Source organism: Pseudomonas sp. Colony2 (genome assembly GCF_019382755.1).
Taxonomy (GTDB): Bacteria; Pseudomonadota; Gammaproteobacteria; order Pseudomonadales; family Pseudomonadaceae; genus Aquipseudomonas.
Genome location: NZ_CP080030.1, coordinates 4272612 through 4328686 on the forward strand (window position 1 = coordinate 4272612; position 56075 = coordinate 4328686).

56 protein-coding genes and 1 riboswitch are annotated in these 56075 nt (G+C 61.5%); of the genes, 23 read left to right on the forward strand and 33 right to left on the reverse strand.

Going from position 1 to position 56075, the window contains the following annotated elements; all coding sequences use genetic code 11:
- Positions 1 to 17: 17 nt before the first annotated feature.
- From JV201_RS16815 to JV201_RS16825, 3 genes are all read right to left on the reverse strand, one after another.
- Entirely contained in the window at positions 18 to 977 is a 960-nt protein-coding gene (locus JV201_RS16815) for a zinc-binding alcohol dehydrogenase family protein (protein ID WP_219405750.1), read from the reverse strand.
- A gap of 30 nt (positions 978 to 1007) precedes the next feature.
- Positions 1008 to 1181, reverse strand: a complete 174-nt coding sequence (locus JV201_RS16820) for a DUF1427 family protein (protein ID WP_003208108.1) — start codon at positions 1179 to 1181, stop codon at positions 1008 to 1010.
- A gap of 89 nt (positions 1182 to 1270) precedes the next feature.
- Positions 1271 to 2035, reverse strand: coding sequence for a helix-turn-helix domain-containing protein (locus tag JV201_RS16825; protein ID WP_102369315.1), 765 nt, complete (start codon positions 2033 to 2035; stop codon positions 1271 to 1273).
- Positions 2036 to 2151: 116 nt separating this feature from the next.
- Here JV201_RS16825 and JV201_RS16830 point away from each other — a divergent pair, with 116 nt between their 5' ends.
- Positions 2152 to 2394, forward strand: coding sequence for a DUF6555 family protein (locus JV201_RS16830; RefSeq protein WP_003208104.1), 243 nt, complete (start codon positions 2152 to 2154; stop codon positions 2392 to 2394).
- A gap of 117 nt (positions 2395 to 2511) precedes the next feature.
- Here JV201_RS16830 and JV201_RS16835 read toward each other — a convergent pair whose 3' ends face one another.
- The 3 genes from JV201_RS16835 to JV201_RS16845 all read right to left on the reverse strand — a co-directional run bounded on the left by JV201_RS16835 (position 2512) and on the right by JV201_RS16845 (position 3720).
- Positions 2512 to 2682, reverse strand: coding sequence for a metallothionein (locus tag JV201_RS16835; RefSeq protein ID WP_008437063.1), 171 nt, complete (start codon positions 2680 to 2682; stop codon positions 2512 to 2514).
- Positions 2683 to 2774: 92 nt separating this feature from the next.
- Positions 2775 to 3230 (reverse strand): DMT family transporter, encoded by a 456-nt coding sequence (locus JV201_RS16840; RefSeq protein WP_003208100.1) that lies wholly within the window; start codon positions 3228 to 3230, stop codon positions 2775 to 2777.
- A gap of 4 nt (positions 3231 to 3234) precedes the next feature.
- The gene (locus tag JV201_RS16845) at positions 3235 to 3720 is read right to left on the reverse strand and encodes a DMT family transporter (protein WP_008437061.1); all 486 of its coding nucleotides are present in this window, start codon (positions 3718 to 3720) and stop codon (positions 3235 to 3237) included.
- A gap of 118 nt (positions 3721 to 3838) precedes the next feature.
- Between JV201_RS16845 and JV201_RS16850 the strand changes: the two genes are divergently transcribed.
- From JV201_RS16850 to JV201_RS16860, 3 genes are all read left to right on the forward strand, one after another.
- The gene (locus JV201_RS16850; protein ID WP_023658922.1) at positions 3839 to 4771 is read left to right on the forward strand and encodes a LysR family transcriptional regulator; all 933 of its coding nucleotides are present in this window, start codon (positions 3839 to 3841) and stop codon (positions 4769 to 4771) included.
- A 138-nt stretch (positions 4772 to 4909) separates the two neighbouring features.
- The gene (locus JV201_RS29805; RefSeq protein ID WP_008437059.1) at positions 4910 to 5281 is read left to right on the forward strand and encodes a type II toxin-antitoxin system Phd/YefM family antitoxin; all 372 of its coding nucleotides are present in this window, start codon (positions 4910 to 4912) and stop codon (positions 5279 to 5281) included.
- On the forward strand, positions 5278 to 5655 hold the full coding sequence (locus JV201_RS16860) for a type II toxin-antitoxin system VapC family toxin (protein ID WP_219405751.1): 378 nt from the start codon (positions 5278 to 5280) through the stop codon (positions 5653 to 5655). The genes JV201_RS29805 and JV201_RS16860 overlap by 4 nt, the downstream gene beginning before the upstream one ends.
- Positions 5656 to 5665: 10 nt before the next feature.
- Here JV201_RS16860 and JV201_RS16865 read toward each other — a convergent pair whose 3' ends face one another.
- Together JV201_RS16865 and JV201_RS16870 are read right to left on the reverse strand one after the other, a co-directional pair.
- A complete protein-coding gene (locus tag JV201_RS16865; RefSeq protein WP_003208090.1) occupies positions 5666 to 6985 on the reverse strand; it encodes an Nramp family divalent metal transporter in 1320 nt (439 codons plus the stop codon).
- Positions 6986 to 7026: 41 nt separating this feature from the next.
- Complete coding sequence (locus JV201_RS16870; protein ID WP_008437056.1) at positions 7027 to 8580, reverse strand: DUF726 domain-containing protein; 1554 nt, start codon at positions 8578 to 8580, stop codon at positions 7027 to 7029.
- A 181-nt stretch (positions 8581 to 8761) separates the two neighbouring features.
- On the opposite strand from JV201_RS16870, the gene JV201_RS16875 reads away from it, so the two are divergent.
- Positions 8762 to 9163 (forward strand): RidA family protein, encoded by a 402-nt coding sequence (locus JV201_RS16875; RefSeq protein ID WP_003208087.1) that lies wholly within the window; start codon positions 8762 to 8764, stop codon positions 9161 to 9163.
- Here the strand turns inward: JV201_RS16875 and JV201_RS16880 are convergent.
- The 3 genes from JV201_RS16880 to JV201_RS16890 form a co-directional block, all read right to left on the reverse strand.
- On the reverse strand, positions 9153 to 10049 hold the full coding sequence (locus tag JV201_RS16880) for a LysR family transcriptional regulator (RefSeq protein ID WP_257903234.1): 897 nt from the start codon (positions 10047 to 10049) through the stop codon (positions 9153 to 9155). The genes JV201_RS16875 and JV201_RS16880 overlap by 11 nt on opposite strands.
- 116 nt (positions 10050 to 10165) lie before the next feature.
- Positions 10166 to 10471 carry an XRE family transcriptional regulator gene (locus JV201_RS16885; RefSeq protein WP_003208085.1) on the reverse strand — a complete coding sequence of 102 codons (306 nt, stop codon included), beginning with the start codon at positions 10469 to 10471 and terminating at the stop codon, positions 10166 to 10168.
- A complete protein-coding gene (locus JV201_RS16890) occupies positions 10464 to 10829 on the reverse strand; it encodes a type II toxin-antitoxin system RelE/ParE family toxin (RefSeq protein ID WP_219405752.1) in 366 nt (121 codons plus the stop codon). The genes JV201_RS16885 and JV201_RS16890 overlap by 8 nt, the downstream gene beginning before the upstream one ends.
- Before the next feature lie 359 nt (positions 10830 to 11188).
- On the opposite strand from JV201_RS16890, the gene JV201_RS16895 reads away from it, so the two are divergent.
- Both JV201_RS16895 and JV201_RS16900 read left to right on the forward strand, forming a co-directional pair.
- Complete coding sequence (locus JV201_RS16895) at positions 11189 to 12997, forward strand: monovalent cation:proton antiporter-2 (CPA2) family protein (protein ID WP_102604789.1); 1809 nt, start codon at positions 11189 to 11191, stop codon at positions 12995 to 12997.
- A 72-nt stretch (positions 12998 to 13069) separates the two neighbouring features.
- Positions 13070 to 13648: a hypothetical protein gene (locus JV201_RS16900; RefSeq protein WP_219405753.1), complete on the forward strand. Its 579-nt coding sequence runs from the start codon at positions 13070 to 13072 to the stop codon at positions 13646 to 13648.
- Between the two features lie 146 nt (positions 13649 to 13794).
- On the opposite strand, the gene JV201_RS16905 is transcribed toward JV201_RS16900, so the two are convergent.
- Genes JV201_RS16905 through JV201_RS16915 form a run of 3 tightly spaced genes read right to left on the reverse strand, consistent with a single transcriptional unit; the run spans position 13795 to position 15904 of the window.
- Positions 13795 to 14514 (reverse strand): alpha/beta hydrolase, encoded by a 720-nt coding sequence (locus JV201_RS16905; RefSeq protein ID WP_177008244.1) that lies wholly within the window; start codon positions 14512 to 14514, stop codon positions 13795 to 13797.
- A gap of 12 nt (positions 14515 to 14526) precedes the next feature.
- Complete coding sequence (cobF, locus tag JV201_RS16910; RefSeq protein WP_003208076.1) at positions 14527 to 15282, reverse strand: precorrin-6A synthase (deacetylating); 756 nt, start codon at positions 15280 to 15282, stop codon at positions 14527 to 14529.
- Between the two features lie 58 nt (positions 15283 to 15340).
- Positions 15341 to 15904: a histidine phosphatase family protein gene (locus JV201_RS16915; protein WP_219405754.1), complete on the reverse strand. Its 564-nt coding sequence runs from the start codon at positions 15902 to 15904 to the stop codon at positions 15341 to 15343.
- Positions 15905 to 15931: 27 nt separating this feature from the next.
- Positions 15932 to 16071: riboswitch (cobalamin riboswitch) on the forward strand.
- A 31-nt stretch (positions 16072 to 16102) separates the two neighbouring features.
- Here JV201_RS16915 and JV201_RS16920 point away from each other — a divergent pair.
- Positions 16103 to 16315 (forward strand): CbtB domain-containing protein, encoded by a 213-nt coding sequence (locus tag JV201_RS16920; RefSeq protein ID WP_003208073.1) that lies wholly within the window; start codon positions 16103 to 16105, stop codon positions 16313 to 16315.
- Positions 16316 to 16330: 15 nt separating this feature from the next.
- Positions 16331 to 17059 (forward strand): CbtA family protein, encoded by a 729-nt coding sequence (locus tag JV201_RS16925; protein WP_032899583.1) that lies wholly within the window; start codon positions 16331 to 16333, stop codon positions 17057 to 17059.
- A 40-nt stretch (positions 17060 to 17099) separates the two neighbouring features.
- Here JV201_RS16925 and JV201_RS16930 read toward each other — a convergent pair whose 3' ends face one another.
- On the reverse strand, positions 17100 to 17654 hold the full coding sequence (locus JV201_RS16930; RefSeq protein WP_219407196.1) for a DUF4865 family protein: 555 nt from the start codon (positions 17652 to 17654) through the stop codon (positions 17100 to 17102).
- Between the two features lie 92 nt (positions 17655 to 17746).
- Here JV201_RS16930 and JV201_RS16935 point away from each other — a divergent pair, with 92 nt between their 5' ends.
- Positions 17747 to 18613 carry a LysR family transcriptional regulator gene (locus tag JV201_RS16935; RefSeq protein WP_087694167.1) on the forward strand — a complete coding sequence of 289 codons (867 nt, stop codon included), beginning with the start codon at positions 17747 to 17749 and terminating at the stop codon, positions 18611 to 18613.
- Here the strand turns inward: JV201_RS16935 and JV201_RS16940 are convergent.
- Positions 18591 to 20684: an EAL domain-containing protein gene (locus JV201_RS16940; protein ID WP_102604784.1), complete on the reverse strand. Its 2094-nt coding sequence runs from the start codon at positions 20682 to 20684 to the stop codon at positions 18591 to 18593. The genes JV201_RS16935 and JV201_RS16940 overlap by 23 nt on opposite strands.
- 254 nt (positions 20685 to 20938) lie before the next feature.
- Between JV201_RS16940 and JV201_RS16945 the strand changes: the two genes are divergently transcribed.
- Complete coding sequence (locus JV201_RS16945) at positions 20939 to 22234, forward strand: serine hydrolase domain-containing protein (RefSeq protein ID WP_371316162.1); 1296 nt, start codon at positions 20939 to 20941, stop codon at positions 22232 to 22234.
- A 27-nt stretch (positions 22235 to 22261) separates the two neighbouring features.
- Positions 22262 to 22591, forward strand: coding sequence for a DUF6388 family protein (locus JV201_RS16950; RefSeq protein WP_087694170.1), 330 nt, complete (start codon positions 22262 to 22264; stop codon positions 22589 to 22591).
- On the opposite strand, the gene JV201_RS16955 is transcribed toward JV201_RS16950, so the two are convergent.
- The 16 genes from JV201_RS16955 to tssA are packed head-to-tail and all read right to left on the reverse strand — an operon-like array spanning position 22588 to position 42492.
- Positions 22588 to 23466, reverse strand: coding sequence for a serine/threonine-protein kinase (locus JV201_RS16955; protein WP_177008247.1), 879 nt, complete (start codon positions 23464 to 23466; stop codon positions 22588 to 22590). The two genes, JV201_RS16950 and JV201_RS16955, sit on opposite strands and share 4 nt — an antisense overlap.
- On the reverse strand, positions 23454 to 24191 hold the full coding sequence (locus JV201_RS16960) for a PP2C family serine/threonine-protein phosphatase (protein WP_219405755.1): 738 nt from the start codon (positions 24189 to 24191) through the stop codon (positions 23454 to 23456). The genes JV201_RS16955 and JV201_RS16960 overlap by 13 nt, the downstream gene beginning before the upstream one ends.
- On the reverse strand, positions 24188 to 27574 hold the full coding sequence (gene tssM / locus JV201_RS16965; RefSeq protein WP_219405756.1) for a type VI secretion system membrane subunit TssM: 3387 nt from the start codon (positions 27572 to 27574) through the stop codon (positions 24188 to 24190). Before tssM ends, JV201_RS16960 begins: the two co-directional genes overlap by 4 nt.
- Positions 27575 to 27589: 15 nt before the next feature.
- Positions 27590 to 28450: a type IVB secretion system protein IcmH/DotU gene (gene icmH, locus JV201_RS16970; protein WP_219405757.1), complete on the reverse strand. Its 861-nt coding sequence runs from the start codon at positions 28448 to 28450 to the stop codon at positions 27590 to 27592.
- A gap of 4 nt (positions 28451 to 28454) precedes the next feature.
- Complete coding sequence (gene tssK / locus JV201_RS16975) at positions 28455 to 29783, reverse strand: type VI secretion system baseplate subunit TssK (protein WP_219405758.1); 1329 nt, start codon at positions 29781 to 29783, stop codon at positions 28455 to 28457.
- 1 nt (position 29784) lies between these two features.
- Complete coding sequence (gene tssJ / locus JV201_RS16980; RefSeq protein WP_219405759.1) at positions 29785 to 30267, reverse strand: type VI secretion system lipoprotein TssJ; 483 nt, start codon at positions 30265 to 30267, stop codon at positions 29785 to 29787.
- 5 nt (positions 30268 to 30272) lie between these two features.
- A complete protein-coding gene (gene tagH, locus JV201_RS16985; RefSeq protein ID WP_219405760.1) occupies positions 30273 to 31454 on the reverse strand; it encodes a type VI secretion system-associated FHA domain protein TagH in 1182 nt (393 codons plus the stop codon).
- An 18-nt stretch (positions 31455 to 31472) separates the two neighbouring features.
- Positions 31473 to 31604 (reverse strand): hypothetical protein, encoded by a 132-nt coding sequence (locus JV201_RS16990; RefSeq protein WP_003208049.1) that lies wholly within the window; start codon positions 31602 to 31604, stop codon positions 31473 to 31475.
- A 33-nt stretch (positions 31605 to 31637) separates the two neighbouring features.
- The gene (locus JV201_RS16995; protein WP_219405761.1) at positions 31638 to 33170 is read right to left on the reverse strand and encodes a sigma-54-dependent Fis family transcriptional regulator; all 1533 of its coding nucleotides are present in this window, start codon (positions 33168 to 33170) and stop codon (positions 31638 to 31640) included.
- Entirely contained in the window at positions 33170 to 35734 is a 2565-nt protein-coding gene (gene tssH / locus JV201_RS17000; protein ID WP_219405762.1) for a type VI secretion system ATPase TssH, read from the reverse strand. Before tssH ends, JV201_RS16995 begins: the two co-directional genes overlap by 1 nt.
- Before the next feature lie 12 nt (positions 35735 to 35746).
- On the reverse strand, positions 35747 to 36754 hold the full coding sequence (gene tssG / locus JV201_RS17005) for a type VI secretion system baseplate subunit TssG (protein WP_177041646.1): 1008 nt from the start codon (positions 36752 to 36754) through the stop codon (positions 35747 to 35749).
- Positions 36718 to 38493: a type VI secretion system baseplate subunit TssF gene (tssF, locus tag JV201_RS17010; RefSeq protein ID WP_219405763.1), complete on the reverse strand. Its 1776-nt coding sequence runs from the start codon at positions 38491 to 38493 to the stop codon at positions 36718 to 36720. Before tssF ends, tssG begins: the two co-directional genes overlap by 37 nt.
- The gene (tssE, locus tag JV201_RS17015) at positions 38483 to 38908 is read right to left on the reverse strand and encodes a type VI secretion system baseplate subunit TssE (protein ID WP_219405764.1); all 426 of its coding nucleotides are present in this window, start codon (positions 38906 to 38908) and stop codon (positions 38483 to 38485) included. The genes tssF and tssE overlap by 11 nt, the downstream gene beginning before the upstream one ends.
- Complete coding sequence (tssC, locus tag JV201_RS17020) at positions 38905 to 40380, reverse strand: type VI secretion system contractile sheath large subunit (RefSeq protein WP_219405765.1); 1476 nt, start codon at positions 40378 to 40380, stop codon at positions 38905 to 38907. Before tssC ends, tssE begins: the two co-directional genes overlap by 4 nt.
- A gap of 28 nt (positions 40381 to 40408) precedes the next feature.
- On the reverse strand, positions 40409 to 40906 hold the full coding sequence (tssB, locus tag JV201_RS17025) for a type VI secretion system contractile sheath small subunit (protein ID WP_219405766.1): 498 nt from the start codon (positions 40904 to 40906) through the stop codon (positions 40409 to 40411).
- Positions 40907 to 40938: 32 nt separating this feature from the next.
- Positions 40939 to 42492, reverse strand: a complete 1554-nt coding sequence (gene tssA / locus JV201_RS17030) for a type VI secretion system protein TssA (RefSeq protein WP_219405767.1) — start codon at positions 42490 to 42492, stop codon at positions 40939 to 40941.
- Positions 42493 to 42968: 476 nt separating this feature from the next.
- Between tssA and JV201_RS17035 the strand changes: the two genes are divergently transcribed.
- A complete protein-coding gene (locus JV201_RS17035; RefSeq protein ID WP_003208034.1) occupies positions 42969 to 43484 on the forward strand; it encodes an Hcp family type VI secretion system effector in 516 nt (171 codons plus the stop codon).
- A 55-nt stretch (positions 43485 to 43539) separates the two neighbouring features.
- Here the strand turns inward: JV201_RS17035 and JV201_RS17040 are convergent, their stop codons facing one another.
- Entirely contained in the window at positions 43540 to 44361 is an 822-nt protein-coding gene (locus JV201_RS17040; RefSeq protein WP_219405768.1) for an aldo/keto reductase, read from the reverse strand.
- A 108-nt stretch (positions 44362 to 44469) separates the two neighbouring features.
- On the opposite strand from JV201_RS17040, the gene JV201_RS17045 reads away from it, so the two are divergent.
- The 10 genes from JV201_RS17045 (at position 44470) to JV201_RS17090 (ending at position 55956) form a co-directional block, all read left to right on the forward strand.
- Entirely contained in the window at positions 44470 to 44964 is a 495-nt protein-coding gene (locus JV201_RS17045) for a DUF1543 domain-containing protein (protein ID WP_003208031.1), read from the forward strand.
- A 104-nt stretch (positions 44965 to 45068) separates the two neighbouring features.
- Complete coding sequence (locus JV201_RS17050; RefSeq protein ID WP_177008257.1) at positions 45069 to 46169, forward strand: polyamine ABC transporter substrate-binding protein; 1101 nt, start codon at positions 45069 to 45071, stop codon at positions 46167 to 46169.
- A gap of 25 nt (positions 46170 to 46194) precedes the next feature.
- On the forward strand, positions 46195 to 47613 hold the full coding sequence (locus tag JV201_RS17055) for an aminotransferase (RefSeq protein WP_102369334.1): 1419 nt from the start codon (positions 46195 to 46197) through the stop codon (positions 47611 to 47613).
- Positions 47614 to 47669: 56 nt separating this feature from the next.
- Positions 47670 to 48527, forward strand: coding sequence for a response regulator transcription factor (locus JV201_RS17060; RefSeq protein WP_102370284.1), 858 nt, complete (start codon positions 47670 to 47672; stop codon positions 48525 to 48527).
- An 87-nt stretch (positions 48528 to 48614) separates the two neighbouring features.
- Complete coding sequence (locus tag JV201_RS17065; RefSeq protein ID WP_003208024.1) at positions 48615 to 48896, forward strand: peptidylprolyl isomerase; 282 nt, start codon at positions 48615 to 48617, stop codon at positions 48894 to 48896.
- Positions 48897 to 49036: 140 nt separating this feature from the next.
- Positions 49037 to 50896: an extracellular solute-binding protein gene (locus JV201_RS17070; RefSeq protein ID WP_219405769.1), complete on the forward strand. Its 1860-nt coding sequence runs from the start codon at positions 49037 to 49039 to the stop codon at positions 50894 to 50896.
- Positions 50896 to 51957 carry a microcin C ABC transporter permease YejB gene (locus JV201_RS17075; protein ID WP_003208021.1) on the forward strand — a complete coding sequence of 354 codons (1062 nt, stop codon included), beginning with the start codon at positions 50896 to 50898 and terminating at the stop codon, positions 51955 to 51957. Before JV201_RS17070 ends, JV201_RS17075 begins: the two co-directional genes overlap by 1 nt.
- The gene (locus tag JV201_RS17080; RefSeq protein ID WP_003208019.1) at positions 51957 to 52979 is read left to right on the forward strand and encodes an ABC transporter permease; all 1023 of its coding nucleotides are present in this window, start codon (positions 51957 to 51959) and stop codon (positions 52977 to 52979) included. The genes JV201_RS17075 and JV201_RS17080 overlap by 1 nt, the downstream gene beginning before the upstream one ends.
- Positions 52980 to 52990: 11 nt before the next feature.
- Complete coding sequence (locus tag JV201_RS17085) at positions 52991 to 54562, forward strand: ABC transporter ATP-binding protein (protein ID WP_008436992.1); 1572 nt, start codon at positions 52991 to 52993, stop codon at positions 54560 to 54562.
- The gene (locus tag JV201_RS17090) at positions 54559 to 55956 is read left to right on the forward strand and encodes a sigma-54-dependent Fis family transcriptional regulator (protein ID WP_219405770.1); all 1398 of its coding nucleotides are present in this window, start codon (positions 54559 to 54561) and stop codon (positions 55954 to 55956) included. Before JV201_RS17085 ends, JV201_RS17090 begins: the two co-directional genes overlap by 4 nt.
- The last annotated feature ends 119 nt before the right edge of the window (positions 55957 to 56075 follow it).

Below are 56075 nucleotides of genomic sequence, written 5' to 3' on the forward strand. Positions count from 1 at the left end.
CTCCCACAATAAGCGGGTCAGGGCAGGAAGATAATCTTGTCGGCACTGCCCTGGTTCACTTGCTCAAAGCACTTCACACCGTCGGCCAGCGACACTTCTCGCAAACCGGTCGGCAGCGGCAACAAGTCCTCATCGAAGAACCGCCCGAACTGCTCCAGCATCACGGCGCATTGCTCGCAGTTGTAGAGCAGCGAATTGATCCCCACCACCGAACCACCCTTGCGGTACAACGCCAGGGCCGGCAGTTGCACGTGCCCGTCCACCGGCGCGGCGATGATTGCGATACGGCCAAAAGGTGCGAGTGCCGCCACCGCTGCCGGCAACCAGAAGCCGGTGGTGTCAAAGATCACATCGGCGCCCGTACCGAACAGCGCATTAACCTGCCCTCCCAGCGCTTCCGGCTGGCCCAGTAACAAGCCCTCGAAACCCTGCTCGCGCAAGGCCTCGACCTGTTCCGGCCGACGCACGGCCCCGAGCACCTGAGCCCCACGAATCTTCGCCAGGGCCAACGCCGCGCTGCCTACCGCTCCATTGGCACCAATCACCAATAAGCGAGTACCTTTGCCGACACCGCTGCGCTCAATGGCATCCCACGCCGTGGTGTACGGTACGCCGAGACTGGCGGCCTGGGCAAAGCTCAGATGGCTGGGCTTGTGCGCCACGCCCTTGGCCGACACGGTGAGGTACTGGGCGTGGGAACCGTCGGCGAAAAAACCCAGGTCGCGACCGGTGCCCCAGACCTCCTGGCCGACCAGTTCCTGTGGGCCTTCCACCACCACCCCGGCAAAATCACGGCCGGGAATGCGTGGCAACGTGGTGTAGGGGAAACGCCCGAGCACGTTCTTCACGTCGCTGGGGTTCAGCCCGGCAGCCTTGATCTGCACCAGGACTTCACCGGCCGCCGGCACCGGCGTGGCGACATCAACGTAAGCAAGGGCAGCGAGATCGCCGGTGGCGGAAAATTGCAGTGCTTTCATGACCAATATCCATCGAGGTTAAAAAGGGTTTCAGGAGAACCAGGCGCTGACCATTTGCCGGCCCATGGGCCAGAGCTTCTCGCCCATCAGCATGCCCATCAGCCCGATCAGGGCGATGGCAGGAGGCGCAGGCGAGCGAAAGTCCAGGGCACCGTAAATCACGCCGACCAACAGGCCGATGGCCAAGGAAATCAGGTAATTCATGGAACACTCCGCAGCAAGGGTTGATGCGGTCAGTGTAGGGGGGCTGAAACCGAAGCATCGGCCAAGTGCTTCAGGATTTCGGCCAAGCCTCAGACGGGATACTGCGACGGCGCCATCCCCAGTTCACGGCGAAACATGTCGCTGAAACTGCTCGGCGAATAACCCAGGGAACGGGCGATCGCGCTGACCGACTGGCCCTGGATCAACTCGGCCACGGCGGTGGCCAACTGCACCTGGCGGCGCCACTCGGCAAAGCCCATGCCCAGGCTGTTCTGGAACAGCCGGGCCAGGGTGCGTACGCTGGCGCCGGCGGCTTCGGCGTGCTGTTCAAAGGGAATGTCCAGGGACGGTGACGCCATCACCGCCTGGCAGGCGCTGGTCAGGCGTCGGTCGGCGCCCACGGGCAAGGCGATGCGGATCGGCGAGCGCCGGGCCCGTTGCAATTCCAGCAGGGCCAGGCCGACCACGGCCTCGTAGTAGGCCTGGTCCCCCTTGTCGCCCTGCTCCACCAGCGCCACGATCAGTTCGCGCAGCAGCCCGCCGACCTCGATCACTTGCACTTGACTGTCCAGCGTCGCTGCCAGCGCCGGGCGCAGGTAAATGTTGCGCATCTGCAAGTCCGACACCACGCGAATCCCATGCTCGACCCCCGGCGGCAGCCACACCGCGCGCTGGGGCGGCACCACCAGCGCTTCCCGGGGTGTCTCGACCCACATCACGCCGCTCATGGCATACAGCAACTGGCCCCAATCGTGTTGATGGGGCTCGACATACAACCCACGCGGGTAGGTGCGCGCCAAGGGTTGCACGGGGACGGCGTGATCACTGAGGTCGGGAGGCGCGGCAAGGGCCATGGAAGACACATCGTTCAAGTATGGAGCGCCATGATAAGACGTGAACCGGATGATCCGAGTGAATTTTTACCACCTGCGCAGGGTCACTTAAAGACACAAGGAGGGTTTACGGATCCATGACTAACGCAAAACTTTTCGTGATCGACTACACGCTGCATGGCCAGCCCAAGTCATTCATCATCCGCCTGGAAAAACTCGACAACGCCGAAGCCTGGCATTGGGCGAGCTGCGACGCCGGCGTAGGCCGCATCGGGCGCTTTGCCCGTGAGCAGGTGAAGAAGACGAGCCAGCCCCAGGCCGAGAAATTCGGCATCGAAAACGTGCAATGGCGCCGCTCGGATGCGCGCCCCAGCGCGTGAAACTGTAGGAGCRAGCTTGCTCGCGAWGGTCGTTAACGATGACGCGGGGCACCTGGTGCCCCGCGTCGCTCTCGGGTGTTTCGCGAGCAAGCTCGCTCCTACAGGAGGCAGCCAGCGTTAGCCGTGCGCCGACTTGGCACACTCGCACCCGGTCGCCGAAGCACAAGGCTCGCCATGGGCATGATGCTCGGCGCAGCCTTGGCAGCAATAGCCCTTGCCATCCTTCATCACCGCGTTTTTCCCCAACTGGCAGTTGCAGTGGGGGCAGGCACATGTTTTCTCTTGCATGGTCAGACTCCTTTTTCGTGGTCGTCCAGGTGCGGCGAACGCCGACACCTCAAGCAATGACTATAGGCAACGATTCAAGGTTCAAAGGCCCGTCAGTCAGCCCGACGAGCGTTGCTGCGGTACATGAACACCAGGGCCAGCGCGAGGCACAGCATCGCCACGATGCGGCTGCCGGACAGTTCGATCGCCGGGTTGCCGAGCCAGCCGAAGTTATCGATCAGCATGCCCATGCCCAACTGCCCGACAATCACCGCCACCGTCGCCACTGCCGTGCCGACAATCGGGACCGCGCCGACCATCACCATCATGTACACCACCCCGAACAACGCCCCGGTCAGTTGCCACTTCGGCACGTCCAGCAGGCTGACCGCGTGGGCGGGCTCAAAGAACAGAATCAGCAACCCGGTACTGATCGCGCCCACGACAAAGGTCAGCAGGCTGCTGCGCAATACGCCCACCGCCTGCCCGAGGCGGCCATTGATGGCGGCCTGCACACTCAATACCGCACCGGCGGCCACTACCAATACCAACAACAGAATCAGGTTCATCGCCTTAACCTCGCGCAATCAGAACAAGTGCCACCACAATCAACGCCAGTGCAATCCAGCGCTCCACGTTGACCCGCTTGCGGGCAGTGCCAAACCAGCCGAAGTGGTCGATCAGCACGCTCTTGCCCACCTGGCCCGACAAGATCGCAATCATGGTCATCGCGATCCCGATATGCGGGGTCGCCAGGGTCAGCACCACCACGTACATCGGCCCCAGGAAGCCACCGATCAATTGCCAGCGCGGCAGGTCGGTCAACGCCGGGCCCTTTTGCGGGCCGCTGAACAGCAACAGCAGGAACAGGATCGCCGAGCCGACGCCGAAGATGCTCAAGGTCGCCCACAAGTGGCCGACCTGCACACCCAGCGGGCCCAGCAAGCCGGCCTCCACCGACAAGCCCATGCCGGCGAAGATCACCAGCGGCAATAGCAACAACCGAAGAAACGTCTTGGGCTTGGCCTGAGCCACACCCGCCACTGAAGAAGCCTGCATACATCACCTGCGCGTTAGAGAGAGGAACAATGGCGCGTATTATCCGGTGGCACTGCTGTGCGATAAATGGGAGCATGCCGACAACACCTTTGCGCAATACGCACAGCATGGAGTGATGATGCAGGGTTTGAACGAACTGAGCTTCAAGGCGCTTCGCCTGTTTGTCGCGGTATTGGACTACGGCAGCTTCTCCGAAGTCGCACGCCGCGAAGGCCTGGCGCCCTCCTCCATTTCCCGGCAGGTGCAGTTGATGGAGCAGGCCCTGGGCCAACAGTTGCTGTACCGCCATACCCGTGCGGTCAGCCCTACCGAAGCCGGTCGCCTGCTGGGCCGGCATGCGCGATTGATGCTGGAGCAACTGGAAGCCGCCGGCCAGGCGTTGCAGGAACAGGAAAGCGAACCCAGCGGCCTGGTGCGCATCAATGCGCCGATGGTGTTTGGCCAACGCCACCTCTCGCCGTGGCTTGGGGAGCTGTGTCGGCGTTACCCGAAGCTGCAACTGGATATCCAGCAAACCGACACCTACGTCGACCCGTTGCAAGACGGCACAGACCTGCTGTTTCGCATCGGTGTGCTGAACGATTCCGGCATGCAGGCGCGAATCTTCGCCCCCCAGCGCTTTCGTCTCGCTGCCAGCCCCGGCTATCTGGAGCGTTTCGGTACGCCCCGGCATCCGGACGAACTGGTGAACCACCAGTGCCTGGCCTACAAGGGCGTCACCGGCCAGCAGCGCTGGTTCTTCCGCCGCGACCAGGGCGACTGGACCTCCTACAGCGTCAAGGGCCCGATCACCGGCAACCACGCCGACACCCTGACCCACGCTGCCGAACAAGGCCTGGGGCTGGTGGTGTTCCCGTCATGGTTGATCGGTGAAGGCCTGCGCGCCGGCACGCTGCAGGCGGTGCTCAGCGACTATGAAGTGGCGACGACCCTGGAGCCGCAACAGATTGCTGCGCTGTGGCCGGGTAGCCGGCGGCTGTCGTTGAAGGTGCGGACCGTGATTGATTACTTCGTCGAGTGTTTTGGGGCAGTGCCTTACTGGGACCGTTGAGCAACTGTGGGAAACTATTCGGCCCGCACTGTCGGGAAAAATCCCCCTTCAAGTAAGTCCGATCTGATTTTCCACAACACGGGTCAAAAACCGCTTGCACTCGGGCAGACTTCGAGGAATTCCTTCAGGAGAGACGTCATGGATGCCAGTCATTACTCGTTCGGAAACCTGCAATCGTCCCCGCAAAAATCACCCTCCGCCAGCAGTCGGTTGATCTTTGCCTGCTTACGGAATTTTGGCTATATTTGGCCAAAACCTCGAGAAGACCAAATGATTACCGTACCGTTGGGTGAAGCAAAAAATAATTTATCAAAACTGGTCGATGATGCCGCCGCCGGCCAAATCATCACCATAGCCAAGCATGGGCGCGCGATGGCTCGCCTTGTTCCTGTCGGGAAACCGACAGGCCGGCGAATTGGCGCAATGAAGGGCAAACTGGTGGTGCCGGATGACTTCGATGCGCCATTGCCAGACGACATGCTGGATGCGTTTGAGGGAAACCACCCATGAGAATACTGCTGGATACCCACATCCTGCTTTGGGCCCTGAGCGATGATCCAAAACTGCCAGCGAAGGCCAGAAAGCTGATCGAGAACGCGGCTGAAATTTACGTCAGTGCCGCCACATTCTGGGAGCTGGCGATAAAGGTCGGGCTCGGGAAGCTCAACGTAAACCTGGACGAAATTCGCGAATACTGCCTGGAAAGCGGCTACGTGGAACTGCCCATCACCTCGGAGCACGCCATCGCGGTCAAGGACCTTGAACACCATCACAGGGACCCGTTTGATCGGCTCATCATTGCAACGGCTGTCATTGAGCCGATGAAGTTAGTGACAGCCGACCCGATGGTGGCGAAATACACATCATTGGCCGTTTTGACTTAATTCACTTCGCTCAAAACAACCACTGCCCGATCAGCCAGGCATTCGCCCCGCTGATCACCACAAACAAGCTCCAGGCCAGCAGCCGCGTAGGCAAGCTGTTGACGAACGGCCCCATCAGGCGCTTGTCACCCGTCATGCGGATCAGCGGAAACAACGCAAACGGCAACTGCAGGCTCAACACCACCTGGCTGAGGATCAGCAGCTTGCCGATGGCATCATCCCCCATCAGCCACACCCCGAGGAACGCCGGGATCAGCGCCAGGCCACGGGTGATCAGGCGTCGCTGCCAGCAGGGAATGCGCAGGTTGAGGTAGCCTTCCATGATCACTTGCCCGGCAATGGTGCCGGTGAACGTGGAGCTCTGGCCCGAAGCCAACAGCGCAACACCGAACAGCACGCTGGCGAACACGCCACCCACCAGCGGGTCGAGCAAGTGATAGGCGTCCTGGATTTCCACCACATCAGTGTGGCCGGTCTGGTGGAACGCGGCGGCGGCCAGTATCAGGATTGCCGCGTTGACCAGCAGTGCCAGGGACAGGGAACCGATGGTATCGATACGCGCCAATTTCACCGCGTCCTGGCGGCTGGCCAGGTCCTTGCCGACCAGCCGGGTTTGCACGATGGAGCTGTGCAGGTAGAGGTTATGGGGCATCACCGTGGCCCCCAGTATGCCAATGGCCAGGTACAACGGTGCGGCATCACTGATGGCGGACAACGACGGGGTGAAACCACGAAACACGTCGGGCCAGTAAGGCTTGATCAGCACCAGCTCGATGAAGAAACACACGCCGATAGTCGCCACCAGTGCCAGCATGATCGCTTCCAGCCGGCGGAAGCCTCGATTTTGCAGGGCCAGGATCAGCAAGGTATCGAAGGCAGTGATGACAATCCCGGTGGTCAGTGACACGCCCAGCAACAGGTGAAACGCCAGGGCGCAGCCGAGGACTTCGGCGAGGTCGGTGGCGATGATCGAGATTTCCGCAAGGATCCACTGCACGAACGACGAGCGCCGGCTGTAGCGCTCGCGGCTCAGTTGCGCCAGGTCCTTGCCGGTGGCGATACCCAGCCGTGAGCACAGGCACTGCACCGCCATCCCCGCCAGGCTCGCCAGCAGCACCACGAACAACAGGTTGTAGCCGTAGCGCGAACCGGCCTCGATGGCGGTGGCCCAGTTGCCCGGGTCCATATAGCCGATGGAAATCAGCAAGCCAGGGCCGGCAAACATCAGCGCACGTTTGAAAAACGAGGCACGGGGATCAACGACGATGGAGCCGGCGACTTCCGGCGGGCAGAACGGGGCGGTAGCGATTTTGGGCAGGCTGAATTTCACGCGGGGTACCAGGCTTTCACACAAGACGTGAACGCAGCTTATCAGTCAGACGCAACGGTACGCATCACCGTCTCCCGGGGCAGATCAAATGCCTCTACCACCTGGACCACCAGATCCATCTCCTGGTTCAGTGCTTCACGCTCCAGGCGCTCGCGAATCACCCCGATCACCAGCACCGCCAGGGTGGTGATGGAATACGCGGGGCCGGAAAACGCCCGCACGCCGGTCACCAGCAGCATCGCCGCCGCGAGCGCCTGCCCCACCACCGGAATGGCCGTGGCCGCGCCCCGGCGCAGGATAAACCCGGTCAACCCGGCCAGCGCGGTCCCGCTGAGGGCAGTGGTGGCTGAGCGCCCGACATCGAAACGATTGAAAAAACCCTGTTCCTTTTGTGCCGCAGCCTTCAACTCTGCCTCGAACACTTGGCGATCAGCCTGGCTGAGCTTGTCCTTGTATTGCTCGATCAGCCGCTCGGCAACCTGCAGTTCCAGATCAGCAAGGGCCACTTTCTCGATCGGTTGATCAAACTTGATACCCACCCGCTGCGCCACGTCCTGGGCGATTTCGCGATAGCTCACGCCATGACCACGGGCCAGGTTCATAAAGGTGTCGCCGCCCATGCGCTGCAACTCGATGGCCAGCTTCAAGGGCTCGCGCACGGTGGCGTCGATAGAGGCACTGCGCTTTTGCGCCATCAGCTCGGCGAAAAACTGCAACTCCTCCGGCCGCGCCTGCACCAGCAGCGGGAACAGCTCGACATCCTCTTCCGCAAAGCGCACTTCGCTGCTGCGTTGATCGGCGCGGATCATGCCCCGGCGTTCCTGCAGCAGGTCGGTGTACTGCACCACCGTCTTCAGTTGCGGCCAATACGCGGCGTGGTCGAACGTGGCCAGGTGCACGTTGGCGACCTTGGCCTTGAGCGCCGGTGTCAGCGGGATCGCATAACGACCGATGCAGCGCTCGGTGTCAGGCTTGAGCGCCAGCGCCCAATCCTTGCTCGAGTGGCAGTTGATCACCCGACCGCTGAGCGGCGCCGAGACCAGGTCCCAGGGGCTGGAGGTACAAATTGCACCGCCCATCAGCAGCAGGTTGTTCAGCGGCAACTCACGGGCCACCTCAGGGCTGGCCAGCAGGCTCTTGACCAGGATGCGCGCGCCCAGGGAGTGGCCGATCAGGTTGATCTGCCGCACCTTGATCGACTCGCCATGGAGGTAGTTGGCCAATTCGGGCAGCAGGCTTTTGGCGACCTCATCCACCCGCGCCTCGACGCTTTTGTAGTGGTCGAGGAAATAGGCAATCGCCTTGCCCACCCCGATGGTTGCGGCACCCAGGCTACCGCCACCCAACATCGAGGTAATCACATCCTTGAACGGCGCAAACAGGTTTTCCAGGAAATGCCCTGCCGGCCAGAACAGCATCAGGTTGGTGGAGCCTTCGATGGTTGCCAGTTGCCGGGAGAAACTACCCAGTTGTTGCTGGTTGAAGAACGCCGAATAACCATGCACGTAGAGATTGAGCACATCCCCCTGGGGCTCGCCACACAACACAAACGTGGGCTTGCGGGTGCGGTGCATTTCATCCCACTGGTGTTGCATGTGACGGTGACTCCTGGCGACGACGGAGGGCGATAGTAACAAAGGGCGGGCTACGGGAATGTGAAAAACTGATACTCGGACTATCCATATCGCTGCACAGTGATGACACAAAACGCGGATTTTGTTCGCAGATTCAGTCCATTAACCTTTGTCGGGTCAACCACTGAAACCGAGGAACACCATGAGCAAGCCCGAGTTTTTCATCACACCCGGTTACGGCGACATTGCACGCGAAACCCTGCATTACACCCAGGCGGTCAAAATCGGCAACCGCGTCGAAACCTCGGGCCAGGGCGGCTGGGATGACGAGTTCCAGATTCCCGAATCCCTCACCGACGAGATCGCCCTGGCCTTTCAAAACCTCGAACGCACCCTGGCGGCAGCCGGCGCCGGCTGGGAGCATGTGGTACACGTCAATTCCTACCACGTGGGAGGTTTCCCGCCGGAGGTGAACGAGCAGATGGTCAAGTGGTACCGCCATTACATGCCCAATCACGCCCCCATCTGGACTGAGCTGGGAGTAGAAGCCCTGGGGCTGCCGGCAATGCGCATTGAAATCCGCGTGACAGCGATTATTGCCTGACGCCGAACCGCTCGATCACCCAGTCGATAAATACCTTCAGCCGGGCGTTCTGATGGCGATTGGGTGGATAGATGATGTGCAACGGCGTGGCGGGCCGGGCCCAGTCTTCGAGTACCGGGACTAAATGGCCTGCCTCTACGTAGTAGTCAACGATGGTCTTGAAATGCTGCCCGACGCCCAGGCCGGCGAGCAGCATTTCCTTGAGGCCGTTGCCTTCGTTGGTGGAAAACGCGCAGTTGCCTACCTCATACCGAGTCGCGCCCTTCTCGAAAATCAACGGCTCCGGCTTACCCGACCCGGCAAAGAAATACCCCGCCTTGAGGTGGTTCTTCTCGAGGTCCTCGGGAGACACGGGCGTACCCATGCGCTCCAGGTAGCCGGGGGCCGCACAAGTGACGTACTCGAGGTCGACAACCTTGCGGGCGATCATCGCCATGTCATCGAGCTTGCCAGCGCGCAGCACGCAATCCACGCCCTCCCCCACGATATTCACGGCGCGGTCGCTGATGCCCAGGGCGATGGTGATCTCAGGGTACTCACGATGAAAATCCACCAGCGCCGGGATCAGCAGGCAATTGGCAAAGGACGCCGGCGCATCCACTTTCAGGTGGCCGCCGGGCTTGAGCTTCTGCCCGCGCAGGGCATTGTCCAGTTCATCGAGTTCCGCCACCAGGCACAGCGCGTGGCTGTAGTACTCCAACCCCTCCGGCGTCGCCGCCAGCGCACGGGTGGTGCGATGCATCAACTTGACGCCAAGGTGCTTCTCCAGGTCCGTGATGAGTTTACTGACGGTCGAACGCGGCAGTGCCAACTGGTCGGACGCGCGGCTGAAGGAGCCGGTTTCGACGACACGGACGAAGGCACGCATGGCGAGAAGTTGGTTCACGTTGATGTCCGATGGGGCGAGAATGGCGAGTATTGTCCATTAAGCTGCACAATGACGACAGGCATTCAGCGAACAGAAAACCCGGCGCATGGCCGGGCTTTGACGGAGCGGATGACTCAGTGGGCAAAGTTCTCGATCTTTACCTGGCCATCAGGAAACGTAGCGACAATCTCCAGTTCTCCTCCCATGGCGCGGATATAGTTACGCAGCGTGCTGATATACATGTCGGTACGCCGCTCCATTTTGGACACTGCCGCCTGATTGATATTCAGCGCCTTGGCCAGCGTATCCTGGCTCATCTGTTGCGCCTTGCGCAGTTCATGCAGGGGCATTTCTTTCAGGTGTTGCTGGAAGATGCGCTCTGCATCGGCCCGGGCTTGCGGTGTCATGCGAGCCTGCAGCTCACTGAATTTTTTAGCCATGGTGACGGCCCTCTTTAAGCAGTGTTTCCAAATGTTCGTCATACAACTTCTCAGCCAGCGGGACGTATTCGTCATACCAACGGCCTCGACCGGTTTTATCCCCGCCAATCAGCAACAAGGCACACCGGCGCGGATCAAATGCATACAGAACGCGGTAAGGCCGCCCGGCATGCTGCACCCGCAACTCTCGCAGGCAGCCATGCCTGGAGCCCTTGATATCGCTGCTGCGGGGGAAGCCAAGGCCTGGCCCCAGAAGGCTCAGTAAATCCACACTGACCGATACTGAGGATTGCTCCTTTGCATCCAGACCGCCCCACCAGATTCCAAACTCGTCCGTGTATTCAATGTCCCAACTCATGCAAATATTCCATCCATGGAATATAAACTCAAGGGCATAATTGTAGGAGTTCCTGGCGTGTACAGGCTTCCGTTTGTCCCGGAAAAGTGTTTGTAGATTATTCCCGCACAATGCTCAGCCCATAAAAAACCACCCTTTCGCGCGGCTGAAGACACGACCACAGCGCCGGCACCACGGATGATCCCGACCGCCACGTGCATAAAACTCATTGAAATAAATGGTATTAATAGTTTGGAGAGTGCCGCGAAAGAACCGGACGACATCCAATGAACCCGGAGGCGAAGGCCTTGGGACCTGCAAAGCAAGCTCGCTCCTACAGTAAAACCTGTTGATTCAGCAAAACGATCCCGGAGTCCCCAATGCCCCATGAAGGCAACCTGTTACAAGCGGCCGTTGTATTCCTGCTCGCTGCCGTCCTGACCGTGCCCCTGGCCAAGCGCCTGCAACTGGGTGCCGTGCTGGGTTACTTGCTGGCCGGGGTGATCATCGGCCCATCGGTGCTGGGCCTGGTGGGCAACCCGCAAAGCGTCAGTCAGTTTTCCGAACTTGGGGTGGTGTTGCTGCTGTTCATCATTGGCCTGGAGTTGTCACCGAAGCGTCTGTGGGTGATGCGCAAGGCAGTGTTCGGTGTAGGCCTGGCGCAGGTGTTGCTGACGGGCACCGTGATCGGCGTGGTCGCGCTGTTCGTGTTTGGCCAATCATGGAACAGCGCGATTGTGCTGGGCCTTGGCCTGGCGCTCTCCTCCACCGCGTTTGGCCTGCAAAGCCTCGCCGAGCGCAAGGAACTCAACCAGCCCCACGGGCGACTGGCCTTTGCGATTCTGTTGTTCCAGGACATCGCCGCCATCCCGTTGATCGCCATGGTGCCGCTGCTCGCGGGCAGCGATCATCCCGCCACCACCTCCCAGGGCCTGCGACACGGCCTGGAAGTACTGGGCAGCATCGCCGTGGTGATCATCGGCGGGCGCTATCTGTTGCGGCCGGTGTTTCGCATCGTCGCCAAGACCGGCCTGCGGGAGGTCTCCACCGCCACCGCGTTGCTGGTGGTGATCGGCACCGCATGGCTGATGGAGCTGGTGGGCGTGTCCATGGCCCTCGGCGCCTTCCTCGCCGGGTTGCTGCTGGCAGACTCCGAATACCGGCATGAGCTGGAATCGCAGATCGAACCGTTCAAGGGCCTGCTGCTGGGTCTGTTTTTTATCAGCGTGGGCATGGGCGCCAATATCAGCCTGCTGTTCAGCGCGCCGGTGATCGTGCTGGGGCTGACCCTGCTGCTGATCGCCATCAAGTTGCCGCTGCTGTTTTGCGTGGGTCGCCTGGCAGGCGGCCTGAACCCTGAAAGCGCGCTGCGCCTGGGCGTGGTGCTGGCAGCCGGTGGTGAGTTCGCATTCGTGGTGTTCAAGATCGGCCGCGACCAGGGCCTGTTCGAGCCGCACCTCTACGACATCCTGGTGCTGACCATCACCCTGTCCATGGCCGTGACGCCATTGCTGCTGTTGCTCTGCCCGAAGCTGTTCAAGCCCAAGGCCAAGCCGGTGGAAGTGCCCGAGGAATACCGTGCCATCGAAAGCGATGCGCCACGGGTGGTGATCGCCGGGATGGGCCGCATGGGGCAGATCGTGGCGCGGATCCTGCGGGCACAGAACATCTCGTTCATTGCCCTCGACACCTCGGTGGAAACCATCGAACTGACCCGCAGTTTCGGCGGCATGCCGGTGTTCTACGGCGACCCGCAGCGCCCGGAAATCCTTCACGCAGCGAAAGTCGACCAGGCCGAGTTTTTCGTGATCGCCATGGACGACCCCGAGATCAACATCAAGACCGCCGCGCTGGTACGCAGCCTCTACCCGCACATGAAGATCATCGCCCGCGCCCGTAACCGCCAGCATGTGCACCGCCTGGTGGACCTCGACGCGTCACCGGTGCGCGAGACGTTTTACTCCAGCCTGGAAATGAGCCGCCGCACCCTGGTGGGCCTTGGCTTGACCCAGGCCCAGGCCGACGCGCGCATCAGCCGCTTCAAAAACCATGACCTGCAATTGCTGGCGGCCCAACACGCCGTGTATGACGACGCGGCCAAGGTGATGCAGTCTGCCCAGGAAGCCCGGACGGAACTGGCACGGCTGTTTGAGATGGACCGGATCGAGGAAGAGTCCGACAAGGTGTAGGGATGGAGATGAACGATCTTGCGAGTTTTCTGACAGAATACGGCGCAATTTCGTTCATCCCTGGAGAGCTTCATGGCCACCCTCAGCAAGACCGCAGCCCTCTTGGCCCTAGCGCTGGCCGCCGGCTTCGGCGCCAGCCAAGTCCTCGCCGCCAGCAAGCCAGCGGCGCAGAAGACCGCCACCCAGACCATCTCCACCCTGGATGGCAAGTTCAGCTTCAACCTGCCCAAGTCCTACCTGGCCGACCCACTGCCGGCCGGTGATGCCGAGCACGGCACCGCAGGCGCCAGCGGCACGATGTACAGTGACCAGGCCACCAAAAGCGTGATCTTCGTCGTCGAAAAACCGAGTGTCGCCGGCCTGATCAAGGACAACGACCCGCAGTTCCTCGACGGTGCCGTGGCGGATTTCGTCAAGGAACAAAGCGCCGCCCTGCCGGACTTCAAGAAAGGCGCCGAGAAGAAAGTCACCGTGAAAGGCCTGGCCCTGCGCCAGGTCGACAGCACCGCGACCATGGGCGGTGGCAAGACACTGAGTTCCACCTTCCTGACGGGCTCCGGCAGCCACCAATTGGTGGTGCAGGCCATTTCCCGGGCGGATGATGAAGCCGGTCATGCACTGTTGGTGAAGCAGATTATCGGCGGTAAATAACCCGTTTTAATCTGACAATGAAAATCTAATGTGGGAGCGGGCTTGCTCGCGAAAGCGGTGTTTCAGTCAACACATGTATTAACTGACCCACCGCTTTCGCGAGCAAGCCCGCTCCCACATTTTTGACCGCGTCCACATCGCCGGACTCAGTGCAGGCTCTTTTCCAGCCACTGCTTCAAGTCCAGCAACTCCGCCTCACCGACGGTATGAATCATCCCCGGGTAGCCGTGGAATTCCGGGGTGAGGCCAATCCCCTGCAATACCTCGTTGGCCCGCGTTGCCGAGTAGTACGGCAGCGCCTGGTCCAGCGTCCCGTGACCGATGAAAATCGCCAGCTTGCCCAGTCGCGCATCCGGCTTGAGTTCGGCCTTGAGTACCGGCAGCAGGCTGCCGCTCAACGCCGAAATCCCGCGCAGGGTTTCGGGATGTCTTAACCCGACTTCGTACGACATGATCGCACCCTGGCTGAAACCCACCAGAAACACCCGCTCAGGTTGGGTGTGGTACTTGGTGGTGGCCTGGGCGACGAAGGCTTCGATCAGCTTGGCGCTGCTCTGCAGGTCGGCGGTCTCGCCATCAAAATCGCCATCGCCCGGCTTCTTGCGAAACCAGCGATAACCACCGCCCTCCACCGGCATCGGTGCCCGTGCAGACAGGTAGGTCCAGGTCGACGGCAAGCGGTCCTTGAGCCCGAACAGGTCGGCCTCGTCACTGCCATAACCGTGCAGGAAGATCACCAGCGGCTCGTTGCGGGCATCACTTTGAGTCTGTTCCAGGTAAGGCAGCGGCAGGTCGGTGTGCAATACGTCTTCGGCCTGTGCGGCGCCGGTAAACAGCGCCACCGTCAGGGCAATCAGTTTGAGCATGAGCATCAACCTCTAGGGTTTGCGCAACAAATAGGTATCCATGATCCAGCCATTGGCCTGGCGCGCCGCCTTGCGCACACGTTCAATCTCTTCGGCAACCTCGGCCACTTTGCCGCTGATCAGGATTTCATCCGGTGTGCCCAGGTAGGCGCCCCAGTAGATATCCAGGTCCTGATCGGCCACGGTGCGGTAGGAATCTTCGGCATCGAGCATGACAACCAGGGTGTCGGCATCACTCGCCTGCCCCGCCGCCAACCGGCGCCCGGTGGTGATTTCGATGGAGCGACCGATGCGGTTCAGCGGCACTTTGTGCTGCGCCGCCAACGCCTGGACGCTGGTGATCCCGGGGATCACTTCAAATTCGAATTCGCAGCTGCCGCTGGCGAGGATCGCCTGCAGGATACGAATGGTGCTGTCGTACAGTGCGGGGTCGCCCCAGGCCAGGAATGCGCCCACTTCGCCGTCGGCCATTTCTTCATTGATCATCCGTTCGAAGGTCTGCTGCTTGTCGCGGTTCAGGTCCTTCACGGCGGTGGTGTAGTCGATATCACCGCGCACCCGCTCGGGGCAATCGGCCTCGACAAAGCGGTAGGCGTGATCGGTGATGTAGGTCTCGCAGATTTCCCGGCGCAGGTCGATCAGCTTGTCCTTGCTCTGGCCCTTGTCCATCAGGAAAAACACGTCGGTGCGGTTGAGCGCCTTGACCGCCTGCATCGTGATGTAGTCAGGGTTGCCGGCGCCAATGCCGATGATCAGGATGCGTTTCATGGGAAAGTCTTCATGGGTGGTCTCGGTGCGGGGAACGGATTTTGCCATGTTCGGGACGTCAGGCGTGAGTTTCCAGGCGCAGGCGCCAACCGCCATTGAAGCGTAACTCGGTGGATGACAGCGGCTCCACGTCGATCAGGTTGAACATGGCGGGTGGGCATTGCATGACATGCAGCAGCGCTGCGCGGATCACAAATGGATGCGTCACCGCCACGACATGCCCCGGGGATTGCTCGAGGGACTGCAACCACTGCCCTATCCGCTCACACAGTTGCACTACCGACTCGCCGCCGTGGGGCGCCGAGGTGCTGTCGGTCAACCAGGCCTGAAGCGCTTCGGGTTCGGCCTGCTGAACCTCCTCGATCGCCAACCCTTGCCAGCGGCCAAAATCACAATCGCGCAGGGCTGTTTCAACCAAAGCATCGTCGGCAAACAGCGCCGCCGTCTGCCGGGTCCGCGCCTCCGGGCCGCACAGCACCCGGGGTGCACGCTTGAAGCGTTGCCCCTGGGAAAGCGCCGCCTGCTGCCAGTCCATCTCCACCGACTCATCCAGCGCAAAGCGTGCCTGTTTCTGGGCACGGGTGCTGGCGTGGGCAACAAGGGTCAAACGGGTGGCCTGCATGACAAATCGCTCTGGTTTTAAGGTGCAGTCAGCGTAGACTTGCGAAGTTGTTTCAACATGTTTCAACTATTCTGCAACAGGAAGCCGGTTCAATGCCGGCGCGGTCGCGCCACTGTATTCGGCCTTTTAGCCGTAAGCCAGACCCTGTTTCAGCCAACTCGCTATCCATTTCGGGACGCGTCATCCCTGGAGGTTCTCATGGCTTATACCGCTGCAACTGGCTCCGACGTTTCAATACCGTCCATTCCCCTGGGCGAAATCCTGCCCTGGGCGATCTTCGGCGGCCTGCTGCTATTGCTCGCGATTTACTTCGTCGGCGCCGAGCAAGGCGCGACGGCCGTGTTCAAAGGCATGTACGTGCATGAGTTTGTGCATGACGGTCGCCACCTGCTGGGTTTCCCCTGCCATTGATTGGAGCGTGACGACATGACAGGGCATTTACTCGTTCGCGGGATGCTGGTGGGCCTGCTCGCCGGCATCCTGGCCTTCGGCTTCGCCAAGACCTTTGGTGAGCCGCAGATCGACAAGGCCATCGCCTTCGAAGATCAGATGGCACAGATGCACGGCGACGCGCCGGAAGAAGAACTGGTGAGCCGCGAAGTACAAAGCACCTTCGGCCTGTTCACCGGCGTGGTGGTGTACAGCGTCTCCCTGGGTGGCATTTTCGCCCTGGTGTTCGCCTACTCCCTGGGCCGCATTGGCAAGGTCGGCCCCCGTGGCTTGGCAGCGCTGCTGGCATTGGCGGCGTTTGTGACGATCATCGTGGTGCCGGGGCTGAAGTATCCGGCCAACCCGCCATCGGTGGGCGACCCGGCCACCATCGCGCAACGCACCAAGCTGTTCTTCCTGATGCTGCTGGTGTCGGTGGCGGCTGCGGTGATTGCGATCAACGCGGCGCGCAAGCTGATTGCCAGCCGTGGCCTATGGGCAGGCGCGATTCTCGGTGTGGCGCTGTACATCGTGATCGTGTCGGTGGCCGGCAGCTTGTTCCCGACCATCAACGAAGTGCCGGAACAGTTCTCGGCAGTGTTGCTGTGGAAATTCCGCGTGGCTTCCCTGGGGATTCAACTGGTGCTGTGGACCACCCTGGGCCTGGTGTTCGGCGCCGTGGCCGAGCGCAAGCTGAGCCAGCCTCAGGCGCGTCTCAACTCCTGACGGTACAGGTAGCCGCCGACGAATCGGCGGCTACCGGCATTCACACCCCGGGCCGCGCCAGGTATAACACCTCGTAGCCATTGCCCGGATGGTTCACATCCAGCGCCTTGGCCGACAAGGTAATTCGCACCAGCTTCCACGCCTGCACATCCAGCGCCAGAAACACCGCGAAGTTATCGCTGCTGTCCGCGAGCTGCTGGTTGCGGGCCTTTTCTGCGGCGAGGATTTGCCCGCGGTCCGCCCCCGGCGCCAGCGCCCACTCCTCCCGATACAGGCTCAAGGCGTCTTGCGCCGGACCTCGCTGCACGTCCAGCGGTAACCAGGACTCAATGTGCGGCTGGCCAAAACTGTCGAGGACCTTCTGGAAGCGCTCGCCGAGCAAGAAATCCGCAGCCTGCAAAGGATCCGACCACAGATAAACCGACGAATACAGGTTACCCACCCCCGGCCCCTGCCCTCGCTCCTGGGCGATAAACGCCTTGAACAGCAAACCCTCGGCATGATCCCACAACGGCCCCAGGCGAGCGGCCCGCTCACGGATGACACCCATGTCGTAATCGGCTGGCAAGCGGTGTGAATACTGTTTGGCAAACATCATGGCGCTCCTGTTCAGATGAGTGTCCAGCTTGCGCAGCGCCCATGATTTCAGCAAGATATCACCGGATATAGGTGTGATAAGGAACTGAAATGACCGACGCACTCAAGCCGCTGGATATCGACACCGTGCACGCCTTTGTCCTGGTCGCCGATTTCGCCAGCTTCACCCGCGCGGCCCAGGCACTGGACACCTCGCAGGCAGCCATCAGCCTCAAGCTCAAGCGCCTGGAAGAACGCCTCGGTTATCGCCTGCTGGTGCGCACACCGCGGCATGTACGTCTGTCGCCCCAGGGCGAGCAGTTCATCGTCGCCGCCCGCGCATTGCTCAATGCCCACGAACGGGCGTTGGGTGACATGGGCAATGGCGCCCCGCGACGGTTGGTGATCGGCATCAGCGACCACGTGGCCGGGCCGGACCTGCCACTGTGGCTCAGCCGCCTGGCCGCCTATGACCCGCTGGTGATCCTGGAGGTGCGGATTGCTTCCTCCCGCGACCTGGTGGCGGCGTTCGACCGCAACGAACTGGACGCGGTGATCGTGCGCAACGAAGGCGATCGCCAGGACGGTGAGGTATTGGTGGTGGAGCGCTTTGGCTGGTTCGCTGCGCCTACCTGGCAGCACACGCCCGGCACGCCTCTGCGCATGGCAACCATGGCCTCGCCCTGCGGCGTGCGACACCTGGCGGTGCGCGCGCTGGATGAGGCGCGGATTGACTGGACCGAGGTGTTTGTCGGCGGCGGCGTAATGGCGGTGGGTGCGGCAGTCAGCGCCGGCCTGGGTGTGGCGGCGCTGGCCCGGCGAGTGGCGCCGGCGGGCGCCGTGGACGTCAGCGAACAGTACGGATTACCGGCGTTGCCCGTCAGTGAAATTGTGCTGCACAGCCGCATCAGCGATGGCCGCTCCCGCGAGACATTGCGGGCGTTGAGCGCAACCTTCAGAGGGGTTCTGGAGCGTTAGATTGCATCTGGGTATACCGCCCGCGCACGAACCGCTCCAGTTCATCGCCTGGCAGCGCCTTGCTGAAATACCAGCCCTGGATGATCAGTTCCGAGCCCGACTGCAAAAACGCCAGTTGCTCGGCGGTTTCCACGCCCTCCACCACCACCCCGAGGTTCAACGCCTCACAGAACCGCAGCATCCCGGTCAACACCTGGGCGCCCTTTGGATCATGCTGGGCGACCACGAAACTGCGATCGATCTTGATGAAATCCACGGGGAACTGGTGCAGGTAACTCAGCGCTGAAAATCCGGTGCCGAAGTCGTCGATATACACCTTGGCACCAATCGCCTGGAGCTTCTCGATCATCTGCCGCGTGCCCTGGATATCGCCCACCAGCGCATCCTCGGTGATCTCCACCGAAACCTGCCCGTGGGCCTGGGCCAGTATCTCCACCAGCCGATCACCATACGCCGGGGTAGTCAGCGTGGCGCTGGAGATATTGATCGTCATCGGCAACGTAAACCCGACCTTCTGCCACTTCTGGTACTGGCGCACAGCCTGGGATGCCACCCACACATCCACGTCGGGCATCAACCTGGCATGGGCCAGCCATTGCAGGAACTCCCAGGGTGAATGCACCGTACCTTCGGCGTCCCGGGCCCGCATCAACGCTTCGCAACCGGTGCATAGCCCGGTCCGGGTGGAAATCTGCGGCTGGAATTCGAGGTAGAACTCATAGTCGCTGATCTGCTGGATATGACTCAACTCGCTGACCTGGCGCGCCTGGGCCTTGTGGGACGCCATCACCGGGTCCAGCTCCAGCAAGCGGCCTTTTTCTTCCAGGCCGCGAAAGGTCATGTCCAGCGACTTCAAATACACCGTGCCGCCCTCCGTGGCCTGGCGGTTGATCGCGCGCACATAGGGCGCATAGATCAGCATGCCAACCCCCAGCAACACCACCTGCAGCAACACTGCCGCGAGATCGCCGTGGGTGCTCAGGTAGGCGTTGAGCAACACCGGCGCAGTAAATGGCACGCTCACCACCGCAGGCGACACCCAGCCAATCTGCACCACCATCAACGCCAGTATCACGTTGAACGCCGGCACCACCAGAAAGGGAATGAACAGCCGCGGGTTAAGAATGATCGGCAAGCCAAACAACAGCACTTCACTGACATTGAACAACGACAACGGCAGGCTCGCCATCGCCACCAATCGCATGGACCGGCTTTTGGAAAACAGCAGGATCGCCAGCAGCAGGCACAGGGCACCACCCGAACCGCCGATAAACGCGAAACTGCCCAGCAAGCCGCCATTCAGTAGATATTTGACCGGCTCGCCCGCGGCCACCGCCGCATTATTGAGCCCGACCGCCTGGTCCAGCACATCAAAAAACGGCTGCATGGCGTAGACCCCATGGATCCCGAAAAACCACAGCAGCGAATTCATCAGGGTCACAAACAGGCCGCTGCCATAGGGCGTCTCCAATGCATCGAGTACCTGCGGCCCCTGAAGCTGTGCCACCTGCGGAATCTGCAACAGCAACGACAGCACGAGCACCAGCCCGAGCGCCGTGATTGCCCCCGGCACCACCATATTGAGGGTGCCCTTGAGGTTGTGCCCCACCAGGTCTTCGTTGATCAACCGCGTCCAGCGACGCCGATGCAGCCAGGCGATGGCGGGCACATTGATCAGCGGTGAGGCGATGGCGATGAACAACACGAAGGTCGCCGAGGCTCGGGGAAAATCCCGCAGCACAAACGTGGCAATCACTACATGGGCCAGGCACAGGAACGCTACCGGGAGTTGCGGCAGGCGGTGCTGGATAGCGAGCATGTAACCGATGGAGGCTGCCACCAGCAGCGGGATTACCGAGCTGATCTGGTTGTGCAACCCCGCCAGGAAGGCCACCACCTGAGGGTCGAAACCCAGCACTCGGGCGCATTCGGACAGGATCAGGAAACCGGCCGATACCAGCAGGCACGGCAGGATCCACAACAGCCCCTCGCGTATGGCCCGCAACGACTCGGTACTGGCGAGGGCCGCCAGCCGCTGGGTGAAGAAAAGCTTGAACAGCGTTTGCGCCATCACCTGTCCCTCGGTCCCTGATGCCAGGGTCGCAAAATAACACCTGGCTGTCGCCTTATCACGGGGTAACGCTACACGCCCTGACACCGCAAGCGAAAGGCTTTTGCCGCCCCTGGCGCATTTATTCAGAATCACCGCAGGGGCTTGCTGCTTGTCGATTGGCTCGGGTTGGCCCATCCTTTGGCGCACTGGTTGTCGTAAAAAACGACGCCCCCCTCGAACGGACTCGACTGATGCTGCGATTCACTCCCCTCATGGCCTGTGCGCTGCTGGGGCTGACCAGCCCGTTGGCCGGCGCCGCCACCCCGACCTTCGCCGATGCCCAGGCCAGCGACCCGGCCAGGCTGCAATGGATGGTCGGCGCACCGCCGCCGGCCGACCGCACCGTACGCTTTGAAGACGGCAGCTATTTCCGCTTCCCGGCGATGCGCTGGAGTGTCGCCAACTTTCGCCAATTGATGCCCACGGTGAACGTCTCCCGCGGGCTCGGCGCACCGCTGGCATTGCCACGCAAACTCGACCCGGCACTCGATGCAATCCCCGTGCAGCCAGTGGGTGCAGCCCAGCCGCTGACCTGGCGCCAGGCCCTGGACGCCACCTACACCGATGGCATCGTGGTGATGCATCGCGGCACGGTGGTTTATGAGCGTTATTTCGGGGTGCTCAAGGAGGATGGGCAACACGCGGCCATGTCGGTCACCAAATCGGTGATCGGTACCCTGGGCGCGATGCTGGTGGCCGATGGCACCCTGGACCCACAGAAAAAGATCGTCGACTATGTGCCCGAACTCGGCCGCTCGGCCTTTGGCAGCGCCACCTTGCGCCAGGTGCTGGACATGACCACCGCCCTGGACTACAGCGAAGACTATGCCGACCCCAACGCCGAAGTCTGGGCCCACGCCCAGGCCGGCAACCCGCTGCCCAAACCCAAGGACTACACCGGGCCGCGCAGCTACTACGAGTTCCTGCAAACGGTTAAGCAGCGTGGCGAACACGGGCGTGCCTTCGGCTACAAGACCGTCAATACCGACGTACTCGGCTGGGTGATTGCCCGCGCGACCGGGCGCAACGTCGCGCAACTGCTCAGCGAACGCATCTGGAGTCGGCTTGGCGCCGAACAGGACGCCTACTTCACCGTCGACTCCATCGGCACACCCTTCGCCGGTGGCGGCCTGAACACCGGGCTGCGGGACCTGGCCCGGTTTGCCGAGATGCTGCGCAACGGCGGGCGCTTCAATGGCCAGCAGATCGTGCCCGAAAACGTGGTGACGGATATTCGCCAGGGCGGCGACAAGCAGGCGTTCGCCCAGGCCGGCTACGCTCAATTGAAGGGCTGGAGCTATCGCAACATGTGGTGGGTAACCCACAATCCCGACGGCGCCTTCATGGCCCGCGGGGTGCATGGCCAGAGCATCTACATCGACCCCAAGGCTGAAATGGTGATTGTTCGCTATGCCTCCCACCCGGTGGCCGGCAACGCCGCCAATGATGGGGTGACCTTGCCCGCCTATGCAGCCATGGCGGCTTTTTTAATGTCCAAGCCACACTGACCGTCTCTCTTACCGTGGAGTAAACCTTTGTCCCAACCCGGCGAAAACCACCAGCTAGCCCTGGACCGATTCTTGAGTGAACACCCGGCCCTGGCCGCGGAACTGAATACATTGAACCCCCTGGCGGCCCAGGCCAAAGGGGAAACCATGGAGCAGTACCGCGCCGAGCGCCTGCATGAAGCCTTCGAGGCAGAAGCCGAGCAACAGGGCTTGTTCGCCTGGGAACTGACGCTGAAATTGACGGCGCATTCCCCGGCGGAGTTCGAGGCGCAACGCCTTGAGGTGCACAAGGAGGTGGCGCAAATGGCAGGCCTGAGTTGGTTCGAGTATTGCCAGCTGCACGACTTGCCCGTCTAGAACCAGCGGCCCAGGCCCTTCCTGCGATCAGCGAGCACCGCGCGTAATTCATCAAGGGTAACGGCCCTGCGTTCAGGGTCAGCCGTCAACGCCGTACGCAATACAGGCCAGCAATGACGAGGCAGTTGCCTGGGCCGGGCCGGCCTGTCACTGGCGTGGCGCCGGCCTTGTGCCAATTCGTACAACACACAGGCTACTGCATACAGGTCGGCGCTGGCCGACAGTGCTCCGCCAGCCAGCAACTCCGGCGCGGCGTACGCGGGCGTCCAGGCATTGAAGCGGCTACGACTCAAGCCTGGAGAACCCGCCGGGGCCTGTCCGCAAGCCTCGCCCAGACCGAAATCGAACAAGCGCAAGCCGCCGTCTCCCACCATGACATTGGCGGGTTTCACATCCCCGTGCAGCACACCCTGCTGATGGCTATGGCGCAACGCGTCGAGCAATTGCATGGCGATGCCTTGCAGCGCTTGCCAGGGTAAACCGCCGGGGCACTCCAGCAGCAACCGGTCCAGGGTCATGCCCTGGAGCAGTTCCATGGTAAAGAATGCGATCTGGCCGGGAGCATCCACTTCAAATGAATACACACGCACCACCTGCTCATGCCGCAGGCTGCGGGTCAGGGCAAACTCGTTGTACAGCAACACGTGGGCATCCGCAGATTCGCGAATGGCTTCGCCCAACACCTTGATCGCGACACTGGAACAGGGCTCGCCAAACTGTTCGTGCAGCAGGTCCCGCGCACGATAGACCACGCCCATGCCGCCTGCGCCCAACACGCGCTCGATCAGGTATCGCCCGGCCAGCAACTCGGGGGCTCCGTCGCGCGGTGGGTTTACCGGGGCCTTGGCAAAGGCAAAGTGGGTCAGATCGCGCATGACTGCACCACCACAGCGGTCAGGTTGTCGCCGGCCGTGCCGCGCAAGACACCTGCAAACAGCTGGTCCAGGACACGTTGCGGATTTCCCTGGCTCAAGGCCTGGCCCAACTCAGAGTGGCTAAGCGCCTGGTACAGGCCGTCGCTGCACAACAGAAACACATCCCCTGCCAAGGTACCGAGTTCCAGGACCTGCGGGCTCAGTGGTGCCCGCGAGCCGATGGCCCGGGTCAAGGCCCGTGCGTCTGGATGGGCCCTGGCCTGTTCCGGGCTCACCTGCTCGTCAATCAATTGCTCACACAGCGAATGGTCTCGCGACAGCTGGTACAGCGTCTGCCCGCGCCACAGATAGCAACGACTGTCACCGGCCCAGACACACGCAGCGCGATCGCCCTGAAGCAACAACGCCACGACCGTGCTTCCCATGATGGCCTCGGCGCCATGGGAGGCCAGCGTCAATTCATCGCCCAGCCGCCGGTTGAGCCATTGCAGGCAACGACAGGTCGCCTCGACGCGTTCATCCAGGCTGCCCTGGCCGGGCAATGACGCCAGGCCATCGACCACCAGCTGGCTGGCGATGTCCCCCGCCTGATGCCCGCCCATCCCGTCCGCCACGGCCCAGCAGCCCGTCCCGGGGCAATCGAGAAAGGCATCCTCGTTGCGTAAACGGACCTTTCCACGGTCTGTGCGACCGGCGCTGTGCCAGCGGTCGCGAGGTTGGCTCACAACTGCTCCGGCAGGCGAAAGGTTCGCCACTGCGCCATCTGGAATGGATTGGGTGTGCGTCGGCTGGTCAGCAGGTAGTTGGCGCGCAAGCCTGCCAGGTCAGCCTTGAGGATCAGCTCATCCTGCCCGCTGGAGGGTTCGTTCTGCATCAAGTCGAACAAGCGAAACAGGGACCAGGCCCCGGTATTTTTTTCGAGCCCCAGCGCCCGCTCGCTGCCACGCTCCAGTACCAGGCTGCTGCGACCATTCTCAGCCTCAGCTGGCCATTGCATCGCCATGGGGACAATCGGCCCGTGCCGGTACTCCATCTGCTGGCCACCCAAACGCAAGACCGCGCGACTCACCGACGGGTCCAGGCTATAGGGTGCGAGCGTGAAACGAACCTGCAAGTCCCCCGGCTCATCCGCAAAAAAACCGCGCCTGATCACCTGCACCTTCGCCTGCTGGTCGAGCAACGCCCGAGACATCGGCAAGCTGCGCCCATCCAGGCTACGCAGCCTGTAGCGCCCGGAATCACCGCTGACGAAAGGCTTCAGATAGCTGTCAAAGAATCGCGCCATGATCCCCTCAGGCTTGAAAAACTCCTGGAAGTCGTTGAGGGAAACGTCGCTGCTGGCGTGGGCATTGAACGGGAAACGCAGCTTGATCGCCCTGCTGTAGAAACCATATACCTCGCTCTGATAACGCTGGTTCACATGCCGATAAGCCTGGTCGAGCAGGCGGCGCCAATGCTCGTCGGCCAGGCTTTCGAACCAGCCCGCCAGCGGCAGCGGCAAACGCGCGGCCACGTTGCGCAGGTTACTCAGCGCATCCTGTTGCCCCTGGATCCGCCGCTTGACCATCTCGAACGCGACCGGCTCCGGCGCGCCTTCGCGACTCAAGCTCGCCAACTGCAGGTGCAAGTCGTTGAGCGCCTGTAACACGCCGGTCAACTCGGCCCCCGGGCTCTCCTGGCTGTCCAGCAACTGGTGCAAGGGCTCGAAGCGGCGCTGCATGGCTCGCCGTGCGCTGTCGGGCAAGGCATTGACCAGCCCGGCGGCGGTCGGCAACCGCTCTGCCGCTGGCCCAGGCAGCTTGGCAGCCAGCTCGTCGAGGCGCTCACTGGCCGACGGCAGGCGCGTGTGGTCACGAACCTGCTGCAACAACTGCAACAACGGCGACTGGGCCGACGTCAAGCTGGCGAGCTGCTCGGCGGCTTGCCTGGAGTTTTCAGTTTCACGCAAGCCAACCTGCCCAAGCGCCTCGCTCCAGGCATCGGCATACTCGCTGAAGTAGCGTTGTTCAAGCTCCACCATCAACCGTTGCAAATCCATGGCGCTCAGGTCGGCGCCCTCTCCCAGCACCCAGTTGTCCTGGACGATGGTATTCACCAGCCGCGCGCCCTGCGCTTCAAAATGCCGCTGGTACGTGCGGGTATAAAACCCCGGAATGGAACGCTCGCCCCCCTCAAACACCCGCCCGTGTGCAAGGCGCAACGGTTCAAGGCCGCGAGCTTGTTCGCGCAGCACCCGGTACACCACGTCAACCAGCGATTCGCCGCGCAACACGTGGCGCGCGCGGGCCACCAGCTCGTCATCGAGCGGCTGCACGAACGGCTGCTCAAGCAAGCGCGCGAAATGTTCATTCAACCGGTTTTGCACGGAGGGCTCACCGGCAAACCGTACAGACCAATGCCCCGCCACCCGCTCACGCAGCCAGCCGACATCCCGACGCTCCCGCAGGTTGAGCATCAGGTATGCCCGGAGGTTATCCAGCAGCCGTTCACGATCTTCCAGGCTGCCGCGAACCTGTTCCTGCAGCATCTCGCTGACCTGGGACAGCAACAGCCGGCCCAAGGCACGCTCGTAGGCCTGCTCCAGCACCGGACGGCTGATACTGCCCTGATACAACCCCATCCGCTCAACCAGCCTGGCTTCGCCCGGCAAGGGGAAAATCCGCGTGGCCGCCAGGCGGCTGTCCAGCAGCGGCAGGAGTGCCTGGGTAGCGTCTGACCCAGGCTGCACGGGTGCGGGCTGTCGTGCCAGCGCCTGCAGTTGCTCCAGACGCTGATGATTGGAGGAGTAACTGTGGGTCCACAGCAAGCCCGCCGCCACGACGACCACTAGTGCGCCCAGGGCCAGCCCCCCCTGGTGCCGGCGGATTCGACGGCGCTCCTGGCTATCGAGGTCCGCCAGGTCGGCTTGCGCCAGAATCACCCGGCTGAACAAGCCCTGGATAAAGTGCGAACGTGGTTCAAGTGCCTGTGGGCCACCGTCGGCGCTGGTCAAGTAGAAACCACGAAAGCCGTTAGTGTGCTGATAACGCGGGCCGCAAAAAGCAACGTCGATATAGAGGCTCAGGCGCTCGCCAATCCGGGCCGCCTGATGGGGGAAGTCGAGCATCCGTCCGCGCAGATCACTGTTGCGTTCCTGGTGCAGGCGCTGCACAAGCTCACCGCTCAAGCGCTGCAGCAGTGCTTCAAACGCCTGTCGTACCTGGGCAATGCCAATACCCGCTTTGCCTGGGACGATAGATTCGCCCAACACCGCATCACTGCCTTCGCCCAACGGCCGGTCGAAGAACTCCGCAAACCCCGGCAGGCGGTCGGCCTGGGTCACCACCAGGTAGATCGGCACCTCCACATGCAACGTCTGGCGGATCTCCAGCAACCGACTCTGGACTGCCCGCGCCTCATTCTCCAGCTCACGCTCGCTGCCATGGAGCAATGTGTCCGTTGACAGCGCCACCACCACACCGTTGAGCGGGCGTGTCCGGCGCCGCACCTTGAGCAGCTCCAGCAGCGTCGACCAACCCGCGCCATCGACCTGGCTGTCAGGCTGGGTAAGGTAGCGGCCGGCGACGTCGAGCAACACGCCGTCCTCGGCGAAATGCCAGTTACAGTCCCGCGTGGCACCGCCCTGCGTCGCTACCGACGCGCCCTGATCCTGGAGCAACTGCAAGCCACTGGCGGCCAACATCCGGGACTTGCCACTGCCTTCCTTGCCGATCAGCAAATACCAGGGCAATGCATTACGCCAACGCGGGCTGCGCTCACCATAAATCCGGGAGTGTTTCAGGGTGTACAAAGCGTCCTTGAAGCGACCGCGCAGGTGCCGCTGCTCGTTTTCAACCTGGCCTTTGCGCGGGCGTGGTTCGCCGTCATCGACGGTTGATTGCCGAGCCATACTGCGCCAATTGGCATACACCATCGCCAGGCCCCACAACAAAAACAGCCCGCTGATTGTCAGCAAGCGCGATGCCGCCGCTTGCCAGAATCGATAGTCGTCGACAGCCAGCAGTGGCCCGAAGAACCACACGGCCATTGCGACCGCGAGCACCAGCAGCAGGCTCCAGACCCAAACCCTGCCCAGCACGGCGCCCGCGCTCCTGAAGAATGCGTTCATGCGTTGCTCCCTGCGTTAGAGCGGCGCCCGGAACATATCCGGCGCCACGAGTTGATACGGTTGCAACACCGCTTCACGCTGCTGGCCCAGCACCCAGGCAAATCCTGCATACAGGCTCAACAGGCTGGCGGCGACAAACACTGCAATCCAGGTGAGCGACACGACCCTCAGCCGTTTCCGGCGCGGCTGTTCCGGCCTGGGCGACGGCGCGCACGCCGCAGGCGTATCACCCCGCACATGCCGGATCTGCCGATACAGCGCGTCCCGAACCTGTTCAAGCTGCAACAACCCACGCTCCATGACCCGGTACTTGCCCTCAAACCCGAGGGACAGGCACAGGTACATCAACTCCAGCATCGCCAGGTGCTTGAAGGGGTCCCTCGACATGCGCTCAAGCAACTGGAAAAACTTCTCGCCGCCGAAGGTTTCGTTGTGAAAACTGCTCAGCAGGCTCATCTTCGACCAATCGCTCTGGCTGCCCCATGAGGTGGTGACCACTGCCTCGTCGATCACGCTGCACAGCACATACCGCGCCGCCATGACCTCGCTGCCTTGGGCCCCGTCATGCCGGGCCCGCGTCTCGAACAGCGTGACTGCAGCCGAGAGTCGTTCATTCAGGGCGCGCAGGCTTTCCTCGGCGGTACTGCGCTTGACGCGGACCACCTCGGACAGAAGCTCCCAGGCAGGCGCCACCAAACTGTTCAGGCCAATGTCGAAATGCTCCGCGCCCTGCAAGCGGGCCGCGTAGATCATCCGGTCTTCCAGTTGTTCGAAACGCGGCGGCGATGCGAAGTCGGTCATCGGTCCCTGCGCCGGTCCGCGTCCCTGTCGATCAAGCAGGACGGTTTTCTCGTCCTGCGGGTATTCCCTGTCCATGGTCTCAGTTCCTGATGGCCCAGAATTTCAGTTCCAGTTCGGCAAATTCACCGCTGACGTGGAAGGCAAATCCTCCCGACTGCTTCAACTGCTCAATGTCCCGGGCACCGAGTTCAAGCATGAAATAGGTGTTGGCGGCATGAAACGGTATCTGCCGGGGAGCCACCGGCAGCGGCTTGACCTTGATGCCCGCCAACTGCAGGTTGACCAACTCGCGAATCCGCTCCACGGGGCCGACCTTGAGGTGCGCCGGCAGCCGGTGTCGAAGCTCCTCGGCGTCACAATGGGCGCTGGCGGCCAGAATGAAAGTCGCCGAACCCAGCAGGTTGAGATCGCTTACCGGGCACACCAGCACCCCGTACTGGCGAGGCTGCAGCGCCAGCTCAATGGCATGCTGCTCAAGCACCATCGACAGCAGGCTGCGAATCGGCTCCATCAATCCACGAAAGCTGGCGCCCTGGTCGCTGTGCCGGTAATGCCCCTCGAAGTGCGCACGCTTGCTGTCGCTGGCAAACGTCGCGAGTTCACCCAGGATCGACAGCAATGTTCGATACAGCGTTTCAGGGCTGACCTGGCTCAGGCTCAGGTAGTGACGCAAGACCAGTTCGGTGCGATTGATCAATTGCAACATCAGGAAGTCGCCAACCTCCGCGCCGGCGGCGGTACCGTTGGCGCGAATCCGCTCGGCGATGGCATCCCCCCGGTAAGCGAGCAGGCTGATCACCTCCTTGAGGCAAGACAGCAGGTAGCCGGAGCCATGCAGGTGAATGAAGCTCGGGATAAAATCGGGGTCCAGGCTGACGCCCTCCTCGGTGCAACTGAGCACCTGGGCAACCTTGAGCTTCACGTAGTGCGGGTCGCTGTGTTGCTCCCCCAGCAACAGGCGAAAATCCAGCTGCCCGCAATTGACCTGACGACGAGCTTCTTCCCCGGCGTTGGAGTCGCTGACGTCTACCGCAAGAGTCTTGTAGCGCGCCAACACATCAATCTGCTCGGGTCGACGGGCTTCAACACAGTTACCTGTGGCCAGCGGCAAGGCCAGGTAGATCGACTGCTTCCCGGTATTTACCGGAACCTCCAGCACCAGCGACTCCATCGCGCCGCCCAGCTCGAACAGGCTGCCATCCGGCAATATGCCGCTGGCCTGGCTGACAACGACCTTGCCCATATTGAGGTATTGCACATCGATTTCCAGGGCCAGGAAGCCCCAGGCGTGACGGCACAACAGCTGGGTGCGGCGCGTGAGTTGCTGATCGTGGTACCGATCGTTTTGCTGAAAATGCTGAGGGCGCAGCAACATGCCTTCCTGCCAGATGACTTTTTGGCTGTACATGTCAGTCGCCCGCCTTCGCGGGTTGCGGGTTGACCAACCGAATGCCGGCCTGATCAAGGACCAGTTCAGCGCCGGTCAATCGCTGCGCGGTCACCGGCAACACATAGCGCCATTGCGAGTGAGGCAAATCACGGTACGCCGCCAGCACGCCGACATAACGACTGCCTGGCTCGAGACTGAGTTTGAGCGTGGAGTGATCGCCGGGGCGCAACTCCAGCTCTTCGAGGTTCACCAGGTCCTTGGGCAACGTGTGCTCGGCATGAGCATAAAGGCTGAAAAAGTCCGCATTTTCAAAAGCCACGGGGTGTCGAAGCTCCATCAGGTGCACCACGATCGGCGACGGGCGACCATGGAGATCAGGATTGACCCGTTCGCTGGCGGTCAGTGTCAGGTCCAGCTTGGTCAACTTCGAAAAGGGCGACAGGGAGCAACCACCCAGCAAACCCATTACAGCGCACAACAATGCAACGGTGACTCGGGACATGAAGATCATCCTGGATAACGGTGAAGGGTTGAGATCAGACGAATCTGTTCCTCGTACGCCTTGGCGAAGTCGCTGCCCAGCAGGCGCTCGCTCAAGTGCTCGTCCTCGATCAGTGTCTGGTAATGGCGCTGATACGCGCGCCAGCGGGCGCCACACCGGGGGATCAGCGGCGGCCTTGCCTGGCGTTCGAAGCACAGCAGCAAATGGCCGGGCGCAAAGGCTGCCAGAGCGCCGCGTACTGCCGCGCGGCAGGCCGCCAGCAAGGCCACCTCGTGAGCCTGCATGTCGCGGTACGCCCGCATGACAAGCATCTCGGCGGAAACCTGCCCCAGCTGCCCGACACCCAGCAGCGACCCCAAGGCCGCACTGGCGTCTGCGCTGTCTCTAAGTGGGTTGGGGCTTTGGAGCGGTGTCTGGGTGAGTGCCAGTTTCAGCTCTTGCCTGAGCTCGTTACGGGTGCCCAGGCTCTGTTGCAACCCTTCAGTCATTTGCCGGAGCAAGCTCGCGGCCTTGATCGCCAGGACTTCTCTTGCCGACTCATCGAGGTCGCCCAGATCAATACCGAGTGCCTGCGCAAACCCCAACCAGAATGGCCCTGAGCCGTGACCTGGAACGGGCGATTGCGGACTTGGGGCAACCTGGCGCGCAGGCTTCACAAGTTCGGGAACCGTCAGGTGATCCCGGTCCGCCGCCGCGTGGTCCGTCCAGCGCAATGTCTCGTAGGTGGTCATGTTCAGGGCCGCCAGCTGTTGCGACCCGTCCTCGCGCTGCAGTTCGCTGGCCAGTGCCCGCAGTGGGTCCAGCTCAAGGAATGCATCATCGGGAATCAGCCTGTGTAATCCGTCCTGGCCCTGTCCCAGCGGTGGGCTGACCAGTCGTGCGCGAATACTCAGCGGCCCCAGCTGAAATACCGCGCCGTCATCTATCGGTTGCTGCTGCCCCTCATGCAGACGCGCACTGCGGCCTGCCAGGCGGGTTCCATTGCTGCTGATATCCGTCAGGAAATACCGGCCGTCACGATAACTGATCACCGCGTGACGACCGGAAACCTGGCGACTGGTGTCAGGCAGGGTCCAGTCGCAACCGCCCCCCCGGCCGATGACGCCCCCCACTCCGTCAAAGACTTTGCGCAGCGCCGGCGCGGACTCTGCTGGCCCCGCAGGGCACACCTCAAACACTAGCTGCATGGCAGGACTCCTCCGCGCTCACAGGCCACGACCGGTGGACCGCGGATCACCCAGCGGACGGTAGTCATCGTCGTCAAAGACATGATTGGTGTTACAGCCACTCAGCAAAAACAACACAAGCACCAGGGCTTGCCACTGACTAACAGGCATCAGGTATCTCCCGGAATTGAAAGGGTGTGCCATTCAGCACTCTCCCTGGACTTCGCCAAACGGAATGTCCAGGCGTGCAAGGCGGTACAACAACGTGCGCCGGGCGAGGCCCAGTTCACGGGCGGTGCGGGTTCGATTGCCACGGTTCTTGCGCAGGCAGTCGATCAGCACTACCCGCTCGACTCGCTCCATGCGCTGGCGCAGCGTTGCGTCGACAGCGGGCGCGGACAGGGTTGATGGCAGCGATAAATGCGCAGGCAGGATCACCTCGTCGTCGCACAGCAGCACCGCCCGCTCCACCATGCATTTGAGCTCACGAACGTTGCCGGGAAAGTGGTGGCTGGACAGTTGATCCAGGGCCGCACTCGACCAGCCCACCGTGGCTCGCCCCAACAGTGCACAGGCCTTGTCGGCGAAATGCCGGGCCAGTTGCAGCACGTCCCCGTCCCGCTGGCGCAGCGCCGGCAACTCGATAGGAAACTGCGCCAGCCGGTAATAAAGGTCCTCGCGAAAGCTTCCTTCAGCCACCATGCTGGTGAGGTCCCGGTGGGTCGCCGCGACGATTCGCACGTCGACCTTGTGGGACGTGTTGGCACCCAACGGCCGAATCTCGCCCTCCTGCAGGACCCGCAACAACTTGGCCTGCAGTGACAGCGGCATATCACCGATTTCGTCGAGCAGCAGCGTGCCGCCGTGGGCGGTGTCAAACAGGCCGGCATGGTCTCTTTCGGCCCCGGTGAACGCGCCTTTGCGGTAACCGAACAACTCACTTTCGAGCAAGCCTTCGGGAAACGCTGCGCAGTTTTGCACCACAAATGCCTTGCTGCTGCGCGGGCCGGCAGCATGAATGGCCCGGGCGACCACCTCTTTACCGGTGCCGGTCTCGCCCCGGAGCAGCACGGTGTAGGGGCTATGCACCACCTTGCCGATCAGGCGGCACGTCTCGTCCATGGCCGTGCTGTTTCCGATCAAGCCGTAGGCGCTGGTGCTGCGGGTGCTGCGAACCACCTTCAACGCACCGGGAGCCCGGCGCATTCGCCGCAACAGGGCCAACTGGCTCAAGACAAAACTGCCCAATTGGCCCAGGGACGCACCGTAGCCAGCCAGCTCCGTCGCTCGCAGGCTGGCACACAACACCATCCCGGATACCTGCTTGCTCGGCCCCGGTAACGGCACGCACAGGAGTGATTGCCAGGACGCCGCGACCGCTGGCAGAAACCCCGTGTCATACACACTGCTGCCTGCCTCGGTGAGGTTAAACACCCGGTTCTGTTGCAGCACGTACTGCAACAGTTGCTCGTTCCGGAAATCCGCGCCCGAGCTCACAACCGCCCCTGGCGGCGACAGGCCCGGCAAATACTGGGCAGCCAGTTCGAGGCGGCCGGTGGCCTGGTCGAGCAGGTACAACTGGCCAAGCTCGCAGCCGCTCAGTTGCGCGGCGCCTGCCGCAAAGTCATCGGCCAATGTCGATTCGTCACTATTGATGCCCAACCGGGTAAACCATCCCAGCAAGGCAGCGGCGTAGTCCAGCGGGCTTGGCAACTGGGTAAACGGATTGTCCGCCATCAGTTGAACTCACAGATTACGGTGCCGTTGGCATCCAGCCTGGCATGGACGAACTGCAGGGACTTGCCAACGGCCATCGCATCCAGCAGGCGATCCACCACCTGCGGCAACAGGTTTTCCTCGATCCATTGGTCGACAAACCGCGCGCCACTCCCACTGTGACTACAGTGCTCGGCCATGTGTGCGACAAGATCGCCTGCGTGACTGAATGCGAGCTTGCGCTGAAGCAGACGCTGGCCCAGGCGCTGAAGTTTGTGTTCAATCAGTTGGTGCAGCACCGCGCCTGCCACCGGGTAATACGGCACGACTCGCATACGGGCCAGCAGCGCCGGCTTGAAATGAGCTGTCAGCACCGGCCGGATCGCGGCGTGCAGTACTTCGACAGCCGGTGGTTGACTGTCGGCGCACAGCCCGGTGACAAGATCGCTGCCCAGGTTGGAAGTCATCAGGATCAGGGTATTGCGAAAGTCGATTTCACGCCCTTCTCCATCATTGGCTACCCCTTTGTCGAACACCTGGTAAAACAGGTTCAGGACATCCGGATCGGCCTTTTCCACCTCATCGAGCAGCACCACTGAATAGGGCTTTTGCCGCACCGCCTCAGTCAGCACCCCGCCCTCCCCGTAACCGACATAACCCGGTGGTGCGCCGATCAGCCGGGACAGTGAGTGTTTCTCCTGGTATTCAGACATGTTGATCGTGGTGACAAAGCGCTCGCCGCCATACAACAGGTCGGCCAGGGCGTGGGCTGTTTCAGTTTTGCCGACACCACTGGGGCCCACCAACAGAAATACCCCCACGGGGGCATCAGGCTTGTTCACGCCGGCCGCGACAGCCCGCAGGCAACGGTCCAGGACCTGCACGGCACCTTCCTGGCCGAGGATGCGACCACGCAGATCATCCGCAAAGTTCAGGACCTTCGCGCTGTGTTCGCGGGCAAGCTGCTCCAGGGGAATACCCGTCCAGGCGCTGATAACCTGTGCCACCAACCGTGGGCATACTTCGAAGCTGACCAATCGCTGTTCGTGCTGTATGGCCTGCAACGCCTGATGGTTCTGGGCCAGGAGCGGAGCGAGAGCCTCAGTGCTTTCGCCAAGGTTACCGGCGTCGGCCAGTTGCTGGCGCAGCGAGAGTACCTTCTCGGCCAGTTCGCGCTGTTGGGTCCAGCGTTGTTCAAGCTGGAACTGTGCGACTTCTACTTCTTCCAGTCTCCGGGTGAGGTGCTGCAGCACCTGTTCATCGATGGCCAACCCCGCGTCGGCATCCCTGCGCACGGCACGTTGCTGGCGCGTGCCCTCGGCCAGTTCGGCGCGCAACTGCTGCAGTTCGTCCGGCGCCGTGACCAGGCTGATCCGCACCCGGGCACAAGCGGTGTCCAGCACGTCCACAGCCTTGTCCGGCAACTGGCGGCCGGCCAGGTAGCGGGCACTCAACTGCGCGGCGGCGACCACGGCGTCATCGCGCACGTAGACTCCGTGGCTGGCCTCATACACCGGGACCAACCCACGCAAAATCGTCACGGCATCGTCAACCGTCGGCTCGTGCACCTGCACCGGCTGAAAACGCCGCGCCAACGCCGGGTCTTTCTCGAAGTACTTCTTGTACTCCGACCAGGTCGTCGCGGCGATGGTACGCAACTCACCTCGTGCCAGCGCTGGCTTGAGCAGGTTGGCGGCATCGGAGCTGCCGGCCGAGCCGCCTGCGCCGACCAGGGTATGGGCCTCATCGATGAACAGGATGACCGGTTGCGGCGAGGCGTTGACCTCATCGATCAAGCCTTTGAGGCGGCGCTCGAACTCACCCTTGATACTGGCACCGGCTTGCAGCAGGCCCATGTCCAGGGTCAGCAGGCGCACCTTCCTGAGCACCTCTGGCACTTGCGCGCTGACGATCTGCAGGGCCAGGCCCTCGACTATCGCGGTTTTCCCGACACCCGCCTCGCCCACCAGAATGGGGTTGTTCTTGCGCCGCCGCGCGAGCGTATCGATCATTTGCCGGACTTCGTTATCGCGACAGAGCACGGGGTCGAGTTTCCCGTCCCGGGCCTGGCGAGTCAGGTCATGGGTAAAGCGCTCCAGCAAGGAACTCCCCGCCTCAGCGGGAGCCGCCTGCGCGTTTTCACTCAAGAGAAATCCGAGCACACGCGGTGCATCAAGCGTGCTCATCACCGCCTGGTAACGGCTGCCAGCGTGCTGCATCGGGTTGCGCAACAAGGCGAGCAGCAAGGCGCCATGGTCCACTTCCCGTCGGCCCAGCTCCAGATGGGCAACCAGCAACGCCTGCTGCAGCCATTGCACCAGGGCGGGCGAAAACACCGGATTGCGGGACGCACTCTGGTCGACCCGAGGTTGCAGCACGGCCTGCAATTCCCCGGCATCCACGCCCGCATCCTGCAGCGCTCGCATCAGCACACCCTCGGGATGCTCCAGGAGCGTCAGCAGCAAGTCTTCCACCAGGACCTCGCCGCCGCCCCGGGTGACACAACGCTCGGCGCTGCGTTCCAGGTCGCGCCGTGTGGACGCCGTCAATGCCTGGATAAGTTGTTGCAGATCCACATTCATCATATCCATCAATCCCTAATGATTTTTACTGGCCAGGATGACCACGCCGTCTGCCCGCTCATGCCCCAGCCAACTGGTCCAGCCCAGGCGGCAGACGTTGTGCTCGCCAAGGTGCAACGGCCGGACCTCGCCCGCCGCCAACACCAGTCGCACGTCGTATTCCAAGGGGTCCCGGGCGGCAAAACGCACCAGCGCACACAGCGGCTCGTAACCCGCCCCGGTGGGCAAAAACTCGTGAAAACGCTGCCAATCGAGTGCCAATACATGAACCCTGAACATGCCACTGCGGTCGATAAGGCACTCCCCCAGCACCAGGTCCGACCCCAACGAGCTATAGGCGCGACCAAGGTCATTGCGCTGCTCCTGGTCGATCACTACCCTGCGCTCGACCCACTGCTCGATGACCAGCCGGTTGTGCTTGAAGTAATAACGCAGCACGGTCTCGATCAGCGCGGCGGAGTGCACGCGCAGGCTCAGCAGCCCCAGGTAGGGCAACAGGCGTTTCCAGTTCAGTTGAGCCGCGCTGCGAATCGCGCTGCCACCCAGGCCCACCCATGCAAACATCTGCTCGGAAAAGGGATCGCGGGCGCCCGTTTGAAAACTCGCCTGATAACGATATTTTCGCCAGATCGGCACTATCAGCCGGTGCAGGCGATGGTGAAAAAGATCAAGAAATTCCCGCGTCGGATTACCGCCCGCTACCTCGGCAAAGGCTTGCTCGCCATAGAACGCCGGCAGCGGTGACCCTGTACCAAACAGGCCCAGCACATTGAGGCGAAGCCGTGCCCGCAAATGGCCGTGCTCGACAAAAAACTCCACACGATCAATGTCGTTGCCGGGAAAGCCAAAGCCTGGGTTGGCCTGGAACTCCAATTGATCGTAGAGCGCATCATCGTCCAGCGAGGGATGCGCCTCGCGCAGGCGCTCGATAATCTGCGCAACCGCCTGAAACACCGAGTACTCGCGAATCACTCGGGACAGTGCGGTTAAAGCAGGGGCTGCTGGCCCATCCGGGGTGGCCATAGGTACACGTCTCCTTGTGTGCTGATGACTCGCAGTTCGTGGTACGAGTTGAGGCTGGCGTAAAGCGCGAAGAACTCGTTGAGCACCGAGGCAAAGACGAACACGTCGCCCTCCCCCAGGTAGCCTTCAGGATCGATGGTGAGGTCAACCCGTAAGCCGCGAAATGGCAGGCCTCGGTGCAGCCGGTCTACGGGCTGGTGACTGATCGAACGGAGGGCGCCCAGCCTTCGCCTGCTGACCTTTTCCACCTGGCGGTCGTGATAACGCGGCAGGTCGTAGGTTTCGAGGATCACCCTCAAGGCGTTGATATCGGTCAATGACAGATAGTTGAGCGACATATTGCTGATGAGTCGCCACAGGAAGTCGCTGTCCAGGGGTGGCGCAAAGCTGGGGGTTGCCGCGGTGATGTTGCGAAACGAGAGAAACTCGGGCGTCTGTTCGCACTCCTGATTGATATCGCCCACCTGCAGCAGGCGTGGCAGGTTGTGGTTGGTGCAGGTCAGTTCAATCGACAGGGTTTCCTGTTCATGCACTGGACACCGGTCGAAACTCAGCCAGGTATCCAGGCCGGCATGTTGCAGGGATGGGCGCTGGCGAACGCCATAGCTGGGCGCGGCGCTGCCAAAATCGTGCTCAAACGATTCGAACGGAACATATTCCTGGTACCCGAGGCCTCCCGGCAGCCATCCCGTGACCTTGTCGACGGAAAATACACCGCAGTTCCCCCTGGCGTATTCGCCAGGCAACAACAGGTATTCGTCCTGCTTGCCGTCCAGGCGAATCGGTACGCCGTCGTGCTTGAACAGATTGACGATGGGCGTGCAGTACAGCTTCACGTTGTCCAGGGTAGGCGCCATTCGCTCAATACCGCGACCACGCATGTCGAAGCGTAACGTCACGCCATGTAGCTGCTTGAGTACGTCAATAGGCAACCTGCTCAACGCGCCAAGGCCACTCACATCGACAAACAGGTATTTGTCGGGAAAGGCGAAGTACTCCTGCAAATGGCGATAGCCACGAAAGGTATTCAACGGATAAGGGATCAGTGCCTCTTCCTCGGAAAAGCCCACAGGACTGATATCGTTGCTGGACAGACGCAATGAAACAGGCTTGCCGTCGGCGCCGATGACCGGCAGCCCGTCGCGCCCGAAAGGCTGCAACTCGAACCCGTCCAGGTGACGCAAAAGCCCCAGGTAAAGCGCCTGGCTGACGGGCTGCTCCCCCGCGAGATGCAAACGCAGGCAGTTCAGTTCCAGCTCACTGAAGTTGCCCTCGGCCGTCATCTCCAGACGCAGGCAGAGCAAAGCGCCCTCGCCCTGTACCGAGTACTCCATGGCGGCCAGTTGCAGCGGCAAGACCTGCGTCGGGTAACAGGTACGAAAACGGCAGCGTTCACCGTCGATCGCAATGCTTTCCACCGGTGTATCCCGCTCGACCCTGATGGCCGGCCCTGTGCGCTTGAGCGGATCAAACTGCAGCATGCTGAACGACGGCAGCGGCCGCATATAGTTGGGCCACAGCAGATGCATCAACGAGTGACTCAACTCCGGCAATTGATCATCAAGCTTCTGCCGCAGGCGACCGGTGAGGAATGCAAAACCCTCAAGCAACCGTTCTACATCCGGGTCCTGGCCAGCGTCCCCAAGAAACGGCGCGAGTGCCGGGTTGCGCTCGCAGAACCGTCGCCCCAACTGTCGCAGTGCGCTCAGCTCGCCCTGGTAGTAGCGGTTAAACGACATGCGGTTTGACCTCGACCCGTGCGCCGTGAGCCAGGCTGGCGCAAAAGGCGACCGCTTGCGTCATGCCATTGACTTCCATGGCCCCCTCGATGGAAAAAGCCAGCACCATCGGGTCACGGTCCTGTGGCAATGCCTTGACACGGACATCCTTCAGACGGGGTTCGTAGGCCTGGATAAAGCGCTCAATCAGGAACCGAGCCTGGCTCAACGCGTCATGCAGGCTGAGACGCATGTCATTCAGATCAGGTAACCCGTAATCAGGTAGCGTCTGGACACTGCCCGCACGGGTGCTGAGCATTTTCGCCAGATGCCCCGCCACGGATTCCACGACGCAACCTTGCGGGCTGCGCCCCACGCCGGACTCCAGGCGCTCGAAAAGGCTGCGGTTTTGGGTAATCACGTGGCGGCGGCTCATTCTTTATCGAGCTTGCCGACGAGCGACAGAGTGAAGTCTGCCCCCATGTACTTGAAGTGCGGGCGAACGCTCAGGTTGACGCGATACCAGCCGGGCTCCCCGTCGACATCACTGACAACAATGCGCGCAGCCCGAAGCGGGCGCCGTCCACGCACTTCGGTGCTGGGGTTGTCCTGGTCGGCGACGTATTGGCGAATCCATTTGTTGAGTTCCAGCTCAAGATCGGTGCGCTCCTTCCACGACCCCAGCTGTTCACGCTGCAGCACCTTGAGATAGTGGGCCAGGCGATTGACGATCATCATGTACGGCAATTGGGTACCGAGCCGGTAATTCAGCTCGGCAGCCTTGCCTTCGGCACTGATTCCAAAAGACTTGGGTTTTTGCACCGAACTGGCGGAAAAGAACGCTGCATTGTCACTGCCCTTGCGCATGGTCAGGGCAATGAAGCCCTCTTGCGCCAGCTCGTATTCGCGTCGGTCGGATACCAGCACCTCGGTAGGAATCTTGGTTTCGATCTCGCCCATGCTGTGAAAGTGATGCAGCGGCAAGTCCTCCACTGCACCACCACTCTGCGGGCCGATAATGTTCGGGCACCAGCGATACCGGGCGAAACTGTCCGTCAAGCGGGTAGCAAAGGCATAGGCCGTATTACCCCACAGATAGTGTTCGTGGCTGCTGGCCACATGTTCCTGGTAGGCGAACGTCTTGACCGGGCAATCAACGGGATCGTACGGCGTACGCAATAGAAAGCGCGGTACGGTGAGGCCGATGTAGCGGGCATCTTCGCTCTGGCGAAAACTCTGCCATTTGGCAAACTGCGGCCCTTCAAAATGGTCCTTCAGGTCCTTGAGGTCAGGCAGGCCGGTAAAGCACTCCAGGCCGAAGAAGCCAGGGCCGGCCGCCGCAATGAACGGTGCATGGGCCATGCAGGCCACGCTGGAAACATACTGCATCAGCCTGACATCGGGAGCACTGGGGGAAAGGAAATAATTGGCGATGATTGCCCCTACGGGCTGGCCGCCGAACTGACCGTATTCGGCACTGTAGATGTGCTTGTAGAGTCCGGACTGAGTCACCTCCGGTGAGTCCTCGAAGTCATCCAGCAGGTCCTGGCGGGAGACGCTGAGCAGTTCGATCTTGATGTTTTCACGAAAATTGGTGCGATCAACCAGCAACTGCAGGCCACGCCAGGAAGACTCCAGTGCCTGGAAGTCGGGATGGTGCAGGATTTCATCCATTTGCTGGCTGAGCCTTGCGTCAATCTCGGCAATCATCCGGTCAACCAGGCGCTTCTTGACCGGCTCGCCCTTGTTTTGCGGCTTGATCAGCTCCTCGATAAATGCCGAGACTCCACGCTTTGCAATGCTGTAGGCCTCGTCGTCGGCGCTGAGGCGGGTCTGGGCAATGATGTTGTCGAGAATGCTGTACTCATCCGTGATGGGCGCATGCGACGGGCTTTGGCTGGTAGTCATGGTGTCAGTGTCCTTTTAACTGAGAGAGTCATACGGCGGAGCTGTCCAGCCCCAATTCAGCCAATACCCGCTTGCGCGAATCGTCATCGGCGAGGGCATTTTCAATGGCCTTTCGAAAGCTCGGCGTGTTGCCCAGCGGCCCCTTGAGCGCCACAAGTGCATCGCGCAGGTCCATGAGCTTTTTCAGCTCGGGTATCTGCTCAACCAGCTGTGCAGGATTGAAGTCCTTCATCGAATTGATCCTGACCCGGATCGCCAACTCATCAGGTTCGACTGAATCCTGCAGCCGGTTGGGGACGCTCAAGGCCAGGCCCAAGGCCTGCTTGGCCAGCACCTCGTCGAGGCTGTTCTTGTCGATGCCGACGGGCTTGCGGTCTTCGAGCTTGCGCAGGTCTTCACGCTGGGTGAAGTCACCAAGCACCAGCAATTTCAACGGCAGCTCGACCTCTTCCTGCGCAGTGCCGACGGCGGGTTTGAACGTGATATTGATGCGTTCCCTGGGGGCTACCGAACCTTCTTTCGCCATGGTGTTTCTCCTTTTTCGGGGGGCTCGAAAGCCTATTCAAGTACCGCTTCGAGATCGAAGTGGCACAGCCTGCGATGGACATCTTCCTTGCGCTCACGCACGGAATGGCTTTGGGGCAATACGTCACAGCAGCCATGCAAGAGCTGCAGCACTTCAACCACCAGCTCGGGCTCCCAGCGCTGCAGGCCTGAGTGCTGCAGCTCGTGGTCCAGGTGATCGAGCTGGACTTTGGCCAGGTCATGCTTGCCTGCCAGCAAACACAACCTGGCCAGGCCAAGCCGCCAATGAAACCGGGCACGATCACCTGTTGCGGTTTGCATGCCCTGCTTGAGGGACCGCACAGCCACCTTGAACCCGTCCTTGCGCAGCACGGGCATGACGTCGTGCAACGCTTTGTCCCAAGGCGCAGCCGGGGCATCAGGTGCCGACCTGAGTGGAACCGGGGCTTGCAAATGGCGGGCAACCTGGGTGTTGATCCAGCCACGGGTGACGTCGTCGGCGAAGGGTGTTCCGTCGTGGAAGCGCAGCTGTGCAAGCCCCGGCAAACGCTGGAGCAACAGCGCGAAGTGCACTTCCAGCTCGGTCATGGCCAGGTCGGCCTGGAGTGCCTGCAGGCACTCCCACACCCGGTACAAGCCGTCGAACCAGAAAGGTGCTCCGGCCAGGCTGCCCTCAAGCTCCAGCAGCAGGTCGGTATGCTGCCCTTGGGCAAAGCGCTCCTGGTACCGCTTGAGCTTGTCGGGCGCCGGCCCGCGCAAAGGCGTTACCTGTTCGCTGTCACAGTCCGGAAGACTGGTGATCGTCAGCCAGGTCAACGTTCGGTTCAGACGCAGTGCGCGCAGGTCAGTGGCATTCTGGCGCTGCCACCAGGCCGACAAGGGCCGGGCATGTTCCTGCAGCGTGCGCAGCAGCTTGTGGGCGTCCTTTTCGTTTTCCACAATGGGCTCGGGCGCCATCAACTGAGTCGCGACCTGCTTGATATGGGCGATCACCCCTGTGCTACCGCCTGCTGGAGGTTCGCTTTCGGTGGACTGTTGCAATCGGTCCGACAGCTGCCTGCGAACCGGCAGTAACAGTGGCGCATCTTCGAGAAGGTGTTCGGTCCACAACTCGTCCAGCCGCGCCAGGTGTTCGAGCATGCAGTGGAACAAGGGCCGCTGATCCTTGAGCGAAACAGGTTGTGCAAGCACCTGCTCGAGGCGCGGGACCAGCCAGCCAAAGGCGGCACTGCGGGTACGCAGCTTGCCCGGATAAACGACCGCCCAATGATGCTCACAGAGGTAGCGCAGCAATCCGAGGCCTGCGAGTAGCCCGGGGAAGGACTCGCGCTGATGCAAGGCCCAGGTCAACCAGACAGCGACCCGCAAGTCCTTGGACTGGTGGCGTAACAGCGCCTCGCTTTTTTCCACGACCCATTGCCAGTCAGGCTGACTGTTTCCGTGAATGGAGTGCGCCTTGCCCAGTTCAGTTTCAAGCGCCTCATACTCGGTCGAAAAACGCATATCGGCCCCCGCATAACTCGTTTTCGAGTTGGGTGCCTGCGCAAGTTCGAGGTAATAATCGGAAAGCCTGTCTGAGTAAACCATTATGGGCCGCACTTTACTTTCCTGAGCATGTTCAGTGAACTAATGGCCATTCAAGCGCACATCAGGACATTGATTAAAGTTTGCCTTCCCTACGAGAAGAGCACGAACCTTATCCATGCAAAAAGCATTGTTCAAGCCACCAAATAGCAGTTAAGGAGTTTCCTACAAGAATAGAAAAATCGCCGACGCGCAAGAATTTGCGCAGCCAAGGCGCCAGGCATCATCATGAATGAGGTGAACTCTGCGAATAACAACGCCCATCAACATGAGCAACTAACTGCACACCCCTGCGCAAACAAATACAACTAAATCGAATTAAAACCTTTAATGCCGTTCAAAATTAAAACCAATAAAACCTTAACCCCCTGCTTTCATTGACGCTCGAACTTTCCGGCACGCTTCTTGATATCGAGCATTACCCGGCCGGCAAGTCCGTCGGCCGGGACGACCTCATTTATCAGGCAAGGAAAACCGTCATGCCAACACCCGCGTATCTATCCATCACCGGCACCAAGCAAGGCTTGATCACGGCAGGCACGTTCACCCAGGACTCGGTCGGCAACATTTACCAGGAAGGCCATGAAGACCAGATCCTGGTGGAAGCATTCCAGCATCAGGTGATCATTCCCCGTGACCCGCAATCCGGCCAGCCCACCGGCCAGCGTGTGCACAAGCCCCTGATGATCAGCAAGGTATTCGATAAATCGTCGCCATTGCTGTTCAGCGCATTGACCTCCGGGGAAATGGTCAAGTGCCGCCTTGAGTGGTACCGAACCTCTTCAGCCGGAACCCAGGAACACTACTTCACCATCGAGTTGGAAGACGCGATCCTGGTGGACATCCAGTCACGGATGCCCAATTGCCAGGACCCGAACAACGCACACTTCACGCATCTGGAGGATGTGTATTTCACTTACCGGAAAATCGTCTGGACCCATGAGGTCTCCGGTACCTCTGGCTCTGATGACTGGCGCAGCCCGGTAGCCGGCTAAGCAGCCACCGAAACAGAAACGGCATCGCCATGGACGGCACCGTTTCTGTCGGCCACTAGACCATCGCCAGCGGATGCTTGCGCTTCGGCGCCCCAAAAACCCGGTCAATCGCGTCCAGGTCGTGCTCATCCAGCACCAGCTTCGCCGCTGCGGCATTGAGCCGGACATGCTCTGGCGTAACAGCCTTGGGAATCGCGATCACCCTGTCCTGGCGCAAGACCCAGGCCAGGGAAACCTGGGCGGGTGTGACCTCGTGGCGACGGGCAATTTGCTTGAGGGTCGGGCTGGCCAACAGCTCGCCACCCTGGGCGATGGGACAGTAGGCCATCAAGGGTAAATTGTGTTGCTGCCACCATGGCAGCAGGTCGAACTCGATGCCGCGCTCCTCGATGTTGTAGAGCACCTGATTGGTGGCACAGGCCGGGGAAGCCAGCTCCTGCAGGTCTGCCACATCAAAGTTGGACACACCCCAACGACCGATCTTGCCTGCCTCACGCAAGCGCTCGAAGGCTTCTACCGTTTCTTCAAGGGGGTATTGCCCACGCCAATGCAACAGATACAGATCAATGTAGTCGGTGCCCAGGCGCTGGAGGCTGGCCTCACATGCACGTGGAATGCCCTTGTGGCTGGCATTGTGCGGGTACACCTTGCTGACCAGGAACACCTGGTCGCGCTTGCCGCGAATCGCCTCGCCGACGACTTCTTCGGCACCGCCTTCGCCATACATTTCAGCGGTATCGATCAGGGTCATGCCCTCATCGATACCCAGTTGCAACGCGGCCACTTCGGCGCTGCGCTTGCCGGGATCCTCGCCCATGCGCCAGGTCCCCTGGCCGATGACAGGGACGGGTACGCCGGCCAGATCAATGGTGCGCATGACAACCTCCTGATGAATTTGCGAATTAACAGTGTGGCACCGACTGGACAAAAGGGTTCAATCGAAGGAAGGTGGCCCTTTCCATCCCAGCCATAGAAAGGGCATGCAATGCTGTTTGTGGTCATGTTGGGGGGTAAGCACCCCCGGGCGAAAATCGAAGTGCATGATGTGGTGTTCGCCGTCGCCGACACCCTGGAAGCCGCCTACCCGCAACTGCGCGAGGGCTGGTTTGGCAGCCAGAAAGGTGTGCATATCGACTCCTGGATGACGGTGGATGGCGTTGACGGCTGGAAAGTCCAGCTCAGCCACCTGGCGCCGAACGCCGGGGCGCCGCGCCTGTACTTCATCAACCTGGGCGGGTATGAATCGAACGTCTTTGGCGAGGCACACCACTACCTGCTGGTGGTTGCGCGCACGGCCAGGGAGGCGGCAGCCCAAGGCAAACAGCAGATGCTCACGCACTGGACGCAATCCCACACCGATGGCGTACTGGATATCGACGACTGCCTGCCCATCGACCTGGTAGACGGGCGCTACATCCACCTGGAACCCGGCGTACACCGCCCGGTCATCACGCGAAACGACTACATCGTACTGCCCTGACCGCCTCCTACCCGAATAGGGTATGGCGCCCCACCCGCCACCTGCCTGAAAGTGCAATCAGCCCCTCGGCCTGACAACAAGCACAACATCAAGGTGGGTTCGCCATGCATAAAGCCGTTATCGCCCTGTTCAGCGCTGTCTTGCTTGCATCAACGTCCGTCAGCCAGGCCGCTGACGACCCGGGCAACACCTTGCGCATCTACAACTGGGCCGATTACATCGGGGAACACACCCTCGCCGACTTCGAGAAAGCCACCGGCATCAAGGTGATCTACGACACCTACGATTCCTACGAGACCGTGCAGGGCAAGCTGCTGTCCGGGCGTTCGGGCTATGACCTGGTGGTGCTCAACGCGTCCCTGGTGCCGCTGCTGATCAAGGCCAAGGCCTTCCAGCCCCTCAACAAAGCGCTGCTGCCGGACTGGAACAACCTCGACCCGCAAGTGCTGAAAAGCCTGGAAACCCATGATCCGGGCGTGACCTATTCCGCGCCTTACACCTGGGGCAGCAATGGCGTGACCTACAACATCGACAAGATCAAGGAACGCATGCCAGATGCGCCCATCGGCTCACTGGCGATGATCTTCGATCCCAAGATCGTTTCGCGCTTCGCCGACTGTGGCATCACCTTCATGGACTCCCCTACCGACATGATCCCGCTGGCCCTGACCTACCTCGGCCTGGACCCCAACAGCGTGGCGCCCAAAGACCTCAAGGCCGCTCAGGACGTGCTGATGGCCGTGCGCCCGTACATCCGCAAATTCGACTCCAGCGGTTTTATCAACGGCCTGGCCAATGGCGAGCTATGCATGGCCACCACCTGGTCCGGCGACTACGCCACGTCCCAGGCCCGGGCGGCGGAAGCCGGGGCCAAGGTCAACCTGGGTTACTTCATCCCCAGGGAAGGCTCGCTGATCTGGTTCGATAACTTCTACATCCCGGCCGACGCACCCCATGTGGCGAATGCCCACAAGTTCATCGAGTTCCTCCTGCAACCGCAAGTGATCGCCGGCGTCAGCAACACCATTCACTACGCCAACAGCAACCTGGCCTCCAAGCCCTTTGTAAATGCCGATATACGCGACAACCCGGCCATCTACCCGGACCCGGCGACGATGCAGCGCTTGTTCACCCAGAAAAGCCAGTCCCAAGCCGCCGTGCGCCTGATCACCCGTACCTGGAATGCCGTGAAGACCGGCAAGTGAAACCCAGCCATTGAAGGTAAACGCCATGACCCTGCCAAATCCTGACTTTTTCGCCCAGTTCGACCACGACCAACTGGACGCCGCCGACAAGGCCCATTACATGCACGGTTTTCATATGTTCGACGAACACCGTGAACAAGGCTCACTGAATATCGCGGCGGGTGACGGCGCCTACATCTACGACACCGCCGGCAACCGCTACCTGGATGCGGTCGGCGGCATGTGGTGTACGAATATCGGCCTGGGCCGCGAGGAAATGGCAGACGCCATCGCCAACCAGGTTCGCCAGCTTGCGTACTCCAACCCGTTCTGCGACATGGCCAACGTCACCGCCATCGAACTGTGCGCCAAGCTTGCCAGCCTGGCTCCCGGCGATCTTGATCATGTGTTCCTGACCACCGGCGGCTCCACCGCCGTCGATACTGCCTACCGCCTGGTACAGTTCTATCAGAACAGTCGCGGCAAGCATGAGAAGAAACACATCATCTCGCGCTTCAGTGCGTATCACGGCTCGACGTTCCTCACGATGTCCATCGGCAACAAGGCCGCCGACCGCGCGCCGGAATTCGATTTCATGAGCGACTTGTTCCACCACATTTCGTGCCCCAACTACTACCGGGCGCCGCAGGGCATGAGCGAGGCGCAGTTCCTCGATTTCCTGGTGGATGAGTTCGAAGACAAGATCCTGACCATCGGCGCCGACAAAGTGGCCGCGTTCTTTGCCGAACCGATCATGGGCTCGGGCGGCGTGATCATTCCGCCCAAGGGTTACCACCGGCGCATGTGGGAAGTCTGCCAACGTTATGACCTGCTCTACGTGGCGGATGAAGTGGTGACGTCCTTCGGCCGGCTGGGAAAATTCTTCGCCTCCCAGGAAGTGTTCGACATGCAACCGGACATCATCACCACCGCCAAGGGCCTGACGTCCGGCTACCTGCCGTTGGGCGCGTGTATTTTCTCGGACCGCATCTGGCAAGTGATCGGCGAGCCGGGCAAGGGCCGCTGCTTTACCCACGGGTTCACCTACAGCGGCCACCCGGTGAGTTGCGTGGCGGCGCTGAAGAACATCGAGATCATCGAGCGGGAAAACCTGCTGGCCCATGTCGAAGACGTCGGCGTGTACCTCGAACAGCGCCTGCAAACCCTGGCCAATCTGCCGCTGGTGGGCGACGTGCGCTGCCAGCGGCTGATGGCCTGCATTGAGTTCGTCGCCGACAAACACACCAAGGCGCTGCTGCCGGACGCGGTGAACATCGGCGAGAAGATCCACCTGCGGGCCCAGGCGAAAGGCTTGCTGGTACGGCCCATTGGCCACCTGAATGTGATGTCGCCGCCGCTGATCATCACCCATGCCCAGGTGGATCAAGTGGTGGAAATCCTGCGCCAGTGCATCCTCGACACCGCCGAAGAGCTGCGCCAGAGCGGCGAGTATCAAGGCCGATGAGCCTGGGCGCCCCGGTGCTTTTGCCGGGGCCCTGGCCGGCGGGTAGACTGGCCGGCATGAACGAGCATGCCGATCACTGCCCTGCCCCGTCCTTCCAGGTGCTTGACGCCTGGAATGGTGCGTTGGCCCACGCCTTCGCCAGCGTCGACGAAGCGTCATTCCTTGAACACCTGGCCTGCGCCCTCAGTGCGCTGACCCCTATCGAATCGATGATGATCAGCCTGGAGCGCCAGGGCCAGGCGCCACACTTGCTCTACCAGCAAGGCATCCCCCGGCCGCACTACGAAGAGATCATCAACCGTTACTTCTCCCGGGGCTACCTGCTGGACCCGTTCTGCCTCGCGGTAGACAAGGGCCTGGCCGAAGGTTTCTACCACCTGGCGCAGATCGCCCCGGACGATTTCTTCAACAGCGAGTACTACAAAACCTACTACCTGCGCAGCGGCGGCGCCCAGGAGAGCTACTACATCGTCGACCTGTGCCCCAACAGCAAGATTTCGTTGTGCATGTTCCAGGGGCTGAGTGCCGGCCAGTTCAGCGACGAACAACTGGCACTGCAACGAACCGCCCAACCCATCGTGCGCGAACTGCTACGCCGCTTCGGCACCACGGGCGGGCTGTGCAAGGTGATCAGCGACGAGGCCTTCACCCAGACCCAGGTGCATCAGCAGATTGAAGCGGCGTTCATGCATTTTGGCAGCGGCGTATTGACCGTGCGCGAACGGGAAATCGCCCATCTGATATTGCGTGGGCACTCGGTGAAATCCACCGCGCAGGTGCTGGGCATTTCCCCGGAAACCGTGCGCATGCACCGCAAGCATTTGTATACCAAGCTTGAAATCAACTCCCAGGCGGAGCTGTTTGCGCTGTTTATCGATTGGCTGACCCACAGCGGCGTAATGGCCCGATCCTGACCGTCCAGGCAACCCGGGGGAACTTTGCCAGGAAATAACCACCTGAATCCGGTACGCTCAGCATTTTTACCCAAGGAGATACCCCTCATGGCCAAAGCCACCGCCCGTCACATCCTCGTTGCCACCGAAGACAAGTGCAACGAACTGAAAGCGCAAATCGAAGGCGGCGCCGACTTCGCCGAAGTAGCCAAAGCCAACTCGTCCTGCCCGTCCAGCCGTCAAGGCGGCGACCTGGGTTCGTTCGGCCCGGGCCAAATGGTCAAGGAATTCGACACCGTCGTATTCAGCGCCCCGGTCAACACCGTGCAAGGCCCAGTGAAAACCCAGTTCGGTTATCACCTGCTGGAAGTAACCAGCCGTCAGGACTGATCCAGTCCGCGCTAATGTTTAAAACAACGGCCCGCCCTTTGGTGGGCCGTTGTGCATCTGTGACAGTGTGATGACTGGCGAGGCGTACGCGCATAGCGTACAAATCCCTTTACCTCTTCACCCGGCGCCCAAGGCTGATAATGCGAGTCGCTTTTTCTACCCTGTTTTGCTCCACCCTGGCCCTGTTGCTGGCCAGCACCGCCGTGATCGCCGCGCCGCAATCGGCATTGACCGTGTACGGCGAGCCGGCCAAATACCAACCCGGCTTCACCCATTTCGACTACGCCAACCCCAATGCCCCCAAGGGCGGCAGCCTGCGGCGTTCGGCGATCGAAATCGGGCGCTACGACCATGTACTGCCTTATGTCGACAAAGGCATCGGGGTCAGCCAGGTCGATGGCTGGCTGTATTCGCCCCTGGCCCTGCGTTCGCTGGACGAACCCTACACGGTCTACGGCCTGGTGGCGGAAAAGATGGAGCGGTCAGATGACGGTCTGTCCCTGCGTTTCTACCTGAACCCCAAGGCGCGCTTCGCCGATGGCCAACCGATCACCGCCGAAGACGTGCGTTACTCCTTTGACCTGCTGATGACCCAGGGCAGCCTGCGCTACCGCACGCTGTTCGCCGACGTCAAACACGTCGAAGTCGAAGGCCCGCGCCAGGTGCGCTTCGATTTCGCAAGCAATGAAAACCGCACCCTGCCCCTGGATGTCGCGACCCTGCCGGTGTTCCCCGAACATTGGTGGAAGACCCGCAACTTCGCCGACGGCGGCGGCTACGAGATTCCCCTCGGCAGCGGCCCCTACACCATCAGTAAGGTGGATGCCGGCAACACCATCACGTTCAAGCGTGACCCGAACTGGTGGGGCAAAGACCTGCCCATCAGCCGCGGCCTGTACAACTTCGATCACCTGAGCCTGGAATATTTCGGCGACACCGAAGTGGCGCGCCAGGTCCTGCGGGGCGGTGCCTACGACTTCAACCGCGAATTCTCCGCCACCGGCTACTCCATCGGCTACAACGGCCCGGCCCTCGATGATGGCCGCCTGCAACGCGCGCACCTGGCCAAGGAGGCACCGCAGCCGGCCCAGGGCTACGTATTCAACGTGCAAAAACCGATGTTCAAGGACCGCCGCGTGCGCCAGGCCCTGGCCATGCTGTGGGACTTCGAGTGGGCCAACCGGCAGATGATGCGCAACATGTACATCCGTCAGCAAAGCTTCTTCTCCAACAGCCCGCTGGCGGCGACCCAACTGCCGGATGCCCAGGAACTGGCGATCCTGGAACCTTTGCGCGGGCAGATTCCCGACGAAGTCTTCACCCAGGTGTTCAAGGCCCCCACCACTGACGGCACCGGGATGATCCGCGACAAGCAGCTGCAAGCCCTGGCCCTGCTGGAACAGGCCGGCTGGAAGCCCGACGGTGACAAGCTGGTGAATGCCGAGGGCGAGCCGCTGGAGTTCACCTTCCTCAACGCCCAGAACGGCCTTGAGCGCCTGTTGTTGCCGTACAAGCGCAACCTGGCGCAGATCGGCATCACCCTCAACATCCGCCGCATTGACTCCTCGCAATACGTCAACCGCCTGATGGCCCGGGACTACGACATGATCGTCACCGGCTTCCCGGTTACCACCTCGCCGGGGATGGAGCTGTACAACTACTTCGGTTCGGCCGCCGCGTTTGATACCGGCGCCAACAACTACATGGTGCTGAAAGACCCGGCCGTCGACAGCCTGATCAACGGCCTGGTCAAGGCCGATACCCAGTCGCTGATGCTCAGTTACGCCCACGCCCTGGACCGCGTGCTGCAATGGAATTACCTGTGGATCCCCAACTACTACCCGCCGGGCACCTCCGCCGCGTGGTGGAACCGCTTCGGCCGCCCGGCCGTGGAAGCCAAGACCGATGAGGCCCTGGAAACCTGGTGGGAAATCAGCCCCACACCGCTCACTAACGAGCAGATGAAAGCCGAACTGACCAAACGCCCGGGAGCCCGCTGATGTTTGCCTATATCGTGCGGCGCTTGCTGCTGATCATTCCCACCCTGGTGATTATCCTGCTGGTGAACTTCGTTATCGTGCAGGCCGCGCCCGGCGGGCCGGTGGAACAGGCCATTGCCCACCTGCAAGGCATCGGTGGCGGTGGCGTCGGCGGCTCGTCTGCCGAAAGCCTCAGCAGCGGCTCCCGGGCCAGCCGTGGCCTGGACCCGAAACTGATCAAGGACATCGAAAAACAATACGGCTTCGACAAACCCGCGCCGGAACGCCTGTGGCTGATGCTCAAGAGCTACGCCCAGCTGGACTTCGGCAACAGCTTCTTCCGTGGCAAAAGCGTGACCGACCTGATCCTCGAAAAGATGCCGGTGACCATTTCCCTCGGCCTGTGGGCCACGTTGATCACCTACCTGGTGTCGATCCCGCTGGGGATTCGCAAGGCGGTGCGCCATGGCAGCAGTTTTGATGTGTGGAGCAGCACCGCGATCGTGATTGGGTATGCGATGCCGGCGTTTCTGTTTGCGATGTTCCTGATCGTGGTCTTCGCCGGCGGTACTTCGTTGAACTGGTTTCCGGTGCGCGGGCTGGTCTCGGAAAACTTTGACCAGTTGAGCACCGTCGGCAAGATCGCCGATTACTTCTGGCACTTGGTACTGCCGGTCAGCGCCCTGGTGATCGGCGGCTTCGCCACCTTGACCATCCTCACGAAAAACTCGTTCCTCAATGAAATCACCCGCCAGTACGTGGTCACCGCCCGGGCCAAAGGCTTGAGTGAACGCCGGGTGCTTTACGGGCATGTGTTCCGCAATGCCATGCTGCTGGTGATCTCGGGGATTCCCCAGGCATTTATCGCGGTGTTCTTTGCCGGTTCGCTGCTGATCGAGGTGATCTTCTCCCTCGACGGCCTCGGTCGCATGAGCTACGAAGCTGCGGTTTCACGGGATTATCCGGTGGTGTTCGGTTCGTTGTTTATCTTCACGCTGTTTGGCCTCTTGATAAAACTTATCGGTGACCTCTGCTACACCCTGGTGGACCCGCGTATCGACTTCGCCGCGAGGAACGCCTGATGCTCAAGCTCTCTCCCGTGGCCCGTCGGCGCTTTGAACGCTTCAAGAAAAACCGCCGCGGCTGGTGGTCGCTGTGGCTGTTTATCGGCCTGTTTATCCTGACCCTCGGCGGCGAGTTGATCGCCAATGACAAACCCCTGGTGCTCAGCTACCAGAACGAACTGTATTTCCCGGTGTTCAAGCGCTACACCGAGCAGGAGTTCGGCGGGCAACTGCCGTTCCAGGCGGATTACCGCAGTGAATACGTGCAGAACCTGATCAAGAAGGACGGCGGCTGGATGCTGTTCCCGCCAATCCCGTTCAGCGACGACACCCCCAACTATGAACTGACCCGCCCTGCCCCCAGCCCGCCTTCCAGCGTGAACTGGCTGGGCACCGATGACCAATCCCGCGACGTGCTGGCGCGGGTGATCTTCGGCGCCCGGGTGTCGATCCTGTTTGCCCTGGCCCTCACGGCCATCAGCGCCGCCATCGGCATCGCGGCGGGTGCGTTGCAGGGATATTACGGCGGCTGGGTCGACTTGCTCGGGCAACGAATATTGGAAGTGTGGTCCGGGCTGCCGGTGCTGTACCTGCTGATCATCCTGTCAGGCTTTGTCGAACCGAATTTCTGGTGGCTGCTGGGGATCATGGCACTGTTTTCCTGGCTGGCCCTGGTGGACGTGGTGCGCGCCGAGTTCCTGCGGGGGCGCAACCTGGAGTACGTCAAGGCCGCGCGGGCGTTGGGCCTGGGGGACGGCAAGATCATCCGCCGGCATATCCTGCCGAACGCGATGACCGCGACCCTGAGCTACCTGCCGTTCATTTTGACCGGGGCGATTTCTACCCTGAGCGCCCTGGATTTCCTCGGTTTCGGCATGCCCGCCGGCAGCGCGTCATTGGGTGAGCTGATCGCCCAGGGCAAGCAGAACCTGCAAGCGCCGTGGCTGGGGTTGACCGCGTTTTTCACCCTGGCGCTGATCCTGTCGTTGCTGGTGTTTATCGGCGAGGCGTTGCGTGACGCCTTCGACCCACGCTCATGAAGGCCGTTGAGATGACTGAAAACCTGATCGAGATTCGCGACCTGAGTGTCGCCTTCAACGGCCAGACCGTGGTGCGCAAGCTGTGCCTGGACGTGCGCCCCGGCGAGTGCCTGGCGCTGGTGGGCGAGTCGGGTTCGGGCAAATCGGTGACCGCCCATTCGATCCTGCAACTGCTGCCCGAAGCCGGCACCGAAACCACCGGCTCGGTGCGCTATCGCGGCCAGGAACTGCTCGGCGCCTCGCCCGCCACCCTGCAAAAACTGCGGGGCAACCGGATTGCGATGATCTTCCAGGAGCCGATGACGTCCCTGAATCCGCTGCACAGCATCGAGAAGCAGATCGGCGAAACCCTGCTGTTGCACAAGGGCCTGGGCGGCAAACAGGCCCAGGCGCGGATCCTCGAATTGCTCGAACTGGTGGGCATCCAGAAACCCCGGGAACGCCTCAAGGCCTACCCCCACCAACTCTCCGGCGGCCAGCGCCAGCGGGTGATGATCGCCATGGCCCTGGCCTGTGAGCCAGAACTGCTGATTGCCGATGAGCCGACGACTGCACTGGATGTGACGGTGCAGCGCAAGATCCTGCTGCTGCTCAAGTCACTGCAACAACGCCTGGGCATGTCGCTGCTGCTGATCAGCCACGACCTCAACCTGGTGCGCAGCATTGCCCAGCGGGTGTGCGTGATGAAGGCCGGGGAGATTGTCGAACAGGCGGATTGCGAAACCCTGTTCTGCGCCCCGCAGCACCCTTACAGCCGCCTGCTGCTGGATGCTGAACCGGCAGGCATCGTCTTGAATCACGAGGCGCGGGAGACGGTGTTGCAGGTGGATAACCTGAGTGTGCAGTTCCCGCTGGGCGGCGGACTGTTCCGGCGCAAGCAGTACCTGCAAGCGGTGGACGGCATCAGCCTGGAGGTACAGCGCGGCAAGACACTGGGGATTGTCGGCGAGTCCGGCTCGGGCAAATCCACCCTGGGCCAGGCGATTCTGCGGCTGCTGGATTCCAGCGGCGCGATTCGCTTCCAGGGCGAGGCCCTCGACGGCCTGACGCAAAAGCAGATGCAACCGTGGCGCAAGCAGATGCAGGTGGTGTTCCAGGACCCGTTCGGCAGCCTCAGCCCGCGGATGTCGGTGGCGCAGATCATCAGCGAAGGCCTGGAAGTGCATGCGCCGTGCAGCCTCAAGGACCGCGAAGCCCAAGTGATTCGCGTGCTGGAAGACGTGGGCCTGGACCCTGCCAGCCGCCATCGCTACCCCCATGAATTCTCCGGCGGCCAGCGCCAACGCATCGCCATCGCCCGTGCGCTGGTGCTCAAGCCGGCGCTGATCCTGCTGGACGAACCCACTTCTGCACTGGACCGTACCGTGCAGAAACAGGTGGTCGCCCTGCTGCTTGAGCTGCAGGAAAAGTACGGCCTGACGTACCTGTTTATCAGCCATGACCTGGCGGTGGTGCGGGCCCTGGCCCACGACATGATCGTGATCAAGGACGGCAAGGTGGTGGAACGCGGGCCCAGCGATGAAGTGTTTGCCGCGCCTCAACACCCTTACACCCGGGAACTCCTCGCGGCGGCGCACCCATGAGCACCACTGGCAGCCTCAAGGATTACCAATACGTTCGCGGCCTGGCGATCCAGTCGCTGTTCGAGATCATCGAGCAGTCCAGCGAAGGCACGGTGATTGTCGACGGTGACGCGAACATCGTCTGGATGAACGAGCGCTACGCCAAGCGCTTCGGCCTGAAAAGCGCCGACGAAGCCATCGGGCAACCCTGCGAGCAGGTGATTTCCAACAGCCTGTTGCGCCAGGTGGTGCGTAACGACCAGCCGATATTGCTGGATATCCAGGACACGCCCAAAGGCCCGCTGGTGGTGATGCGCCTGCCGATCCATGACGACGCCGGCAAGGTGATCGGCGCCATCGGGTTTGCGTTGTTTGATGAGCTGCGCAACCTGTCGCCGTTGATCGAGCGTTACCTGAGCATGCAGCAGGAACTGGCTTCCACTCGGTCGCTGCTGAGGTCGCGGCAGAGTAAATACAACTTCGCGCACTTTATCGGCACCAGCGCGGCCAGCCTGGAAGTCAAACGTCGGGCGCGGCGCAGTGCGAGCGCGGAGTCGCCAGTGTTGCTGCTGGGGGAAACCGGGACCGGCAAGGAGCTGCTGGCCCAGGCGATTCATGGTGCATCGCCTCGCGCCCATAAAGCTTTCGTCAGCATCAACAGCGCAGCCATCCCGCATGATTTGCTGGAGGCGGAATTCTTCGGCACCGCGCCCGGCGCATTTACCGGTGCCGACCGCAAGGGCCGCCCCGGCAAGTTGCAGATTGCCCAGGGCGGCACGCTGTTTCTCGATGAGATCGGCGACATGCCGCTACCACTGCAAAGCAAATTGCTGCGGGTGTTGCAGGAGAAAGAGTTCGAGCCGGTGGGCTCCAACGAGATGATCCACAGTGATGTGCGGGTGATTGCGGCCACGTCCATGGACCTGGAAGCGGCAATCAAGCGCGGCGAGTTTCGGGCGGACCTGTATTACCGGCTGAATGTGCTGCCGATCCAGGTGCCGCCGTTGCGCGAGCGGCTGGATGATTTGCCGGCGTTGAGCGAGGCGATTCTGGAGGAGTTGCGCAGCCAGCATGAGCTGGACCGCGAGGCCTTGGCGTTATTGGCGCAGCATGCGTGGCCGGGGAATATCCGCGAGCTGCGCAATGTGCTGGAGCGGGCGGCACTGTTGAGTGATGACCTGGTGCTGGATGCCAGTGAAATTCGCGCGGCGATTGGTACGTTCAGCCCGGTTGAGCAGAGTTCGGTAGAGACCGTTGAGGGCGAGAGTTTCAGCGCGGCCCGGGAGCGGTTTGATCGGCAGGTGATTGGGGCGGCGTTGAAGCACTGTGAGGGGAATGTGGTGGAGGCGGCGAAGCGGCTGGGGCTGGGTCGGTCGACCTTGTATAAGAAAATGGTTGCCCTGGGCATCGCCTAGTCTCCAAAAAGAGACACAATTCCAAATACAGAGAAAATCCAATGTGGGAGCGGGCTTGCTCGCGAATGCGGTGTGTCAGTGCCTGAATTACTGCCTGATACACCGCATTCGCGAGCAAG

Excerpts from the sequence above, each read along its gene's own strand:
- JV201_RS16815 (WP_219405750.1), bottom strand. The coding sequence starts at position 977 with ATGAAAGCACTGCAATTTTCCGCCACCGGCGATCTCGCTGCCCTTGCT.
- JV201_RS16820 (WP_003208108.1), bottom strand. The coding sequence starts at position 1,181 with ATGAATTACCTGATTTCCTTGGCCATCGGCCTGTTGGTCGGCGTGATT.
- JV201_RS16825 (WP_102369315.1), bottom strand. The coding sequence starts at position 2,035 with ATGGCCCTTGCCGCGCCTCCCGACCTCAGTGATCACGCCGTCCCCGTG.
- JV201_RS16830 (WP_003208104.1), top strand. The coding sequence starts at position 2,152 with ATGACTAACGCAAAACTTTTCGTGATCGACTACACGCTGCATGGCCAG.
- JV201_RS16835 (WP_008437063.1), bottom strand. The coding sequence starts at position 2,682 with ATGCAAGAGAAAACATGTGCCTGCCCCCACTGCAACTGCCAGTTGGGG.
- JV201_RS16840 (WP_003208100.1), bottom strand. The coding sequence starts at position 3,230 with ATGAACCTGATTCTGTTGTTGGTATTGGTAGTGGCCGCCGGTGCGGTA.
- JV201_RS16845 (WP_008437061.1), bottom strand. The coding sequence starts at position 3,720 with ATGCAGGCTTCTTCAGTGGCGGGTGTGGCTCAGGCCAAGCCCAAGACG.
- JV201_RS16850 (WP_023658922.1), top strand. The coding sequence starts at position 3,839 with ATGCAGGGTTTGAACGAACTGAGCTTCAAGGCGCTTCGCCTGTTTGTC.
- JV201_RS29805 (WP_008437059.1), top strand. The coding sequence starts at position 4,910 with ATGGATGCCAGTCATTACTCGTTCGGAAACCTGCAATCGTCCCCGCAA.
- JV201_RS16860 (WP_219405751.1), top strand. The coding sequence starts at position 5,278 with ATGAGAATACTGCTGGATACCCACATCCTGCTTTGGGCCCTGAGCGAT.
- JV201_RS16870 (WP_008437056.1), bottom strand. The coding sequence starts at position 8,580 with ATGCAACACCAGTGGGATGAAATGCACCGCACCCGCAAGCCCACGTTT.
- JV201_RS16875 (WP_003208087.1), top strand. The coding sequence starts at position 8,762 with ATGAGCAAGCCCGAGTTTTTCATCACACCCGGTTACGGCGACATTGCA.
- JV201_RS16885 (WP_003208085.1), bottom strand. The coding sequence starts at position 10,471 with ATGGCTAAAAAATTCAGTGAGCTGCAGGCTCGCATGACACCGCAAGCC.
- JV201_RS16890 (WP_219405752.1), bottom strand. The coding sequence starts at position 10,829 with ATGAGTTGGGACATTGAATACACGGACGAGTTTGGAATCTGGTGGGGC.
- JV201_RS16895 (WP_102604789.1), top strand. The coding sequence starts at position 11,189 with ATGCCCCATGAAGGCAACCTGTTACAAGCGGCCGTTGTATTCCTGCTC.
- JV201_RS16900 (WP_219405753.1), top strand. The coding sequence starts at position 13,070 with ATGGCCACCCTCAGCAAGACCGCAGCCCTCTTGGCCCTAGCGCTGGCC.
- JV201_RS16905 (WP_177008244.1), bottom strand. The coding sequence starts at position 14,514 with ATGCTCAAACTGATTGCCCTGACGGTGGCGCTGTTTACCGGCGCCGCA.
- cobF (WP_003208076.1), bottom strand. The coding sequence starts at position 15,282 with ATGAAACGCATCCTGATCATCGGCATTGGCGCCGGCAACCCTGACTAC.
- JV201_RS16915 (WP_219405754.1), bottom strand. The coding sequence starts at position 15,904 with ATGCAGGCCACCCGTTTGACCCTTGTTGCCCACGCCAGCACCCGTGCC.
- JV201_RS16920 (WP_003208073.1), top strand. The coding sequence starts at position 16,103 with ATGGCTTATACCGCTGCAACTGGCTCCGACGTTTCAATACCGTCCATT.
- JV201_RS16925 (WP_032899583.1), top strand. The coding sequence starts at position 16,331 with ATGACAGGGCATTTACTCGTTCGCGGGATGCTGGTGGGCCTGCTCGCC.
- JV201_RS16930 (WP_219407196.1), bottom strand. The coding sequence starts at position 17,654 with ATGTTTGCCAAACAGTATTCACACCGCTTGCCAGCCGATTACGACATG.
- JV201_RS16935 (WP_087694167.1), top strand. The coding sequence starts at position 17,747 with ATGACCGACGCACTCAAGCCGCTGGATATCGACACCGTGCACGCCTTT.
- JV201_RS16940 (WP_102604784.1), bottom strand. The coding sequence starts at position 20,684 with ATGGCGCAAACGCTGTTCAAGCTTTTCTTCACCCAGCGGCTGGCGGCC.
- JV201_RS16945 (WP_371316162.1), top strand. The coding sequence starts at position 20,939 with ATGGCCTGTGCGCTGCTGGGGCTGACCAGCCCGTTGGCCGGCGCCGCC.
- JV201_RS16955 (WP_177008247.1), bottom strand. The coding sequence starts at position 23,466 with ATGCGCGATCTGACCCACTTTGCCTTTGCCAAGGCCCCGGTAAACCCA.
- tssM (WP_219405756.1), bottom strand. The coding sequence starts at position 27,574 with ATGAACGCATTCTTCAGGAGCGCGGGCGCCGTGCTGGGCAGGGTTTGG.
- icmH (WP_219405757.1), bottom strand. The coding sequence starts at position 28,450 with ATGGACAGGGAATACCCGCAGGACGAGAAAACCGTCCTGCTTGATCGA.
- tssK (WP_219405758.1), bottom strand. The coding sequence starts at position 29,783 with ATGTACAGCCAAAAAGTCATCTGGCAGGAAGGCATGTTGCTGCGCCCT.
- tssJ (WP_219405759.1), bottom strand. The coding sequence starts at position 30,267 with ATGTCCCGAGTCACCGTTGCATTGTTGTGCGCTGTAATGGGTTTGCTG.
- tagH (WP_219405760.1), bottom strand. The coding sequence starts at position 31,454 with ATGCAGCTAGTGTTTGAGGTGTGCCCTGCGGGGCCAGCAGAGTCCGCG.
- JV201_RS16990 (WP_003208049.1), bottom strand. The coding sequence starts at position 31,604 with ATGCCTGTTAGTCAGTGGCAAGCCCTGGTGCTTGTGTTGTTTTTGCTG.
- JV201_RS16995 (WP_219405761.1), bottom strand. The coding sequence starts at position 33,170 with ATGGCGGACAATCCGTTTACCCAGTTGCCAAGCCCGCTGGACTACGCC.
- tssH (WP_219405762.1), bottom strand. The coding sequence starts at position 35,734 with ATGATGAATGTGGATCTGCAACAACTTATCCAGGCATTGACGGCGTCC.
- tssG (WP_177041646.1), bottom strand. The coding sequence starts at position 36,754 with ATGGCCACCCCGGATGGGCCAGCAGCCCCTGCTTTAACCGCACTGTCC.
- tssF (WP_219405763.1), bottom strand. The coding sequence starts at position 38,493 with ATGTCGTTTAACCGCTACTACCAGGGCGAGCTGAGCGCACTGCGACAG.
- tssE (WP_219405764.1), bottom strand. The coding sequence starts at position 38,908 with ATGAGCCGCCGCCACGTGATTACCCAAAACCGCAGCCTTTTCGAGCGC.
- tssC (WP_219405765.1), bottom strand. The coding sequence starts at position 40,380 with ATGACTACCAGCCAAAGCCCGTCGCATGCGCCCATCACGGATGAGTAC.
- tssB (WP_219405766.1), bottom strand. The coding sequence starts at position 40,906 with ATGGCGAAAGAAGGTTCGGTAGCCCCCAGGGAACGCATCAATATCACG.
- tssA (WP_219405767.1), bottom strand. The coding sequence starts at position 42,492 with ATGGTTTACTCAGACAGGCTTTCCGATTATTACCTCGAACTTGCGCAG.
- JV201_RS17035 (WP_003208034.1), top strand. The coding sequence starts at position 42,969 with ATGCCAACACCCGCGTATCTATCCATCACCGGCACCAAGCAAGGCTTG.
- JV201_RS17040 (WP_219405768.1), bottom strand. The coding sequence starts at position 44,361 with ATGCGCACCATTGATCTGGCCGGCGTACCCGTCCCTGTCATCGGCCAG.
- JV201_RS17045 (WP_003208031.1), top strand. The coding sequence starts at position 44,470 with ATGCTGTTTGTGGTCATGTTGGGGGGTAAGCACCCCCGGGCGAAAATC.
- JV201_RS17050 (WP_177008257.1), top strand. The coding sequence starts at position 45,069 with ATGCATAAAGCCGTTATCGCCCTGTTCAGCGCTGTCTTGCTTGCATCA.
- JV201_RS17055 (WP_102369334.1), top strand. The coding sequence starts at position 46,195 with ATGACCCTGCCAAATCCTGACTTTTTCGCCCAGTTCGACCACGACCAA.
- JV201_RS17060 (WP_102370284.1), top strand. The coding sequence starts at position 47,670 with ATGAACGAGCATGCCGATCACTGCCCTGCCCCGTCCTTCCAGGTGCTT.
- JV201_RS17065 (WP_003208024.1), top strand. The coding sequence starts at position 48,615 with ATGGCCAAAGCCACCGCCCGTCACATCCTCGTTGCCACCGAAGACAAG.
- JV201_RS17070 (WP_219405769.1), top strand. The coding sequence starts at position 49,037 with ATGCGAGTCGCTTTTTCTACCCTGTTTTGCTCCACCCTGGCCCTGTTG.
- JV201_RS17075 (WP_003208021.1), top strand. The coding sequence starts at position 50,896 with ATGTTTGCCTATATCGTGCGGCGCTTGCTGCTGATCATTCCCACCCTG.
- JV201_RS17080 (WP_003208019.1), top strand. The coding sequence starts at position 51,957 with ATGCTCAAGCTCTCTCCCGTGGCCCGTCGGCGCTTTGAACGCTTCAAG.
- JV201_RS17085 (WP_008436992.1), top strand. The coding sequence starts at position 52,991 with ATGACTGAAAACCTGATCGAGATTCGCGACCTGAGTGTCGCCTTCAAC.
- JV201_RS17090 (WP_219405770.1), top strand. The coding sequence starts at position 54,559 with ATGAGCACCACTGGCAGCCTCAAGGATTACCAATACGTTCGCGGCCTG.